We start from the raw sequence: 57671 nt of genomic DNA on the forward strand, positions 1-57671 counted from the left end.
CGCAAGTATCTTCTTTGTTGGAAAACAAATAAATCGATGGAATTTAAGTACAATTATTAGTTTAGTCGTTGGCGCTGCTTTGGCTTTTTACATCACTACTCTACCCTCTTTAAATAGTAACGGCAGTCCTTGGTTCTTATTTTTCGCAGGAGCAATTGCAATATGCGCAATGATATTACCAGGAATATCAGGTTCGTTTATACTTGTGATTTTGGGTGCATACAAAACGTTAAGCGATGCTTTTCATGATTTCGATTTCAAGAAAATTGCATTATTCGCAGGTGGCGCACTGATTGGATTATTAAGTTTTAGTCATCTATTAAAGTGGTTATTTAAGAATTATCACAATACCACATTAGCCGTCTTAACAGGGTTTATTTTTGGTTCTTTAAACAAAGTTTGGCCTTGGAAATTAACGGCTACAGTTATAGATAAAGAGACTGGTAACATCATTCCTTTTTCCGACGTATCGAATTTAGGAACACTTTCCATTTTCGAAAAACAATCGCAAATCACCGATGCCTATAAAACGGTTGCAGAGAATAGTACTATGCCTTCAATATATTCAGAAATGAATCAAATAGATTCTCATGTAATGCCTGCAATTGCACTTATGGTTTTTGGATTTTTAACTATCTTTATTTTAGAAAAAATAGGAAATAAAAAGAGCTAATGGAAAGCACGAGAACATTATCCGATAAAATTTTCTTAGTCCTAAAAGGATTAGGTATGGGAGCCGCTAATAAGGTTCCTGGGATTTCTGGTGGTGTTGTCGCTTTTGTTTCTGGCTTTTATGAAGAGTTTATATACTCACTTCAAAAATTTAACGGAAAAGCTTTTAAACTTCTTATTAACGGTAGATTTAGAATTCTTTATCAATATATAAATGGTAAATTCTTAAGTCTATTGTTCTCAGGAATGATTATTAGCTATTTCAGTATTTCTAAAATATTAGATTTCCTAATTCAACATTACGAGCTTTTCGTTTGGAGTGTGTTTTTCGGCATGATTGTAGGTTCGATCTATTACATTAGTAAAGATTTTGAAGATTGGAATTACAGAACAATAATTGCCCTATTAATAGGAACAGCTTTAGGTATTAGCATTAGTTTTTTAGATCCCGCGAAGGAAAACGACAATCTATGGTTTGTTTTTTTCTGTGGTATTATTAGTGTTTCCGGGATGACACTACCTGGTTTCTCTGGTTCTTTTATTTTAATTCTACTCGGTAATTATGTACTATTATTAGTCGATTCGGTAAACGCATTATACGATACAGTAGCAGATATTATTCGTTGGGATTTTAGTTTCACGGCAAACCTCGCTCGCATTCGATTATTAAAAGTATTGGCTATTTTTACACTAGGATCTTTTGCTGGCCTAGTTACATTTTCTCATCTTTTAAGTTATATTTTAAAACATTATAAAAGTATTACAATGGCCTCTATTATAGGATTTATTGTAGGCTCTTTAGGCGTTGTTTGGCCATGGAAACAAACCATTTATAAAACATTAGAATCTGGTGAAGTCGCTTTAGATTCTACCGGATCGAAAGTTGTTACCAATTATATACGCTATATTCCGGATTTAAATTCGGAAACATTAATTGCGATCGCCCTAATTATAGTAGGAATTGGCATTGTATTAATGTTAGAAATTTACGGCGAAAAAACACGAACCAATCATGAATAAATTAGGACTAGTTGGAAAACAGATTTCATATTCGTTTTCCAATTCATATTTCAAACAAAAGTTTGAAGATTTAAAAATTACAGACACTACATATCAGAATTTTGATTTAGACGATATTTCAGAATTTCCTTCAATATTTACAAATCACCCAGAAGTAAAAGGATTAAATGTTACGATTCCTTATAAAGAACAGGTGATTCCATTTTTAGACAAATTAGATAAGAAAGCTAAAAAGATTGGAGCAGTGAATACGATTAAAGTCACTAAAAAAGGCAAATTAGTTGGGAGCAATACTGATTATTATGGTTTTAAAAAATCGATCGAACCTTATTTAAAATCATATCACGATCATGCGTTAATTTTAGGAACAGGTGGCGCAAGTAAAGCCATTGCTTTTGCTTTAAAAAAATTGAAGATAAAATTTAAATACGTCTCAAGATCACCTAAAAACGATCAGACCATTAGTTATGACGCGTTAACTTCTGAAGTGATGGATACGTATAAATTAATTATTAATTGTTCTCCTGTCGGTACATTTCCAAATGTAGACGATTGTCCGAACATACCATACCAAGCACTTACAGACGAACATTTACTTTTCGATTTAATTTACAATCCAAGCGAAACCACATTTTTAAGGAAAGGGCGTGAGCAAAAAGCAACGACCTTAAACGGATTAAAAATGCTCGTTTTTCAAGCAGAAAAAGCTTGGAAAATCTGGAATTTATAATACAAACAAACGGTCTCATTAAAATTATACAACACTTTGTATTTATGCGAGTTGTTAGTATCTTTAGAGACTTATAATAATGAACCAAAACATTTTTTAAATGTCAGAGCAAGATAACCTACAACCTGTAGACGGAAACGAAGAACAAAAACCGATAGCAACAACTACCGAAGAAACATCTCAAGCAGAAACAACGCCAACACCAGAAGTTGATCCTAATAATGAAGATGTAGTATTTGAAGAAATAGAAGCTTCAAACGCCGAAGATGCTGAAGATGAAGGCAACAACGAGCGTCACACGATTCCGTTTAAAGAATACGACACCATGTCGTTAGAAGCCTTAGTTATCGAGCTCGAAAATTTGGTTTCTACAGAAAAAGCACAAGCGATTAAAGAACATGTAGATGGTATTAAGAACGAATTTAATTCTAAATTTAATACGTTAATCGACGAAAAGAAAGAAGAATTTTTAAACGATGGCGGGAACGAAATAGACTTCTACTACTCTAGCCCTGTTCAAAAACGTTTTAAGGATGCTTATAAAGATTACAAAGGTCAATTACATCAGCATTACAAAAAAATTGAAACAAATTTAAAAGGAAATCTTGAAAATAGACTTCGTATTATCGAAGATATTAAAAGCTTAATTGGTGTTGAAGAAAACATTAATACCACATATAAGCATTTTAAAGATTTACAAGAACAATGGCGTACGGCTGGTCCGATTCCAAGAGATAAATACAATAATGCTTGGAATAGTTATCACCACCATGTCGAAATATTCTACGATTTTCTGCACTTAAATCGTGATTTAAGAGATTTAGATTTCAAACATAATCTCGATTTAAAACTAAAAATCATTGAACGTGCTGAAGAATTAGCTCAAGACGACGACACCAATCGTTCGTTTAGAGAATTACAAGTACTTCATAAAATGTGGAAGGAAGAGTTAGGTCCTGTCTCTAAAGAATACCGTGAGGAAATTTGGAATCGTTTTAAAGCGGCGACAAAAATTATACATAATAAACGTCAAGCCTATTATGACGAGTTAGATAAAGTCTACGAAGTAAATCTTGAAAAGAAGACTTTAATCATTGAAAAAATAGAAAGCTTAACTGCCGAAGCTGCAAAATCGCACAATGGGTGGCAAGCAAAAATTAAAGAAATAGAACAATTAAGAGAATCGTTTTTTAGTGCAGGAAAAGTGCCTTTAAAGGTAAACGAATCAACTTGGGCCAAATTTAAGGAAGCTGTTAGATCTTTTAATCGTAAAAAGAATGTGTTCTATAAGGATCTAAAGAAAGAACAATTTGACAATCTTCAGAAAAAATTAGACTTAATTAAAATTGCTGAAGAACATAAGGATAGTACGGACACTGAAACGACTACCCCACTTATGAAACGCATACAAAACGATTGGAAAAAAATCGGTCATGTGCCACGTAAGGATAGCGATAAAATTTGGAAGCAGTTTAAAGCGGCTTGTAATGCGTATTTCGACAAAATGCATTCTCAGAAGAACGCAGAAAACGAAGTTGAAGTTGCAGCATTTAAAGCTAAATCTGAATTGTTAGACCGTTTAAAAACGTTAGAATTTACAGCAGAAAAAGAAAGCGATTTAGAACTTATTAAAACACAAATTGCTGCTTGGAAAGCTATTGGTCGTGTACCAAGCAACAAACGTTTTATTGAAGGTAAATTCAATAAAGCATTAGACGATCTTTTCAAGCAAGTAAAAGTGAGTAAGAACGAAGCAGAACTAATTAAGTTTGAAAACAAATTAGACGAGCTTAGCAATGCAGACGATTCAAGACATTTAGACAACGAACGTTTGTTTATTCGTAAAAAGATTGACGAAGTTAAAGCTGAAATCAATCAGTTAGAAAACAACTTACAGTTTTTTACAAATGTAAAAGCAGACAATCCTTTGGTTAAGGAAGTACATGCTAATATTGCAAGACACAAAGATTCTTTAATACTTTGGAAAACAAAACTTAGCAAAATAAAAGCATTATACTAAATATAAAAAATGCAATTAATTTAAGGCCATTCAAATTTACTTTGAATGGCTTTTTTTATGTTTTGAAGTTAAAAATAAAGTAAATACTTACTTATAAAGATAAGTTTTCATTCGAAAACGATTGCGAAAAATCTAATCTCTTAGTTACTGTATTATTAGAAAAAACCACATTATCTTTGGCGTAAATACATCCAAATCAAACCTTATTACTATGGAAAATAAGAAAACAATTATAGTTATTGGTGGTGGTTTTGCAGGCTTAGAATTTATTAATCAGATGAAGCATGCACACCAATTTAATGTTATTCTAGTCGACTTAAATAACTACAATTTTTTCCCGCCTTTATTATATCAAGTTGCTGCAGGTTTTATGGAACCCTCTGCAATTAGTTACCCTTTCAGAAAAATTTTAAGAAAACATGAAAATGTAAAATTTAGAATGGGTGAATTGCAAAGAGTCATTCCTGAAGAGAATAAAATTATATTAAGTAATGGTGAATTGCATTACGATATTTTAATCATGGCTTCTGGTGCAGAAACAAATTTCTTTGGTAATAAGAATATTGAAGAACTTAGTTTGCCAATGAAAACTATTTCTGATTCACTTGCGTTACGTAATTTAATTTTTACACGTCTTGAGCGCGCAACAAGAATAACTGATCCTAAAAAAAGAGGAAAACTATTATCTTTTGTTATTGCTGGTGCAGGCCCTACAGGAGTAGAACTTTCAGGTTTATTTTCTGAAATGCGATTACATATTTTAGAAAAAGATTACCCAGAGCTAAACAAGGAAGATCTAGGAAACATTTATTTAATAGACGGACAAGACGCTGTACTTGCTGCGATGTCTAAAAGGACTCAAAATTACACTTACGAAAAGCTACAAGAGTATGGCGTAATTATTAAACTAAACACCTTTGTAAAAGATTTTAAAGACGATGTTGTTTCACTTTCCGACGGTACAGAGATTAATTCTCGAAACTTAATTTGGGCTGCAGGTATTTCGGCTAGAACTTTTGACGGTTTTAAGGAGGACAATTATGGTAGAGGAAAACGTTTAAAAACAAATAGTCATAATTTAGTAGAAGGCTATACTAATATTTATGCATTAGGAGATACCGCCATCATAATTGGAGATAAAGACTATCCAAACGGACATCCACAATTGGCACAAGTAGCCATTCAACAAGCAAAAAATTTAGGTAAAAATTTAAAATCTAATTCTTGGGAGGCCTTTAATTATTCAGACAAAGGTTCTATGGCTATTATTGGAAGTAATAAAGCCGTGACCGATGGACCAAACCAAAAATTCTTCTTAAAAGGATTTATCGCTTGGTGTGTATGGATTTTTGTTCATATTATGTCCTTAGTAAGTTTTAGAAATAGAATGCGTGCCTTTTACGACTGGATGGGATACTACATTAATAAAGATCAATCTTTTAGAATGATAATTAAACCTAAAGAGAAAAAAGCAGAATAGACATTACCCTATAAAAAACGCAATCCTACCTGATATAAAAATCAAGTAGGATTGAGTTACTAACTAAACTAACAGTTATTCCTTAACCTATATAGAAATAACTTAAATAGAATGACATCGTTTTAATTATAAGGATTATGCTATTAATCTTAATCTATGAAGAATCTTGTCATTCATATAAGTATATACGCATAAAACACCGCCTTGGACTACGAGCTCCTGCCAAAAGCTTAGAGTTTTTTTGCTTCTTCCCAAAACACATCCATTTCGGCAAGCGTCATATCTGCCAAAGATTTATTTAAATGGTTGGCTTTAATTTCTAAATATTCAAATCGTTTTTTAAATTTTTTATTGGTTCGCTCTAACGCATTTTCTGGATTAATTTTTAAAAATCTAGCGTAATTCACAAGAGAAAATAGCACATCACCAAACTCGTCTTCCATTGCATCCTGATTTCCGGCAGCTATTTCATCTTTAAATTCTTGCAACTCTTCTTCGACCTTCTCCCAAACTTGTTGTGGCTCTTCCCAATCAAAACCTACACCAGCGACCTTTTCCTGAATACGGCTAGCTTTTACCAACGCTGGTAAACTATTTGGAACGCCTTGTAAGACACTTTTATTTCCTTCTTTTAGTTTTAAATTTTCCCAATTTCGTTTAACATCTTCTTCATTCTCAACTTTAACATCTCCATATATATGCGGATGTCTACTTACCAATTTATCGCAGATACTATTACAAACATCGGCAATATCAAAATCGTTAGTTTCACTTCCTATTTTAGAATAAAACACGATATGAAGCAACACATCTCCCAATTCCTTTTTAATTTCCAGTAAATCGTTATCTAGAATTGCATCGCCAAGTTCGTAAGTTTCTTCTATGGTTAAATGCCTTAATGTTTCCATCGTTTGCTTTTTATCCCACGGACATTGCTCGCGTAATTCGTCCATGATGGTTAATAATCTATCGAAAGATTCAAGTTGTTGGGCACGTGTGTTCATAAGATATGTGTAATAGAAATGATGAATTATTAATTAGCATAAAGGTAATAAAAACAAAAGTCCGACTCTAGGCCGGACTTTAATATGTTTGTATGAGGTGGGAATTTATTCTTTTTCTGAAACAACTTCTTCGTTTGCTTCTTCACTTTCTAATTCTTCAGATTCTGTTTCGAAATCTAATAAATCATTTTTTTGAAGTAAGTTATACCACTGAATTACTTTTTTAATATCGCTTGGATATACGCGATCTTCGTCGTATTCTGGTAAAATTCCAAAGAAATACTCTTCTAACTTATCTTTACTGTCCTTATGACTAATAGCTGAAGGTCCGTTGTTTTCTTGTGTTGCAATAGTTTGAAGCACGACTTTTAAAGGTACTTCTTCTGTTAGTGTATAAATGGCAATTTCGCTTAACACGCTAACATTATGGCTCATCGTTACAGACAATCTTTTGTTATCTAATAAAGATTCTGCGATAAATCCGTTACGCGTTTGCATGATTAACTTATATAATCCTGGTTTTCCTGAAATAGCTAATACTTTATCTAAAGTCATAAATTAATTTTTAAAAAGATGGTAAATATCTTGTGTTTGTATGGGTATTACAAATTTTATCGTTTCTTTTTTTGTTTCGGGAATCTCATTTTATATTCTACATTTATTTTCCCCTTAGAGATGTTTTCTAAACGTCCTTTAATTAAACGCTTCTTTAACGTCGATAATTTTTCTGTAAATAAAATTCCGTCAATATGGTCGTATTCATGTTGAATAACTCTAGCCACAAGACCTTCGTAAGTTTCTACATGAGATTTAAAGTTTTCATCTTGATATTCAATAGTTACTTTAGGTTTTCTAAATACATCTTCACGAACGTCAGGAATACTTAAACAGCCTTCATTAAATGCCCACTCGTCACCTTCTTCAACAGTAATTTGGGCATTAATAAATACTTTTTTAAATCCGTTTAATGCTTTTTGTTCGTCTTCAGATAAATCCTCGTCTTCCGAAAAAGGCGTTGTATCTATAACAAATAAACGAATTGGCAAACCTATTTGCGGAGCTGCAAGTCCTACTCCAAATGCATTATACATGGTTTCGAACATATTATCCAAAAGTTCATTTAATTTCGGATAATCTGGATCTATATCCTGTCCAACTTTTTTTAATACGGGATCGCCATATGCGACTATTGGTAATATCATTTTTGTGCGTTGTAAAAATTGAAATGCAAAAATACAATTCTTACCGTTAATAGCCTATAATAAAAAAACTCCTTTAGTCAGGAGTTTAAAATTTTATGAAGAATTTAGCTTTTAACAAGCCTCTTTATTATTTACAATAATGAATAAATCTGAAGTGCATTTAATTTTAGCCCTTACTGTAGCTTTAATTAAATCCAAATGCCTGTTAGCCATTTTTAGAGGTTTAAGTTCATTTGGCATAAGCGTTTCCAAAAGAACAGGTGTTTTATCTATTATTTCAGTAAAATCAATTTGATTTTTTTCTTTAACATCGACATTTTGCGCCTTAAGCGACATAGACATAGAGCTAAAGCCCAATACAATTATAAAAAACAACAACTTATTATAGTTCATAGCATTAACTAATTTGAATCGAATATAGATGCTAACTTTAGTTTTATAAAAAAACTTAGTCAAAGTCCTTTTTATACTCGACAAATAGCTAAAACAGGAGAAATTTACTGGAAAAAAAAGATTTTACTTTGAGTATAAATAACTCTGTAATATTAAAGTCGCACTAATTTCGTCTACTAATGCTTTGTTTTTTCGCTGCTTCTTTTTTAAACCGCCATCAATCATGGTCTGAAAAGCCATTTTAGACGTAAAACGTTCGTCTACACGAGTTACAGGTATTAGAGGAATTGCTTTCGTTAATTTTTGAAGAAATGGAATAATTAAAGCTTCACTTTCCGATGCTGTAGCATCCATTTGTTTTGGTTCTCCAACCACAAAAAGCTCTACATTCTCTTTAGCGACATAGTCTTTTAAAAACGGAATTAACTCTTTAGTATTAACCGTTGTAAGTCCAGAAGCTATAATCTGAAGCTCATCGGTTATCGCTAATCCTGTTCTTACCTTTCCAAAATCTATTGCTAAAATTCTCGCCATCTTAATTTTTTTACAAAGTTACTGTTTCATGTACATATTAATATAGATTACGCTGATAAAGAATTAGATATTTTTTATGATTTCCGTTTTAAGGTGATGAATTATAAAAGTATATTTGAAAAAATATAAAAATTTAGAATGAAAGCATTACAATCTATCATAGAAGAAGCTTGGGAAAACAGAGCTTTATTATCGGAAACTAAGACTATTGAAGCGATTAGAAAAGTAGTTTCTCTTTTAGATTCTGGAGAATTACGTGTTGCAGAACCAACAGAAAACGGATGGCAAGTAAACGAATGGGTAAAGAAAGGTGTTGTGCTTTATTTCCCTATCCAGAAAATGGAAACTATTGAATGTGGGCCTTTAGAATTCCACGATAAAATTCCATTAAAAACTGGTTATGCAGAAAAAGGAATTCGTGTTGTACCTCATGCTGTTGCACGCCATGGTGCTTACATTTCTTCAGGTGTTATTTTAATGCCAAGTTATGTAAATATTGGTGCTTATGTAGACGAAGGAACTATGGTAGACACTTGGGCGACTGTTGGTAGTTGTGCACAAATTGGTAAAAACGTTCACCTTTCTGGTGGTGTTGGTATTGGTGGTGTATTAGAACCATTACAAGCTGCTCCGGTTATTATTGAAGATAATGTTTTTGTAGGTTCGCGTTGTATCGTGGTTGAAGGTGTTCACGTTGAAACTGAAGCTGTATTAGGTGCAAATGTTGTATTAACAATGAGTACTAAAATTATTGATGTTACTGGAGATACTCCTGTAGAAACTAAAGGTAGAGTTCCTGCGCGTTCTGTTGTTATTCCTGGTAGTTACACTAAAAAATTCCCTGCTGGAGAGTTTCAAGTACCTTGTGCTTTAATTATCGGAAAACGTAAAGAAAGTACAGATAAGAAAACATCTTTAAATGATGCACTTCGTGAAAACAACGTTGCTGTATAAATAATATAATTTATTTTTAGACCTCGATAATTTTCAAAAAAGAGATATATCGAGGTCTACTTTTTTAACTCAAATCACAGCTATAATTTGAAAGTTTTAATCATTCAGCAGAAAATGATTGGTGATGTTTTGGCGACAAGTATTATGTTTGAAGCCCTAAAAGATAAATATCCCAATGCAGAATTACATTATGTGATTAATTCTCATACATTCCCTGTGGTTGAACACAATCCTTTTATAGATTACTTTCATTTTTTTACTCCAGAACATGAAAAAAGCAAATTTGAGCTCTATAAATTTGCAAAGTATTTAAGTCAAGAAAAGTTTGATATTGTTATCGATGTGTATTCTAAAATATCGAGTAAAGTCATCACTTTCTTATCTCATGCTAAAACTAAAATATCTATTGATAAAGGTCGAAAATCCTTAATTTACAATCACACCTTTAAAAACAAATTGACAGCCAATACTAATGCTGGGTTAGCCATTGAAAATCGTTTACAACTTTTAAAACCTTTAGACATAGATCCTTTAAAAATTGTACAACCAAAGATATATCTTACAGAAATAGAAAAGAATAATGCTAAACAGTTTTTAGAATCTAACCACATAGATTTGAAAAAACCATTAGTTATGATCGGTGTTTTGGGAAGTAGCAACAACAAAACATATCCGTTTGAATATATGGCTAAGGTGATTGACCAAATTGTTTTGGCTGAACCTGAATGTCAAATATTATTTAATTACATCCCCAAACAAGAATCAGAGGCCAAAGCCATCTTAAATTTATGTTCTGAGTCCACTAAAAAACATATTTATTTTAGTGTTTTCGGAAAGAATTTAAGGGATTTCTTAGCTATTACGTCACATTGTAATGCCTTAATAGGTAATGAAGGTGGTGCCATTAATATGGCAAAAGCATTAAATATACCGACATTTACAATATTCTCTCCTTGGATAAAAAAGGAGGCTTGGAATATGTTCGACGATGGACAAAAACATGTTTCTGTTCACCTTAAAGATTATCTTCCAAAAGCCTATCTCAATATTGATCACCCTAAAAAATTAAAATCTAAAGCATCCGCATTATACTTAGACTTTAAGTTAACCTATTTTGAGAATGATTTAGATAAATTTTTAAAAGGATTACATTAATCTTTCTTAATTCCGAATTCAGTCCACTTTAAATTCTCTGCTTTAACTTTAGCTCTAATGGCTAAGTTTCGATCTAAAGATTCTTGTGTTTTATAACCTCTTGCATGATCTAAATGTAAACAAATTGCTTTATATCTAATTTGTTTAGTCTTCATGCCAAAGTTTACCAAACGTTCTCCTAATTCTCTATCTGGACCACCATATTGCATACGTTCGTCATATCCGTTAATCGCAATTAAATCAGATTTCCAAGCAGACGAATTACAGTTATTAAATGTTGCTCCTGTAGGTGTAACCACATCTAAAAAATTTGCCAATCCATCCTTAACAGATAATTTCATTGTATTCTTACTGCCTAACTCTCCTTTAGATTTTAGCCATTTTACGTCGAAACAATTATGAGATTTAATATCTGTTTCAGAAATTGTTTCGCTTAATTCCATATTTAATTTACAATATCCTCCAGACAAGAAATACCCTTGTTCTGCATGGTTTGCATGTGTTTCTACAAAATCTTCTCGCGGAATACAATCCCCATCTGTAAATAAAATATATTCGTTTTTAGCCATAACAATAGCTTCATTCAAAATTTTCTGACGTCTATATCCTTCGTCTTCGTGCCAAGCATGAGTTATGTTTACTGGATAATTAGACTTAAAGCTGTCGATAAGCATTTTGGTTTCACCCGTAGAACCATCATCCGCTATAATTATATCAAAATCCTTATAAGTCTGTACACTATATCCATAAAGTACTTTCTCTAACCAATCCGTCTTATTGTATGTCGCAATGATTACTGTTATTTTAGGTAAACTCATAATTTATTTTTTAATGGTCGGAATTTCACTATCAACTATTCTGCAAATATAAATAGCACAGGAATATTAATATAATATCGAACGTCACTTTGAAGTTGTAAAAGTATTTAAAAACCATGATTTAATTATAAAGCATGGCATTTATTTAGTTTGAATTTTAGCCATACGCATCCCATAACACGGGTAAATAACTTATAGTTAAAGTACTAATACAAAAATAAACGCCATCAAACTAGTCGCAATAACTATGTAGTATAACCGTTTTATTTACTTCAAAAGTATTATTTTAGCATCTTATAAAATTTCATGACCAAACTTACTGCAATTATCCCAACGGGTAACGAAATACACAATATTGATGCCGTAATTGAATCTGTTAAATTCGCAGATGAAATATTAGTTGTAGATAGTTTCAGCACAGATGGCACCTACGAAAAAGCACTTACTTTAGCGACGAAGGTAATCCGTAGAGAATATCAATATTCGGCTTCACAAAAAAACTGGGCTATTCCGCAAGCCAAGAATGAATGGATTTTATTAGTGGATGCAGACGAACGTGTTACGCCCGAATTACAAGCAGAAATTTTAGACATTCTAAAACAACCAGAACCTGATGTTGTGGCGTATTGGATTGGTAGAATGAATCATTTTATGGGTGAACGCGTACATTATAGTGGCTGGAGAAACGATAGCGTAATTCGGCTATTTAAACGGGATTATTGCATTTACCAAGACAAGCATGTTCATGCCGAAATTAAAACCAATGGTAATGTAGGACGTTTAAAAAACAAGTTATACCACAACACTTATATTACGTTTAATAAGTATATCGAAAAAATGAACCGTTATGCCTCTTGGCAAGCGAAAGATTACGATAAAAAAACAGGGAAACTCACCCCTTATCATTTTGTTTTAAAACCTTTTTGGGGCTTTTTTAAACACTATATTATTCAAGGTGGATTTAGAGATGGTGTTGTTGGGTTAACTATTGGCTACATCCAAGGTTATGTTATTTTTATGCGCTATGTAAAACTTTGGTTATTGCGAAAAGGAAGGTCTTAAGCATCCCTAAAATTTTACCGATTTTAATACATTTATTATTTTATTTTTACACAAAAAAGTTATGTTCAAGCATTTTGTAATTACACGTTTTAATTTAAAAAAGAAGGATTGGGTGACCAATAAAAACAACGTGGAAGTACTTACAGATGAATGGCACCATAACAGATTTAAGTTATTTAATGATTTTTGCTTATCTAGTTTATCCAATCAAACTAACAAAAATTTTGAATGGTTAGTATTTTTTGATACCTCTACTAAACCAGAATTTAGGGCGATTATTGCTGATATTGAAACCAAACTCCCTAATTTTAAACCTTTTTTTATAGATGGGATGGATGCTTATTTACCTGAGATCCAAAATTATGTTACAGCTTGTGATGCTGATTACGTGATTACATCTAGGTTAGATAATGATGATTCTGTTAGTACCAATTACATCGATATTATTCAGCAACAATTTATAGATACGCCATTCCTCGCTATAGATTTCATTAACGGATATACGCTAAACACCTCAAAACCTTACCGTTTAGGAAAAAAATTACATCAATTTAATCCGTTTATATCTTTAATCGAAAAGAACGATAATCCAAAGACTGTCTGGAGTAAAACTCATGGAAATTGGAAAAAGGAAAAAAACTTAATCCAAATTAAAGAGCATCGTATTTGGTGTTCTATCATTCATACAGAAAATAAGGTTAATGAATTTACAGGTTATGACGAGGTAGACTTAGATGGCTTTTTTAGTCGATTTACCCTTGCCGAGTCTACAGAGAAATCAATTCGTCTCGATTTTCAAAAACAATCCCATTGGACATTTTTAAGTTCAAAAAACAAATTTCTATCAAAGTATAAATATTACCGAAGAAGACTTAAAAGACAATTAGGGTTTTACAGTTAAAAGTTAATACATTGTTTACTATTTAGAATCTGATTTCTTACGCTCGACCTTATTTCACCAATAAAAGAATAGAAAAACCACATTCTAAATACAACTATTTTTGAAAAAGAGAATATCAGATTGACTAAACGATTACTGCTTCCAGAATTTTAATTTCTTTTTCAGTCGTTTCTTTCTATGAAAACGTTCTTGAAAAGTATCGGTATAACTCTGCATAGATGTGTAGATTTTCTCAACAGATTCTCCTGAACATTTTGCATACTCATCGCTCATTACTTGTATCATAGATTTATGAGTCGTTAGCCTTCCAAAATTCTTCATTCGTGTTTCAAAATCCATAGGACCAAATTCCATTCTATTTAAATCGACTAAGTAATACTGGTAGTCCTCTCCTATTTTTTTAATTAAAGTATTTCCTGGCGAATGGTCTAAAAAGTTAATTTGTTTCTCATGCAAATCGAATGTAAAACGTGTAAATCCACGAAGAATAGCTTCATGATCGGGATAATTTAAATCGCGACATAATTCGCGATACGTCAATTCACTTTCTAATTGTTCACTTATATAGAAGCTATTTTTAAAAGAAAAGGGTGTTGTAAACTCATAATAACCAACAGGTTCAGGAGTACCTACATCTTTTTTAATAAGTATATTTGCATACTCGAAAGAACGTTGCGCCTTACTTTTTCTAAAAAACTTATAAGCAATTTGATTGATGAGATTCGGAACTTTAAAAGATTTAATATTAATTAAGCTTTCGTTTAAAGGAAACACCTTAATCGTATTTCGATCTTGATGAACCCGCTCTTCTCCTTGGTTAGAAAAATTCTTTATAAATCCATTTATTATACCCTGATCTGCATAAAATGATTCATTAAATACTTTTTTCTCTTTCATTTTTTAAATCCTATTAATTAAAATTAAGTTTCCTCTTTAAGTCACTTAAATTATATGGCAAAATTACAACATTTATAATGGCAATACTAAATTCAAATATCAGAAATCTATTCTCCTACCAGCGATCTCCATAAAAATGAAGACGTTTTTAGCAACATCTAATTAAGAACAAAACTTGATATGACTGTAAATATTAGATATTTCGATTACAAAGGCACTAATTACTTCACAGTGCATAATCTTCATAATTTCAGAAATGAACTATAGAGATGTCTAATTCATATGGGTAAAATCATCTTATACAAAAAACTATATTTTGTACATCTACAGATTTCTAAACTGAATTAAAAAATAAATAATCCTATTCCATAATTACTTCAAGAATGTCCCGAGATTAATATTAAATTTGCAAAAACTGTTTTAATTATTTAAACTCTCATGCAAAAAGAAATCAACAACGCTTTAAAGGTATTAAAGGACGGCGGACTTATACTCTACCCTACAGATACCGTTTGGGGAATAGGTTGCGATGCAACTAATGCCGAGGCTGTAGACAGAATTTTTAAACTAAAGCAACGTAACGATAGTAAAGCTCTAATTTGTTTGGTTGCAGATGACAGGATGCTGAAAAAATACGTAAAAAAGATCCCGGAAGCTGCCTTTAGTTTATTCGATATACACGAATCGCCTACTACCATTATTTACGATGAGCCACAGAATTTGGCTCCAAATTTAATTGCTGATGATAATACCATAGCCATTAGAATTCCTGACGACGAATTTTGTTTTCAACTCACTCGAAAACTAAACGGTGCTATTGTCTCAACCTCAGCAAATATAAGTGGCTACTTTACACCAAAATCATTTAAAGAAATTGCTCCCGAGATTTTAAAAGGTGTGGACTATGTCGTAAATTTGCACCACGAAAAAAAGAACACAAAACCATCGTCTATTATTAAATTAAGTAATAGTGGTGTTGTGAAAGTTATACGAGAGTAACCTCTCAAATTTTGAGCATTAAATTTCACGCCATATCAGGTTAAAATGTAATGCCCAAAAATTGGAATTTCATAAATGAATTACAAAGAAGCACTACAGAACCCAATATTTAAAATCATTTCTAAATCTGCAAAAGAATTAGAACTAGACAGTTATGTTATTGGCGGATTTGTTCGCGATTTTATTTTAAATCGTGGCAGTGTAAAAGATATAGATGTCGTTGCCATTGGCAGTGGTATTAACTTAGCTAGACAAGTCGCAAAAAACTTACCCAATAAACCTAGAGTTCAAGTTTTTAAAACCTATGGTACCGCCATGTTGCGTTACAATGGAATTGAAATTGAATTTGTAGGTGCTCGAAAAGAATCCTATAACGAAGACAGTAGAAACCCTGTTGTAGAAAATGGAACACTAGAAGACGATCAAAACCGTCGAGATTTCACTATAAATGCATTGGCTTTAGACTTAGATGAAGAACGTTTCGGTAATCTTTTAGATCCGTTTAATGGTATTCAAGATTTAGAAGATAAGATTATCCGCACGCCTCTTAATCCAGATATTACATATAGCGACGATCCATTACGTATGATGCGTGCTGTAAGATTCGCATCGCAATTAGACTTTGTCATTGAAGCCAAATCTTTAGATGCGATTACTAGAAATAGCGAGCGTTTAGAAATAATTACAAAAGAACGGATTATAGTAGAACTGAATAAAATTCTAGAAAGTAAAGTCCCTTCTATAGGCTTTTTACTTTTAGAAAAAACAGGACTTCTTAATTATATTTTACCCGAATTAACGGCTTTAAAAGGTATTGATGAAGTTGAAGGCCAACGCCATAAAGACAATTTTTATCATACATTAGAAGTTGTAGACAATATTTCTGAACATACCGATAATCTTTGGTTACGTTGGGCTGCTTTATTACACGATATTGGAAAAGCACCAACAAAACGATTTAGCAAAAAAGTAGGTTGGACGTTCCACGGCCATGAATATGAAGGATCAAAAATGACCTACCATTTGTTCAAGCGTTTAAAACTGCCTTTGAATGAAAAAATGAAATTTGTTCAGAAAATGGTATTTATGAGCTCCCGTCCTATTGTTCTAGCCCAAGATATTGTAACAGATTCTGCCGTTAGACGATTGGTATTCGATGCCGGAGATACTGTCGAAGATTTAATGACGTTATGCGAAGCAGACATCACAACTAAAAATCCGAAGAAATTCAAAAAATATCACAACAATTTTAAAATCGTAAGAGATAAGATCGTTGAAGTTGAAGCGCGTGATCACGTGCGTAATTTTCAACCACCAATTTCCGGTGAAGAGATTATGGCAACATTCAGTTTAAAACCTTCAAAAGAAATTGGCCAGATTAAAGATGTGATTAAAGAAGCTATTCTTGAAGGAGACATTCCAAATGAATACGAAGCTGCTTTTCAATTAATGCTAAAAGCTGGAAAAAAGTTGGGTTTGACAGCAACAAAGTAGCAAAGTGCAGAATTACAGAATAAAAATCAATAAATAACTCATATTAAAAGTGCATAAAATTTAGACTTTTTAAAGCTTGAAACTTTTTAAAAACTATATGAAAATTCCAATAAAATTGGACGTATGCCATCTAGTTTGATTATTAAAAGCATAAAATCACAGTAACTCTGAAACTTAAAAAGAGATGAAAACAAAAGATAATAAAAGCGTAATTTACTGGTTGTTCAGTGGGTGTTTTTTAATATTTATCATGGTTATTGTAGGTGGAATTACGCGCCTTACAGATTCTGGACTTTCAATTTCTAATTACAAACTTCTTACAGGAACAATTCCTCCTATTGGAGATTTACAATGGCAGGAAGCCTTCGACTTGTACCAAAAACATCCTGAATTTAAACATTACAACTCTCACTTTACTATAGACGATTTTAAAAGTATTTACTTTTGGGAATGGTTCCATCGCTTAATTGGGCGCGTTATAGGATTGGTCTTTTTCTTCCCGTTTGTATACTTTCTAATCACAAAACAGCTTACAAAATCAACAATCAAAAAAAGTATTGTATTACTTTGTTTAGGTGGTTTTCAAGGATTTTTAGGTTGGTATATGGTAAAAAGCGGATTGGTAGATATGCCAGATGTCAGTCATTTTAGATTGGCAGCGCATTTAACAGCAGCCTTTTTAACTTTCGCAGCAACACTTTGGGTCGCTTTGGATTTAATTTATCCAAACAAAAAATGGGTTAATTCTAAGTACAGAAACCTCATCATCGTAACTTATATCGTATTATTAATTCAAATTATTTACGGGGCTTTTATTGCAGGGTTAAAAGCTGGTTTACTACATAACCATTGGCCATTAATGAATGAAGGTAAATTTATGCATCCTACTGTATATGTATTAGAACCTTTTTATAAAAATTTGATTGAAAATCCGAGCGGTATTCAATTTGTACACAGAATGCTAGCTTACGTTGTGGTTGGCTTAATCGTTTTACTTTGGTTTAAATCGAAAAAACTACGATTAACTATTAGTCAAAAAAGAGCTATAAATGCTTTACTAGTATTAGTATTGTTTCAATTTACTTTAGGTGTTTTCACCTTACTTTTATACGTTCCAGTTTGGCTTGGCGTATTGCACCAAGTTGGTGCCTTTTTCTTATTAGCAGCCATGACATTTATGTTGCATCGTTTTAGCAAATAATCATAAAAATAGTATCTTTACCCCTTAATTTTTGAACATGATTTATAGATTTAGAGTAATCTTAGACAACGACACAGACGAGGATGTATTTCGCGATTTAGAACTTCGTAAAACAGACACCTTAGAAGATTTACACAATATTATTACCCAAGCTTTTGGTTTTGACGGAACCGAAATGGCGTCATTTTACAAGAGTGACGACGAGTGGAATCAAGGCGAAGAGTTTTCTTTATTCGATTTAAGCGACGGTCAGGAAGCTGTAAGTTTAATGAATGAAACGGCTTTGGATTCGATTATAAATAGTGAAAATACAAAATTAATCTATGTTTACGATTTCTTCAATATGTGGACATTCTTCGTAGAACTAGGAGAAATTGCTAGTGAAGTAGAAGGCGTAGATTATCCTAATTTAATGTTTGTTCACGGTCAAATTCCTGCCGAAGTTCCTGAAAGAAACTTCGAAGCAGAGGAGGATCTTGACGACTTCGATGAATTTGAAGACGATATGGATTTAGAAGATTATGATGGTTTAGATTTCGATGAAAATTGGAACTAATTACTATATTTTTTTCATGTTAACGTCTTCGTAATTACGTTTTACGAAGGCTAAAGCATATTTTAAAATCTCGCCCATAGTTTTACAATATTTAAAATTCATATCTAAGGTATAGTCATAAATTACAGCTTTTAATTGTTCTAAATTCTCATCTGTAGAAATTTTATCATGCATCATACAGTCAATTAACTTGGTAAGACGCTTGTTATAACTAATTACCCGTTTAGCTATAATAGAACGCTCTTCGACTTTGTATTGATCTATTGATGCTTCACTAATTTTTTCTTTGACAAGTTTAACCATTTGATAGTTTTCTTTAAAAAACTGCGGACGGTAAATATTAAATTTACCTTCATAACATTGTTGGTCAAAATCTATAGCACGTACTTTATATACAATCTGATCAAAATCGTGAGTCGGAATTACAACATAGTTATAAGAACGCATATCTCCCAATAAACGAATCATACAACGTTCGTTAAATTTCACAAACTCTTTGGCAATTTGCGCTTTTTCAGGTTTTGTACAATTTGGCAACATATCTTTTATAAACACGTCCCCAGGAATACCTGCAATGTGCTCTTCAATCAACGTATCTTTATACACCAAAAAGTTAAGACTATTTGGAGATAGCATATGCTCTAATTCCAAGCCATAAATACGAGATGCATCAGCCTTTTTAATATAAAAATGAGTATAGTTATCATTTAAAATATTACGTACTTTAATACGAAATGGTTGCGAATTTCCGAAGGTGCAAAAGTCTATACAGTCTACATTTAAAAACTGAAAAATCTTTTCACTACCATCAGAAACCAGATTCGAATACACTCGTTTTAAAGCTAAATCTATTTCCTCTCGGTCATATTCACTATAATACACACGCAACCAAAGTGTATCTTCATCGTCTTTATCGAAAACGGTTATAGCCCCTTGAAAACGCAATAAATCATCGTAAAAAATAGGCAGTTCAAAATTTCTGTTATATTCAGAAAGATAACGATCTAACTTTTTAATAACAGGAAATGAAGGCTTCTTCTTTGAAATTTTTAAATCATCCATATTCACAAATTTACTCAATTTTATGCTTTATTTTATTAGCTTGTAACAAATTTAATTGATATTCGTCTTACTAATATAACCACTAAAACGATCCATTTTGGCAGGCATCCTTACAATTAACAATCTTACAAAAAAATTCGGTCCACTTACGGCTGTAAATAATCTTTCCTTTACAATAAATAAAGGTAATGTTTACGGTATTTTAGGACCAAACGGAAGCGGAAAATCGACTACGCTAGGAATCGTTTTAAATGTAGTAAACAAAACGTCCGGCGATTTTAGTTGGTTTGGCGGTGATGTTTCTACTCACGATGCGTTAAAGAAAGTAGGCGCTATTATCGAACGTCCTAATTTCTATCCGTACATGACGGCTTACCAAAACCTAAAATTGGTATGTAAAATAAAAGGAATCACTTATAGTAAAATTGAAGAAAAACTAGAAGTAGTTGGACTTTTAGACAGAAAGCACAGTAAGTTCCAAACCTTTTCTTTAGGGATGAAACAACGTTTAGCTATAGCTTCTGCCCTATTAAATGATCCTGAGATTTTAATTTTAGATGAACCTACTAATGGATTAGACCCGCAAGGAATTCATCAAATTAGAGAAATCATCAGACAAATTGCTCAAAAAGGAACCACCATATTATTAGCATCACATTTATTAGATGAAGTAGAAAAAGTATGTTCGCATGTCGTTGTTTTAAGAAAAGGTGTAAAATTATATTCAGGCCGTGTAGACGAGATGATTGCTAGCCATGGTTTCTTTGAATTAAAAGCGGAAGACAATACCCTATTGAAGGGGTTCTTAGAAATGCATGATGCATTTGGAACTATAACAGAAGAAAATGCCATTTTAAAAGTGCTTTTAAATGAACCGATGGAAGCTTTAGAATTAAATAAAACGTTATTCGAAAGAGGTATTCTTTTATCGCATTTAGTAAAACGTAAACAAAGTTTAGAAGAACAATTTTTACAATTAACAGACAACCAATAAGCCAAAAATCAAGACCATGTTACGACTTTTAAATTTAGAATTACAAAAACTTCTACTTAATCGCGCGAGTAAAGTATTGATTTTTATTTCATTTATTTTACCGTTTACTGTATTAATATTATCATCTATAAAAATAAATTTCTTTGGCTTATTCACGCTTGAATTAGGTGAATTAGGGATTTTTAATTTCCCTATAATTTGGCATATCACCACCTTTTTCGCCTCCCAATTTAAATTTTTCTTCGCCATTGTTGTGGTCAGTATGATTGGGAACGAATACAGTAATAAAACCATTAAACAGAATCTTATCGATGGGCTGAGCAAGAAAGAATTCATCTTATCTAAATTCTACACCATTGTCTTTTTCTCTTTAATTGCCACCATTTTAATTGGAGTGGCGACGCTCTGTATTGGATTATACTATTCGAGTTATAACGAGTTAAGTATCATTTTTAGAGAGACTAATTTCTTACTTGCTTACTTTGTAAAACTTGTTGGATTTTTTAGTTTATGCTTATTTTTAGCCATGTTGGTAAAACGCTCAGCTTTTGCCTTAGGAGGCCTTTTTGTTTTATTTATTGTAGAATGGGTCGTTTTTGGAATTCTAACTTGGCAAATAAATGCAGAAATCGCGGAGAAAATCCAAAGATTTTTTCCTCTAAAATCGATGTACAACCTTATAAAACAACCTTTTCAGCGTGTTATGATGACAAAATTCCCAGAGAAATCTGAGATGTTTTACGACTATGCAGTACACAGTTCGGACATCATTATTGTTGTAGCATGGACAGCTATTTTTATCTTTTTATCATTTAAATTATTAGAGAAAAGAGATTTATAATATCTTTAGAAGGACTACTAGAAAAGTCCTCCCTTAGATGAAAAATTATTTAATTGCCATTTTGTTTTTATTACATGGTATTGTCTATGCACAATACGAAGCAGCCAATTGGTATTTTGGTGAATATGCAGGAATAAACTTTAATTCTAACACGAATCAAGTTACTCCTATTTTAAATGGAAAATTAAATACGAAAGAAGGTTCTTCTTCTATTTCTGATGCCAACGGAAACCTACTATTTTACACCGATGGTATTACGGTTTACAATAAGACTCACGATATCATGGATAATGGTTCTTATTTGTATGGAGACCCTTCTAGTACACAATCGGCAATTGTAGTACCCAAGCCTAATAATCCAGACATATTCTATGTTTTTACCGTAGGTTCAAGTGTTGGTGGTGCGGGTAACAATAGAGGATTTAATTATTCTATAATTGATATAAGTGCAAATAGTGGTTTAGGTAGAGTAACCGCAAAAAATCGAAATTTATTAGCTTATAGTTCTGAAAAAATTAGTGCTGTAGTAAAAGATTGTTACGGAAATTCTATTTGGGTAATTACGTTATCTACTGCCAGTGGTTCACAAAGCAGTAATCTATTTAATACTTTTTATGCTTATGAAATTACTGACGCGGCGGGTATTTCTACTAAAGCAGTTAAATCTACAATTTCGTCTAGGATTTCAGATCCTCGAGGCGCTTTAAAACTATCTCCCGATGGCACCAAACTAATTAGTGCGAACATGCAAGATGGTTTATTTCTATACGATTTTGATCCCGATACAGGTTTAGTAACCAATTCGCAACAAATTTCTATTACCTCTACTAATAACAGTACAAAGTCTTATGGTGTAGAATTTTCTCCAAATAATAAGTTTCTATATGTGCACGCCTCGAATGATAACAATACGGGTACGAGCACGGCAGCTTCTAGTCATTATTCCTCATTACTTCAATACGATTTGGAAGCCGTAAATATTTCTAATTCTCAAATTGTTTTAGATAACAGGAATTTATTTAGAGGTGCCTTACAGTTGGGGCCTGATGGTAAAATTTATAGAGCCCTTGCTTCAACTTACAATATTGGCTTACCGTATTTAGGAGTTATAAATAACCCTAATATCGAAGGGGTATCGGCACAATACGTGCATAATGCTATTAACTTAAGAGGTAATAACTCTACCCAAGGTTTACCTCCATTTATACAATCTTTTTTCGATCAAAAAATTGATATTATTAATGCTAGCAATGGCATAGAAACTAGCAATTTAGATTTATGTATAGGAGACACATATACATTAAGAGCCCAAAACATAGTTGGAGCAGATTATAAATGGACATTTAACGGAGCGCCTTTAACCAATGCCACTAACCCTTGGGAAATGGAAGCCTCCCAAGAAGGTCTTTATAAGGTGAATATTACACCACCAAGCGGAACAATTTGCGATAGATTGGAAGGAGATGCTTTTGTAACCTATTACGATATCCCTACAGCTAATACTATTATAGTAGACAACATTTGTGATTTTGATAATGATAGTCTCGAAATCGTAGACTTAACAGATCAAGACAATCATATTTTAAATGGTCAAGATCCCTCAATATATCAAGTTTCATATTTTAAACGTGATACTAATGGGAATGAGAATCTTATTTCCGATCCCACACGTTTCCAAATCACGGCTATCAATCAAGAAATAATTGCTAAAGTTGAAAACATAAACAACACCAACTGCTCAGCAACAACCTCTTTCACCTTAAATCTAATTCCTAGTCCGGTAATAGTAGTGCAAGACATTTCGCAATGCGACGGAACTTTCCCTTATACAGATGGTCTCTCGACCTTTAATCTAGAAGAAGCCATTACCACTTCCAATGGAACTTATCAATTTTTTATAACAGATCCCAATACAGCATCAACATCTCCTGCGATAACCCATCCCGAAGCATTTACAAACACCGTTGCAAATCAGGTAATATTTGTGCGCGCCATAAACATCATGGGATGTTACACCGATAGGTCATTTATATTAAATACTCAAGTCCCTATAATAACATATGAAACAGCTTATTACTGTACTGGTTCCAGAGTGGTTTTAAATGCAGGAATAACAATTACGGCACAATCAGACTACACCTATCAATGGTATTTAAATAATGTAGTTATTTCTGGCGAGACTCAACATAAATTCACTACAGATTCTGCAGATACTTACGAGGTCGTAATAACAAATAACGCTACTAATTGTGTTATAATTAAACGTATTACTGCTGAAGAATCTGGTGTGGCGGTTATAGATTTAGTAAACACTAAAGTCTCTTACTCTAACAATAACAACAACATTTCGGTTTCGGCTAGCGGATTAGGGACTTACGAATATGCCTTATTTAAAAACCAAGACCATCTATTAAGTAGTATGCTATATAGGGGTTACCAAAGTAATCCTGTTTTTACAGATGTAAGTCCTGGGGTGTATAGTATAAAAGTTAAAGACATTAAAAATAATTGTGGCCTTTCGGAACACGTCGTTTATGTAGTTGGTTTCACGTTATTCTTTACACCCAATGGAGATGGTTATAATGACACTTTTAAAATCGAAGGTGCGGACCAAATGTTTATGGCTAAATCTAGAGTTAACATTTTCGACCGTTACGGAAAATTGCTAAAAGTACTTAATCTCAACGAGCCAAATTGGGATGGTAAATTAAATGGAATAGATCTTCCTCAAGACGATTATTGGTTTTCTGCCACCCTATCTGATGGCAGAAAATTTACCTCTCATTTCTCTTTGAAACGATAATAACGCATTTTGTATCAGCGAAATGCATATTTTACCGATGAAATGCCTATTTTTGCTACCAGAATACTTTTGCCCTCCCTTTTTTTTAAGCAAAGTATTCTTTTAAGAACTAAACTTTTGACAGTAGCTAAATGAAATTAACTCTATATATAACATGTCTTTTTGTCTTTCTTTGTAATGGAATGTTTGCACAAATAATTTCTGTAACCCCATCCAACGATGCAGAAAGCTTAATTAATACTAATTTACTATCCGGGAATGGAATTGTTATCTGCAATCCTAACTCGCCAAAGAATGCTTCAGTTTCAGGAGAATCTTTCTCTAGTTATGGTTCGTTCGAGAGACGTGCAAATAATTTTCCACTCGCAAATGGTATTTTTCTAACTACCGGAAATGCTGATGAAGCAGGGAATTCGTCTGTAGACGAGTTAAACTCAGGATCGACTTCTTGGTTAGGAGATTCAGAATTAGAAGCTCAATTAGGGATATCTAACACCGTAAACGCTACCGTATTAGAATTCGATTTTGTGGCACTTACAGAAACCATTTCTTTCGATTATGTGTTAGCATCTCAAGAATACGAAAAAGATCATACCATTTGTGATTATGCCGATGGTTTTGCTATTTTAATTCAAAAAGAAGGAGAGACCGTCTTTAAGAATATTGCGGTAATTCCTAATACAAATACTAGTGTAAGTACCAAAGAGATTAACGGTACGAGTTGTTCAAATTACATAGAATATTACGAAAATACGGTTTCGCAAATAGAGAGTACCAACTTCGATGGCCGTACAAAAACATTAACTGCAACGCATACGATTGAGCCCTACAAAAAATATAAAATCAAATTTATTGTTGCCGATCAAAAGGATGTTAATTTCGATACCGCGGTATTTATAAAACAAAGTGAAGTTAATATTGATGTCGATTTAGGAAACAATATAAGTACATGTTCTGATGTAGAATTGACTCCAAATCTATATTCAAATTTAGATGTCGATTTAACGAACCTTAATAGTTTCGATAAAGAGGTCGTATATACCTGGTATAAAGACGGTGCTTATATATCAAGTAATCCAACTTTTACAGCTACAATTGCAGGGAATTATAGCGTGGATATAAAAGTTTATGAACCAGACTGTATAGACGGTCAAAGTGCTACTAATGTATTTACCATTTCCGACGATATAACAATCGATTATATTCCAAATCAAACTATTGCACTAGACCCAAAAAACGCCAATGCAGAGTTAGAACGTTGTAGTTCTATAACCGAACAATTTATATTAGACGAATTTAACAATTATATAAAGGATCAGATTCCTAATAATGCAAATTCATATAACATTAAGTATTATCGTAATGGAAACAATATAACAGAAATAGATATTGCTCCAGGAAATACAGAAACCATTACAGCCATCGCTACCAGAACGAGTACTGCATGTGCTTATACATTCGACTTTCCTTTATCGGTAAACAAAATACCAAATCCGCAACCTCAAATTATAACCCGGTGTGATAATGATTTAGAGTTTAATTTAGAAGCATACAGCAACTTATTTAATTCTGGTAATACTACCGATTTCACTGTTACCTATCACTACACCCAATATCAAGCCGAACAAGGTTCGCAACCCATTGCTTCACCATATATAGGAAATAGAACTCAGTTATATGTTAGAGTTATAAATAATAACACTGAATGTGCAGGGACAACAACATTAACTTTAGATGAAACTGAGAGCATAGAACTTTTCAATGCTAGTAGTACTGTAATTTCAGGGTGTACTTATACTCCTGGAGGAGGAATTACCACAGCGGAATTAGATATAGCTACAGATGAATTATTAAACGGACAAGACCCAAACCAATTAATTATTTCATATTTTGGATACGAGGAAGATGCCACACAGAATATAAATAAACTACAAGGAGCTAATCTAGACGCTTACCTAGACAACCAACCTACAATTATTTTTATTCGTGTAGAACCTCTTGGAGGAGGCTGTCCTGCTATTGCCAAAATCGATATTTATCCGACTATTTCAATAAACTTTTCGGCTATTGAAAATTATGCGGTATGTGGAGGAACCTCTTTTAATTTAATTCAGATTGCCAACGATATTAAAAGTAAGATTCAAAACCTTACAGTGACTTTTTACGATGGCAACCCTAGTAGTAGCACGTCTAGCGAAATCGCACAAATAGCAGATTATACCATTCCGGATTTAGATGGAGATGGCGTAGAAGACGACTCCCAGACCATCTATGTTAAAGTGGAAGATCCGGATTGCGGTCAAATTTCGACCAGTTTCCAAATTTTTAAAGCACCAGGAATAATTTACAGAGACCGACCTTTTTTACCTTTAATTTGTTATAACGATAGGGTAATCGATTTAAAAACGTATAAAGATTTAATAATTGATAATAGTAATGAGGATAACATTCAAATTCAGTATTATTTAACTGCAGATAATCGCGATTTAGACGAGAACGAACTTCCAATAGATTATCTAGATCATACAGATATTATTAATGGTATATTATATGCCAGAGTCACTAAAATAGGCGTTACCGATGGAATTCTTATTGGTAATTGTTTTGATGCTATAGACATTGTTATCGATGTAGTAGATATGCCACAGGTTCATTTAACCTACACAGATTTCCAATATTGCGTAACTAATCCTGAGTTAGAAGTTACCTTAGATTTCGTTGAAACCGAATTAGTAGATATTATTAATAATGATGCTGCCAATGCTCATATTGCACCTGAAGCTATTGATATAAAATTTTATGAAAACCTAAGTGATGCTGAAGCAGGAAATTCTAATTTTTTAGATCCTAATGTTTATACAACAACTACTAAGACTATTTATAGTCGAGTTACCAACAAGAAAGACACATCGATTTGCCCAGTAATAGATCCTATTAATATCGCCGTATTTCTACAACCAGAATTTAATAAAACAGAATTTTTTGAATGTGATATAGAAGTTGTTCCTGTAAGAAATATCGATTTATATCAATTATTTAACCATTATATAGCATCTGAGATTGAGGTGACTTTTTATGATGCTGATGATAATCCATATACTATTAATTCCGAAATATCTGTGCCATACGATCAGACCATAACAATTTATGCGATCGCCAGAAATAAGAATAATACACTATGCGACAATCCGGTTAAGCAAGCAATCACTTTAAGAACAGGACAAACACCTGCACCTATACCTTTCGATTTATCTGTATGTGTTGTTCCTGGTCAAGCGTATACCGAAATTAACTTAGACGATGTTGAAGCTGAATTAGAATCGCTTACAGGCGTACCTTTAGTCGTTTCTTTTTACGAAAATAAAGCAGAAGCCGAAGCTTCTTTAAATAGTTTTATTTTAAAAACAAATTCTTATCAAATTTCTGCTAATCAGGCAAAACATAATCTTTTTGTCCAAATAAAAAACCCTGGAACAGAATGTTACATCGTTCAAACTCTATTAATAAAAATTAACGATACACCTAATTTTAAAAGCTCATCGATCGCTTCTGTGTGTTCGCCTGATTATGTTGGGAATAACATGCTCTTTAATTTAGAAGAAACAACTTTAGATCTTACTTTAAAAACCGGGTATAATGCTCCTGTAATTTACTTTTTTGAAGATATTGATGATGCTAATTCACTAAATATTTCAAATCAGATTACCAATTCTTTAGAAGCCGATCAGACCTATGTAAAACCAGTTGGCATTAATACTATTTATGTTGTTGCTAAAGATCCAGATACAGACTGTTTCGAGGTAAGGGCTTTAGATTTAGTTGTTAATTATCCATCTCCAACAAAAGATTTGACAGATTTTGAATTTTGCGATGATGGCTCAGGCACACTATTTTTAAAAGAAATAGACAACCGTTTAGTTTACGATTTAAATTCTAGTGAGATTACATATTACAAAACAGATGCAGATGCAGATGCTGCAACTAATCCGTTAAGTGATATTTACAATTATAAAACTCCAATTAATGGAACTGAGATTCATGCTAGAGTTAGCAGTATCGCTACAGGTTGTTATATTATAAAGCCTATTACGTTACAACCGAACTCTAATGGTACAGCGTTAAACCTAACAGCCAATGCTTCTTTTTTCCAAAATTCAAATACCATTACGGTAGATGTCATTGGAGGGACCGGAAACTATGTATACAGTTTAGATCATGGAGATTTTCAGACGTCTAACATTTTTACAGATGTAAATATAGGAAGTCACACCGTATTTGTAAGTAACGACTTAGGGTGTTCTGAAGGGATTACTACCGTAACTGTTGTAGATATTCCAAAGTTTTTCACACCTAACCAAGATGGTTATAATGATACTTGGCATATTATCGGAATTGAAGACTTAGCTGAAGCTGAAGTACAAATTTTTAATCGATTCGGTAAACTACTCGCTGTGCTTAATAAAAATAACAATCCTACATTTGAAGATGGCTGGAATGGATTATCCAATGGTGCTCCAATGCCTACTGACGATTATTGGTATGTGGCAAGAATAAAAAATGGAACTGAAGATTTTGAACGCAGCGGCCATTTCACGTTAAAACGATAATAAAACTGCGCATTACTTTTATTTTTCTCCATTCAAAATGTTTAAATTTGCGATATGCGATTTAAAATAAAATCAGAATTCGAACCTACCGGAGATCAGCCTTCAGCGATTAAAAAATTAACTGAAGGCATAAACAACGACGAGAAATACCAAACACTCTTGGGTGTTACAGGATCAGGAAAAACCTTTACCGTTGCTAATGTTATCGAAGAGGTGCAACGCCCTACTTTAGTTTTAGCACATAACAAAACGTTAGCGGCTCAGCTATATTCAGAATTCAAGCAGTTTTTCCCAGATAATGCGGTGGAGTACTTTGTCTCTTACTACGATTATTACCAGCCTGAAGCCTACATTCCCGTTTCCGGAACCTATATTGAAAAGGATTTATCTATAAATGAAGAAATTGAAAAACTTCGATTAAGTACAACCTCATCTCTACTTTCTGGACGACGAGATGTATTAGTTGTTGCTTCAGTATCTTGTTTATATGGTATTGGAAATCCTGTAGAATTTCAGAAAAACGTCATTACGTTAGAACGTGATCAAGTCATCTCAAGGACTAAATTGTTACACCGCTTGGTACAAAGTTTATATTCTAGAACCGAAGCAGAATTTAATCACGGAAGTTTCAGAATTAAGGGAGACACCGTAGATATATTTCCGAGTTACGCCGATGATGCATTCAGAATTCATTTTTTCGGAGATGAAATTGAAGAAATTGAAGCTTTTAATGTGCAAACCAACGAAATCATAGAGAAATATGATCGTCTTACTATTTATCCGGCAAACATGTTTGTGACATCTCCAGATGTACTTCAAGGAGCTATTAAAGGTATTCAAGATGATTTAGTGAAACAACACGATTATTTTAAAGACATCGGAAAACACTTAGAAGCAAAGCGCCTAAAAGAACGTACCGAATTTGATTTAGAAATGATTCGAGAATTAGGTTACTGTTCAGGTATAGAAAATTATTCTAGATATTTAGATGGTAGACAACCGGGAACTAGACCATTCTGCTTATTGGATTATTTCCCAGAAGATTTTTTAATGGTGGTAGACGAAAGTCACGTGACCATTTCGCAAGTGCATGCCATGTATGGCGGAGATAGAAGCCGTAAAGAAAACTTAGTAGATTATGGTTTTAGATTACCTGCTGCTATGGATAACCGTCCGCTTAAATTCGAGGAATTCGAAGCCTTACAGAATCAAGTTATTTATGTTAGTGCCACACCTGCCGATTACGAATTAGAAAAGAGTGATGGTATTTTTGTAGAGCAAGTTATTCGGCCGACAGGGCTTTTAGACCCTATTATTGAAGTACGCCCTAGCTTAAACCAGATAGATGATTTAATCGAAGAAATTCAGCTTCGTATAGAAAAAGACGAACGGACATTAGTCACCACGCTTACAAAACGTATGGCAGAAGAGCTGACTAAATATCTAGACCGTATTCAGATCCGTTGTCGCTATATCCACAGTGATGTCGATACTTTAGAGCGTGTAGAAATCATGCAAGATTTAAGAAAAGGATTATTCGATGTTTTAGTGGGAGTCAACCTATTACGTGAAGGTCTAGATTTACCAGAAGTATCTTTAGTGGCTATTTTAGATGCCGATAAAGAAGGCTTTCTACGTTCGGCAAGATCACTAACTCAAACCGTAGGTCGTGCAGCGAGGAACTTAAATGGAAAAGCGATTATGTATGCCGATAAGATTACAAAGAGTATGCAGAAAACAATTGATGAAACGGAATATAGACGTGCGAAACAAATCAGTTATAATACAGCTAATAACATGGTGCCAACCGCACTAAATAAAAGCTTAGATAGCGCTTTAGCAAAAAACTCTGTAAGTACCTATAGTTACGAATTGGAAGCTCTAAAAGCAGCAGAACCAGAAAGTGAATATTTAACGAAACCTCAACTGGAACAAAACATTCGCGACAGGCGTAAATTAATGGAAGCAGCGGCTAAAGAATTAGATTTTATACATGCAGCTAAATTTCGTGACGAAATAAAAATATACCAAGATAAACTGGAGAAATTAAAACAGTAATTTTTATATAACCATAAAAGACGGTCTATAGCATAGATTTAATTATACTGAACCTTAAAAATATCGATTAAAACATCTGATGGCACCATATTATTAGGAAAACCATCCATTAAGTATAAGACTTTATTTGTACAATCATGACTCAACCCCATGCGTAGTCCATAATTAAAAACTAAATTATCATCTTTTTGGAGCCTTTTATTATCTAAGTTCATTAACAACACTAAGCGGTAAAATTGTACAATGCGTTCACTATAAGACTCCAGATTTTTATAAACAATAGGATTTTCAATAAGATATTCAAAATCTGACCGAGAAATATTCAGTTGTTGAGATACACTTAATAGAAAACTATATTTAAAAGATATCAATTCATCCGTTTTAGCGAATGCAATCATTTCAGAAAGCAAACTCAATTTCTCTATGCGATTTAACATGTAAAGGAATCTTAATTATTATTGCGCTAAAGTTAATTATATTAGGCATTTAATAATCGCATATATAATGTAACTTGTCGAAAATTAAATAATTTTAATATGTTATTACCTACAGTATAACATCATAACAAACTCACTATTTGCAAGTTAAACACAATCTTACCTTAATTATAGAATAAAAACAAAATAACAGTATACATTTAACTACTTTTAAATACTAAGAATTTTCATTCTTAAGAGAAGAAAGCAGTTTTGTAACAACACCATAAACATAGATTTTAAAAATATAAAAAATAGCAATATGACAAATAATGATGTTCTTAAAAAATTACGTGTCGCTCTTAAATTAAGAGACGATGATATCGTGAAGATTTTAGAATTAGTAGATTTTAGAATCAGTAAAAGTGAATTAGGAGCCCTTTTTAGAAAGGAAGATCATCCAAAATATATGGAATGTGGAGATCAGATTTTAAGAAACTTTTTAAATGGATTGGTCATTCATTTACGAGGTCCATTACCTAAGAAAGGTGAGGCCAAAAAAAATGAGACTAGTAAGACACCCGTTAAAAAATCTGAATCTAAAAAATCTTAGTAAGAAGCCTACTTTTTACAAATCGAATAAAAAAAGCGTCTAACCATTAAGTTAGACGCTTTTTCTTATATAATAGTAAACTGTGTTTTAGATTATGCTAAAACCTGTTGTACTTTATCCGCAGCTTCTTGGAATTGTGTAGCACTCATTACATCTAATCCAGAATTGTCGATTAATTCTTTAGCAATGTCTGCATTGGTTCCTTGTAAACGTACAATAATTGGCACAGTAATATTCCCCATGTTTTTGTAAGCATCGATAACACCTTGCGCTACTCTATCGCAACGTACAATTCCTCCAAAAATATTAATAAGGATTGCTTTTACGTTAGGGTCTTTTAAAATAATTTTAAAAGCAGCCTCTACACGAGCAGCATCAGCAGTACCTCCAACATCTAAAAAGTTAGCTGGCTCTCCACCTGCTTGCTTAATTAAATCCATTGTTGCCATTGCTAAACCAGCACCATTAACCATACATCCAACGTTTCCGTCTAAGTCTACATAGTTTAATCCTAATTTCCCTGCTTCAACTTCAATAGCACTTTCTTCACGTATGTCACGTAAATCAAGGTAGTTTTTATGTCTGTATAATGCATTGTCATCAATAGTAACCTTAGCATCTACAGCAAGAATTTTATTATCGCTAGTTTTTAAAACTGGATTAATTTCAAATAAAGAAGAATCAGACTCTACGTAAGCTGTATACAGATTAGTAACAAATTTCGTCATTTCTTTAAAAGCGTTTCCAGATAATCCTAAGTTAAACGCAACACGTCTTGCTTGGAAAGGTAAAATACCTACTGTTGGATCGATTTCTTCTGTAAAAATTAAATGCGGAGTTTCTTCTGCAACAGTTTCAATATCCATTCCACCTTCAGTAGAATACATAATCATGTTACGTCCTGTAGCACGGTTTAATAATACCGATACGTAAAACTCTTCTGTTTCAAATTCTCCAGGATAGTATACATCTTCAGCAACTAATACTTGGTGTACTCTTTTACCTTCTGCAGATGTTTGTGGAGTTACAAGGTCCATACCTATAATCTCACCAGAAATTTGTTCTACTTCTTGTAAATTCTTGGCTAATTTAACGCCACCACCTTTACCACGTCCACCTGCGTGAACTTGGGCTTTAACTACGAACCAGCTAGTACCTGTTTCCGATGTTAACTGTTTTGCAGCTACAACAGCGTCTTGAGCACTTTGTGCTACAATACCGCGCTGAATACGTACGCCAAAACTATTTAAAATTTCTTTTCCTTGATATTCGTGTAAGTTCATTAGTATTTTAATTTATTGCTGCACAAATGTAATCAACGAATATGTTTTAACCAATATTTTTTATCATCTATATAGATATAATATCAATACTGTATTCTTTTCTTTGTTTTTTTGACAAATAATAAGTCTTAAACTGACAAAAACTTTATAGATTTGCGGCAAATTTAATTTATCATAAAATGAATAATAACACTTTATTAAAAATTGCAAGTGACTTTGGAAGTCCGGTGTATGTGTACGACTCTGAAAAAATAGTAGCACAGTATAAACGTTTAACATCTGCATTTAATAAGGTGAAACAGGTAAAGGTAAATTATGCCGTAAAAGCGTTATCTAATATTTCTATACTGAAATTAATGAAAAACCTTGGGGCTGGCCTTGATACTGTATCTATTCAAGAAGTTCAATTGGGTTTAAAAGCAGGTTTTTCTGCAGACCAAATTATATTTACCCCTAATGGTGTTTCTCTTGAAGAAATTGAAGCAGCATCTAAATTAGGTGTTCAAATAAATATTGATAGCCTTTCTATTTTAGAGCAATTCGGAACAAAGCATCCTAATGTTCCTGTTTGTATTCGTATTAATCCGCATGTAATGGCTGGAGGTAATGCTAATATTTCTGTAGGACATATCGATTCTAAGTTTGGTATTTCTGTACATCAGATTCCACATATCTTAAGAATTGTAGAAAATACAGGAATGCATATTAACGGAATTCACATGCATACTGGTAGTGATATTTTAGATATCGATGTCTTTTTATATGCCAGTGAAATCTTATTCGATACGGCTAAACATTTTAAAGATTTAGAATTTTTAGATTTCGGATCTGGTTTTAAAGTCCCTTATTCTAAAGGTGATATTGAAACTAATATTGAAGAATTTGGAACTAAACTTTCAAAACGCTTCAACGAATTCTGTAAAGAATACGGAAAAGAATTAACCTTAGGTTTCGAACCTGGCAAGTTTTTAGTGAGTGAATCTGGAGTCTTTTTAGCTAAAGTAAACTCTGTAAAACAAACCACATCGACTGTATTTGCACAAATCGATTCTGGTTTTAACCATTTAATTCGTCCGATGCTTTACGGCTCTCAACATGTAATTACAAACATTTCAAATCCTAAAGGACGTGAGCGTTTTTACTCTGTTGTTGGTTATATTTGTGAAACAGATACATTCGCAAATAACCGCAGAATTTCAGAAATTACTGAAGGCGATATTATAGGTTTCCAAAATGCTGGAGCATATTGTTATTCTATGGCTTCTAACTATAACTCACGTTTTCGTCCTGCCGAAGTGCTTTGGCACAAAGACAAAGCATTGTTAATTAGAGAGCGAGAAACTCTAGAGGATATATTAAAAAATCAAATTGAAGTTACCATATAAAAGCCAAAAAGCGCTAACCTAAACAGTTAGCGCTTTTTTTATGTCTTATACTTCGAGCGTCTTTAAATAAAAATATCCTGCTGAATAAAAGTTCATTTTATAAAGCAGGATATCCAGTATTAACTTGGTGTATTTCTATTCAGCAATTACGAGATCTGAATTGTAGAAACCTCCCATATTCTTTTTTCGTCCTGCAGATTGTTCTACAATTAAATTTGCAATAGTATTTAAATTACGGAGTTCACAAATCTGAACGGATAACTTAGAACCTACATACAAATCTTGTGTAGAATCTTCAACATAGCGCAAATGTTTAGCGGCCTCTTTTAGCTTACTATTAGTTCTCACTATAGCCACTAAATCGGACATAATATGCTGAATTGTATTTCTGTAATGTGTAATTAAAATAAGTTCTTTGGGTGTCGATGTGCCATCGTCGTTCCAATCTGGTGCATTAACATTAATCGGTTTAACCTCATCCACATTCTCTATAATATGATCGGCAATGTGATTAGCATATACTAATGCTTCCAACAATGAATTAGAGGCTAATCTGTTTGCACCGTGTAAACCTGTACTTGTACATTCTCCTGCGGCATATAAATCTTCAATAGTCGATTCTCCATTCTTATTCACCTCTACACCTCCACAAGCATAATGGCAAGCTGGTACAACAGGAATCATGTGTTTTCTAATATCTATACCAATACCTAAGCACTTCTCATTAATATTAGGAAAATGCTTTATAAAGGCTTCATAATCTAAATGAGTACAATCTAAATAGACATGGCGTTCTCCGGTAGTATGGATTTCGTTATCTATAGCTCTTGCAACAATATCTCGCGGTGCTAACTCTCCACGCTCATCGATTGCGAGCATAAAACGTTCTCCTTTTTTATTTTTAAGATAAGCTCCAAATCCACGAACAGCTTCAGAAATTAAAAACGACGGACTTTGTTCGGGTTCGAATAAGGCCGTAGGATGAAACTGTACAAACTCCATTCCTCTAATTTTTGCTAAAGCGCGATAGGCCATAGCAATTCCATCTCCTGTTGCAATTAAAGGGTTGGTTGTAGAGGCGTAAACCTGTCCAATCCCTCCGGCACATAAAATGGTTTTACCAGCTATATAAGGAACGATAGCATTCGTTTTTTGGTTCATTATATATGCCCCGTAACAACGAATATTATTTATATCTTCTCCGGATTCTTTTAATTGGTGATCGGTAATTAAATCAATAGCAAAATGATACGGTAACACTTTAATATTCTCTAGGCTTGCTACCTGATCTAAAAGCGTACGCTCTATTTCTAAACCTGTAATATCTTTATGATGAATAATACGATTAGCAGAATGTCCGCCTTCTTTACCTAAATCAAATTTACCTGTTCCATCGTAATCGAAATCTGCTCCCCAAGACATGAGTTGCCTCATACAATCTGGTGCTTCTTCTATGACCATCTTAACGACTTCGCGATCGTTGTGATATTCTCCCGCAATCATAGTGTCTTCAATATGATCTTCGAATGAATCTAATTTATCCCAAACTACGGCTATACCGCCCTGAGCATATTTTGTATTCGATTCACTTTTATTGGCTTTAGTAACAACTAAAATTTCTTTATTTGGTAAAGATTTTGCCAAACGAATGGCTGTAGTAAGACCTGCAACTCCCGATCCTAATATTAAATAATCTGTATTATTTTGACTCATTTTTTGTTTTATGAGATTTCTAACATGCGTTGAATAGGAACTAAAGCACGTTTTTGAATTGCTTCGTCTACATGAACTTCTGGCAATTCATGCTTAATACACGTATAAAGCTTTTCCAATGTATTCATTTTCATATAAGCACATTCGCTACATGCACACGTATTATTCTCTTTTGCAGGTGCCGGAATTAATATTTTATTAGGCACTTCTTTTTGCATTTCATGTAAAATACCCGCTTCAGTCGCTACAATAAACGCATTTGCAGGATTGGTTTTTACATAATTAATAAGTCCTGCTGTAGACCCTACATATTCAGCTATTTTTAATAAATGAGCTTCAGATTCTGGGTGAGCAATAATTTTAGCATTCGGATTTTCCTTATGAACAGCTAATATTTTATCCATAGAAAATGCTTCATGAACAATACAAGCGCCATCCCATAATACCATATCACGACCTGTTTCCTTTTGAATCCATGCTCCTAAATTTTTATCTGGAGCAAATATAATAGGTTGATCTAAAGGTACTGAATCTACTATTTTTTTAGCATTTGAAGACGTACAACATAAATCACTAAGTGCTTTTACCTCTGCCGATGTGTTTACATACGTAATAACAATATGACCTGGATATTTCTTCTTAAACGTTGCTAAATCTTCAGCACTACAAGAATCGGCTAAAGAACAACCTGCGTTTAAATCTGGTAGAATAACTTTCTTCGACGGATTTAAAATTTTTGCAGTTTCTGCCATAAAATGTACGCCTGCAAATACAATTATATCAGCATCCGTTTCTGCCGCTTTATAAGATAATCCTAAACTATCTCCAACATAATCTGCTAAATCTTGAATTACTGGTTCCTGATAATAATGCGCCAAAATCACAGCATTTTTCTCCTTTTTCAGCCTTTTAATCTCTGCGACATAATCTATATTCTTTGCATCTTCCGACACAGGAATATATCCCAACTTCTCAATACTTTCTTTTACAGAATCCATAATCATTATTAAAATTGAACGGTAAAATTAATGAATTTTATAATGTTTATTTAATGTTTTAATATCATATTTTCTTTTTTGTGAGAATATGATTTCATTGTAAAGTAAAAACACAATTATATATTTTCTAAAAATTAAAAAGTTTAGAATAGTTTATACTAAAAATTTAGTCAGTTTAAGCCTTAAAAAATCAACCTTTTTAGGCATGCATAAAGAAATTGAGCCCGCTATTGAATTAGAATAAACGTTATTCTTCTTACTTTTTAATAAATAAAGCGCCCCTGAAAATATTTCAGGGGCGCTTTATTTATACGGTTTTTCTTCAAATTTTGAGCTACTAAGATGAGTTCAGCATGGATTAAAAGCATCTAAAACAATTCAAATTAGGCTTTCACTTTCCCTGTAAAATGATTTATGTTAGGGTTAACAGGATTTCCACTCATTCTTCTAATTGTAACTATTTGTCCGCAATGCCAAACAGAATCTTCAATGGGTCCGTTAATAGCATTCCAAAACGGAACTGTTCGCTCCCCATTAGGACCTTTAAAAATCATATCGAAAGGTTTTAAATCGTCTTCTTCTTTTAAAATATCTGAAGCCGTTTTTAAATTGTTTAATGTCTGCGTTCTTAACTCCATGTAAGTTAAAGGCTTTTTCAGCGTTTCATTTACATGTGGTACTTTTAATGCGGCATCCCGAAGTATAGCTGATAAACCATGAATATGCGTCATGATTTCTAAAGGAGATCGCATTTCTGTATTTAATTTAAAATCTAAATCTGCTGTCGACAAACCTTCAGTCGCCCAGTAAAATCGAAATCCTAAACCATCAATAGCACGACCTATAACCGTTCCTGCTGTGTATGTTTCCGAATTCTCAGGAATTTCATAATAAGGCAACTCGGATTCCACTTGTGCAACTATTGACATGTTAATTAGTAATAAAATTATGATTAGTATAGATTTCATTTAAAATAGAATTATATCCCGTGAGTATCGAATAAATAAACCAATGCAGCCATAGATGCTGCACCAAGTTCTAATTCACGTTTATTTACAGCATCGAACGTGTCGTTTGCGGCATGATGATGATCGAAATAACGTTGTGAATCCGGTCTTAAACCTGCCGTTATATTTGAATCTGTTTTTAACGGACGTACATCTGCTCCAGCACCACCTTGAATAAAATAATGAATAAGGTATGGTTCGAATAATGGCTTCCAACCTAATATCTTATTAAAAGACGCCTCGGTACAATCGAAAGAAAATCCTCTTGGTGTAAATCCGCCAGCATCACTTTCTAGAGAGACCACATGTTTTTCGCCTTTAGCTTTGGCTTCTTTAGCATATTCGGTTGCTCCTCTCAGTCCGTTTTCTTCATTCATAAACATAACCACACGAATGCTGTGTTTCGGTTTAATCTTTAACGTTTTAAATAATCGAAGTACTTCCATAGACTGCACAATTCCTGCGCCATCATCGTGAGAACCATCACCTAAATCCCAAGAATCTAAGTGGCCTCCAACAATAATATATTCATTTGGAAATTGAGAACCTGTGATCTCCCCAATTACATTATAAGATTTTACATCTGCTAATTGTTTGCAATTTTGTTTAAAGTAAAACTGAAGTGATGTATCTAACTTTAACATCGTACTCAATAAATTCGCATCTTTAGTACTAATCGCCGCTGAAGGAATCCGTTTAGACACAGGTAAATCTTCGTAAGTCATACTTCCTGCATGTGGTAAGTCGTCTATATTTAACGTCATAGATCTTACAATTACACCGGCAGCACCATATTTAGCAGCTTCTACAGCACCCATATAACGCTGATCTACACAACCACCATAAGCAGAGAATGTATTGATTAAATCCGCCTGCATTGGTCGGTTATAAAAAACGATTTTTCCTTTAACACCGGCTTCACCTAAAGCTTCTAACTCTTCGAAATTCTTAACCTCTACAACACTTGCAGTAACACCTAACGGATTTGTAGCTACAGATCCTCCCAGTGCACAAATGTTAACATTCGTTGTTACTCCGCTCCCTGCTTTTATATATGCAAATTCCTTTGCGCCTCGCACCCATTTTGGTACCATAACGGGTTGTAACCAAACCTTGTCTAAGCCTAGGGAATCTAACTCTGCTTTACCCCAATCTACCGCACGTTCTGCATTTAAAGATCCTGATAAGCGGCCTCCAATATCTATCGATAAGGTTTCTAACCAAGAATAACTTTTACCTTCCACTAAAGCAGTTTTATATATTTGTTTTAAGACGTCTTCATCTGTTTGACTAAATACTTGACTACTTAAACACAGGGCAATTAGGACAATTAATTTTTTCATATAATTTTTTATGTATACTGTAAAAATGACTTTAATAGGATTAAACTACTCGCTTTCTAATTGCTTTTTATAGGCTTCTATATTAGATTCTGTTTCAGGATCTAATTGAGGTTCTTTAATATCTTGATACTTTTTAAGCGTCTCGTAAAGAATATTTGCAACAATTAAACGTGCTGTTGGCTTATCGTCTGCAGGGATATTATACCAAGGCGCATTTGGTGTAGATGTTCTGTTTATAGCATCTTCATAACACGTTTGATAATTATCCCATAATGCGCGTTCCTTAAGATCGTCTGCCGAGAACTTCCAATTTTTATTTTTCTTTTCTAATCTACGAATCAGTCTATCGCGTTGTTCGTCTTTAGAAAGGTTTAAAAAGAACTTAAATATTATGGTTCCACTATTTGAAATTGTTTTTTCAAAATTTACAATTTCATCAAAACGATTATCCCAAAACGCTTCATTTACATCAGATAATTCTGTTACAGTAGGAATATTTTCTCCTAAAATATAATTTGGATGCACACGGGTAACTAGTACATTCTCATAATGTGTTCTATTAAAAATTCCAAATTTTCCTCGTACTGGTAAACGTACATAATGACGCCACAAATAGTCATGCTTCAACTCTAATTCTGTAGGCGATTTAAAACTATGACAATCTATACCTCTAACATTGAAGTCTTTAAACACCTCCCGAATCAAACTGTCTTTTCCTGCGGTATCCATACCTTGGAAACACACTAGAACAGAATATTTCCCATGCGCATACATGGTGTTTTGCCACTCCCCTAACTTGACTCTAATTTTATCTAATTTCTTTTCAATCTTTTTCTCCGAAGCGTCTAAATCTACTTTGGTTTCTAAAGTTTTAATATCGATTTTAGAATCAATTTTAAAGTCTTTTATGTGAATATCTTTCATAGTACGAACAGGATTTTGGCTTATAGTACTACTAAAAAACAAAAATGGTTTGTATTAATGGCATAATTGTGAAATTTTTTTAGAATTTTTAATTATAAAATTATAAGTAAAACATAAGGTCTACCGTTATATTTCACAAAGTATTCTTACCTGTCTTAACGCATAATTAGTATCTTTAAATTCTATCTTTTTTTTAAAATAAAAAATTTATAAAGGCTATAACAGTGAATAAAAAATTAGCATTCCTATCGATATTACTTTACAACTTATGTTGTTTTTCACAAACATTAACCCTTCAAGCAGAAGCACATAAATTTAATATAGACCAGAGTAAAACTTTGGTGATTTCACAAATTAAAGATATAGACACCTACACCAATCTAAGTTCACAATACAGTAACCTAGAGCTTATTTTAGGTGAGGAAAAATTTATTTTTAAAACCATACCAAATCAGCTAACCACCACCGAGGCTTACAGTATTACAAATTCTGAAACAGCTATTAATTACACCTTATACTTTACAGCATTACCACTAATATCCATAAGCACAGAAAACATAATTGTGGATGAACCTAAGGTTTACGCCGATTTTTATTACGCAGACGATACACAAATTTTGTCCTCTAAAATAGGTATTGAAATACGTGGCGGAGTCTCTCAGTCTTATCCCAAGAAAACATACGATTTAGAGTTTTGGGAAGATGAATTAGGAGACGATACGCGCGACATTTCTTTTGGAAATTTAAGATCTGATGACGATTGGATAATAGATGCTCTATACAACGAACCCTTAAGATTACGAAGTTATACCGCCAACAAATTATGGTTAGAAATGCATAAGCCTACTTATCTAGATGAAGAACCCGATGCTAAGTCTGGAGCAGATGTGTTTTACGTCGAAGTTTTTTTAAACGGCGCTTATAATGGAATATACAACCTGTCTGAACAAGTAGATAAAAAACAACTAGAACTTAAGAGTAATAAAGAAGAGATTAGAGGAGAACTTTTTAAAGGTGTAAATTGGGGTGCATCAACATTTACAGCCTTACCTAGTTACGATAATTCTAATGAGATGTGGAGTGGCTATGAAGTCAAGTACCCAAAAGCAGATGAAATTATAGATTGGGAAAACGTATATCAATTCACGAATTTTGTAATGAATGCAACAGATTTAGAATTTAATTTGGGGATTTGGGACAAATTTAATCGGGACAATTACATTGATTATTTTATTTTTTTAAATCTAATTAGGGCCACAGATAACACAGGAAAAAACATTTATTTAGCAAAGTATACCACAGATGAACCCTATTTTTATGTGCCTTGGGATTTAGATGGTTGTTTTGGAACCATTTGGAATGGGGCCAACGAAGACATTACCAACGACATTTTAACTAACGGATTTATGTCCCGCGTTATAGAATTAAACCCGGATAATATCACAGAAGATATTTCTAATAGGTGGGTTGCTTTAAGACAAGATGTTCTTACATACGATGCCTTATCGCAGTCTATTTCGAATCAATACAACGATTTAAAGTCGAATAACATTTATAAAAGAGAAGCCCTTGTCTACCCCAATTACACCTTTGGTGAAGACGATTTAGTGTACACTCTAAATTGGCTAGAAAACAGATTAGCGTTTTTAGACACCTATTTTGAAAATGCATTATCAACAGAAGAAACGCATTTAAACAGCCTCACTATATATCCTAATCCAGCAATACACAAACTTAACATACCAAATTACAGTCAGATCTTTGGTAAACCTTTTAAGATTTACAACACCCTTGGTCAACTTTCTGGTGAAGGTATAATTAAAAGTGATTATATTTCTGTCGATTATTTACAGGCTGGTATATATGTATTACAGATAGAGCATGAGACTTTTAAATTCATTAAATCATAGCGTTTTTTATATTTAGAAAACATACAACTAATAGATAAAAAGTAAGGCTCTAATTATTATAATTAGAGCCTTACTTTTTTATAAAGAATGAATATGCTTATTTGGTTGCATATAATTTTACATCATTTTCCTCGACAGTCTCACCACTTAAAATAATTAAGCGTTCCACCACATTTCGAAGTTCACGAATATTACCAGACCAATCGTAAGATTTTAAGAGTTTTAAAGCGCCATCCGAAAATTCCTTTTTAACAGCACCTTGTTCACCTGCAATCTTTTCAGAAAAATAAGTGATTAACAAAGGGATATCGTCTCGTCTATCGTTTAACGATGGCACCTGAATTAAGATAACTGCCAATCTATGATATAAATCTTCTCGAAAGCGTCCTTCTTCAATTTCTGTTTTTAAATTCTTATTCGTGGCTGCTAAAACCCGAACATCAACTTTAATGTCTTTATCGCTTCCTACACGTTGTACACGATTTTCTTGAAGAGCACGCAATACTTTCGCCTGTGCCGACAAACTCATATCACCAATTTCATCTAAAAAAATAGTTCCACCATTAGCAGCTTCAAACTTTCCTGCACGATCTTTATTGGCACTTGTAAAAGCCCCTTTAACATGACCAAACAATTCACTTTCTATTAATTCACTCGGAATTGCTGCACAATTAACTTCGACCATGGGTCCGCCTGCACGCTCACTCTTTTGGTGCAACCAATGTGCAACAAGTTCTTTTCCTGTTCCATTGGCTCCTGTAATAAGTACACGAGCTTCTGTTGGTGCGACTTTATCAATAATATCTTTTATGTTAGAAATGGCAGAACTCTCCCCTATCATTTGGTAATTCTTACTCACCTTAGTTTTAAGAATTTTATTTTGCACGACCAACTCTTTTCTATCTAAAGCATTCCTAACCGTATTTAATAATCGGTTTAAATCTGGTGGTTTCGATATATAATCGAAAGCTCCCAAACGCATAGTATGTACTGCGGTATCCAAATCGCCATGCCCCGAAATCATTACCATTGGGATTTCTGGTTTTATAAGTTTTGTTGCTTCTAAAACTTCTACCCCATCCATTTTAGGCATTTTAATATCGCATAATACTAAGTCGTAATCTTCATTTTTAATCTTTTCAATTCCGACTAAACCATCTTCTGCTTCTTCCAAATGATAGGTTTCATTTTCTTCGGAAAGAATTTTAATTAAAACTCTTCGAATTGCTGCTTCATCTTCAATAATTAAAATTTTTGGCATACTATTTCTTTTATAATGATGTTGACAACATATCAACTTTGTGTAATATTCTTTAATCTATTTCATTTTATTTCTAACTCTAGAGCAGATATCACCACTAAATTTGGTGAGTAAAATGCACTTTATAAAAGAGAAAGAACACACTTAATTTTTTAATACTTAATCCATTTGATAAGTTCCTTGTACGTTGGCTTTTTACCATACATTAAAATCCCTACACGGTAAATTTTCGCAGCAAACCAAACGGTTAGTAAAAACGATCCTATTAATAGTAATAACGATAAAAGTTGCTGCCATATTGGAACTCCAAACGGAATGCGCATTAACATAACCACCGGAGATGTTAAAGGTATAAACGAAAATATAGTGGAAACGGTTCCGTGTGGATCTTCGATTACAGTAAAGAAACCAATATAAACAGATAATACCAATGGCATTAATATAGGGAATACAAACTGTTGCGTATCTGTTTCATTATCTACAGCAGCCCCAATTGCGGCATACATAGAGCTGTATAGCAAGTAACCCGCAATAAAGAACAACACAAATGCAATGATTAAATTGGTTAATGGCAGATGATAAAAGCCTGATAGTATAGTTTCTATCTGACCGTTTAATTGTTGATCTACAAGAGATTGCTCAATCACCTGTTTTTGAGGCGTCTGAGACATATCTATTCCGAATACAAATCCTACTAAAGCCGTTAAAACACCTCCTAAAATTATCCAAATAATAATTTGCGTAATTCCTGCCAACGATGTACCGATAATTTTACCTAACATAAGTTGCATCGGTTTTACAGAGGAAATAATCACTTCAATAACACGACTCGTTTTTTCTTCAATCACACTACGCATAATCATGTTACCATAAATAATGATAAACATAAACAGTAAGTATCCTGCTGCACCACCAAAGGCGAGTTTAATTATACTTTCTACTTTAGATGTTTTCTCTCCTGAAAAATTTTCTTGAATGATACTTACATCAATATTAGCCGATTCTATTTTATCTAGGTCCACACCAACTTGCACCAACTTTACATCGGTTAGCGATTTTTCAACCTTGCTTTCCAAAGTGGTAACAATGGATAAAGAAGGAGATTCTTCCGAATAAAACTTGACATGTTTCTTTAAATAATTAACATCATCACTTTTTTCGATATGTAATAAACCATAGTCTTCTTGTGCGTTAACTAAAACCTTGGCCGCTTCTAGGTTTATATTTGTTAAGAATTTATACTTCGTAGTTTCAGTATCTTTAAAGGCGTTTGTAACCAAACCCGATTCGTCTAAAATCGCTATAGTTCTTACTTTATTATTACTGATTTGCGATAAATAAGCCACCGTTGCAATAAGTGCAATAAGTACGATCGGACTTAAAATAGTCATCACAATAAATGCCTTATTTTTAACTTTCGTTAAATACTCTCTTTTAATTATGAGTGGTAAATGATTCATGTTTAACTATTATTCTGAATGGCTTTTATAAAAATATCGTTTGTGCTTGGTAATAATTCAATAAAATGAGACACTTCACCTTTAGTTGTTAAATACTGTAAAAAATCGTTAGGCTTTTCTTTCGATCCTAATTTCACATTTAACTTTAATTGCTCGTCTATGGTTTTGAATTGAGCTGGAGACACATCAAATTTATCGGTTAATTCCTTGTGTAAAGCATCAATATTTGCCGTTTTTACACCGATTTCGTAAGAGTTATCTTTATATTCTCTTTTGATCTCTGTTAGTTTGCCGTCTAATATTTTATTCGACTTATTGATTAGCGCAATATGATCGCATAATTCTTCGACAGATTCCATACGGTGTGTAGAAAAAATAACAGTAGCACCATTGTCTCTTAAACGTAAAATTTCATCTTTAATAAGATTGGCATTTATAGGATCGAATCCTGAAAATGGTTCATCGAAAATCAGTAATTTAGGTTCGTGCAATACGGTAACCACAAATTGGATTTTTTGCGCCATTCCTTTAGATAATTCCTGGATTTTCTTATTCCACCAATCTCCAATTTCTAAACGTTCGAACCAATAGTGTAATCGCTTTTTGGCTTCAGCTTTACTTAATCCTTTTAATTGTGCCAAGTATAAAGCCTGCTCTCCAACCTTCATAGATTTATATAACCCACGTTCTTCCGGCAAATACCCGATATCTCTAACATGGTGATTCTTTAAAGGTTCTCCATCTAAAATTACATGTCCAGAATCTGGCATGGTAATTTGATTAATTATGCGGATTAAAGTGGTTTTTCCAGCGCCATTAGGCCCTAACAAACCAAAAATACTGCCCTTTGGAACGTCTATAGAAACTTGGTTAAGCGCTGTAAAATCTCCAAATTTTTTAGAAATGTTGTGCGCCTCTAAAATGTTATGCATTCGTGAGTTTAGTTAATTAGGATGTAAATATATTAAATGTAAGACAACAAGTTTAATTATATGCATAAAAAGCAGTAATCGCTAAAATCACAAAACCCATCCTTAAATGAACCTAAGGATGGGAAAAAAATTGCTATGAAAAAGAAAAATTTACTAATTTCAATTAGTAATAATCCAAATATAGCACTTTATATTAAATAACCCTTAATTTTTTAATATATTTTTTACGAATTACATAAAATAAAAACATCCACCAAATTTGGTGGATGTTTAACTTGTTCTTAATTATTGCTTTTTAAGAAAACATATCTTTTACTTTCTCAAAGAACGATTTATCTGAACTTTCTGGTTTTGGCGAAAAATGTTCGTCTTCACGCATTGTTTCAAAAAATTCTTTTTGTTGTTTATTTAAAGTTTTAGGAGTCCATACATTTACATGTACTAATAAATCTCCTTTGGCGTAACCATTAATATTTGGTATCCCTTTTCCGCGTAAGCGTAAAATCTTACCAGATTGCGTACCTGCTTCAATCTTAATACGCACTTTTCCTGTCACTGTTTCAATTTCTTGAGACGTTCCTAAGACAGCATCTGGAATACTTACGTATAAATCGAAATGAAGATTATCGCCTTCACGTTGTAAGCTGCTATGGTCTTCTTCTTCGATCGCAACTAAAAGGTCTCCAGAGATTCCCATTGTTCCAGGCGCTTCGTTACCTTTTCCAGTAACTTTTAATTGCATACCATCTACAACTCCAGCTGGTATTTTAATAGAAACGGTTTCTTCTTTAACTATTAACCCTTGTGCATCTGCATCTTTAGGTTTTTTATCTATAGTCTGACCAGAACCACCACAAGCCGTACAAGGCGCTGCTGTTTGCATACGACCTAGAATAGTATTGGCAATACGTGTTACTTGACCTGAACCTTGACAAGTAGGACAAGTATTATAAGTAGTTCCTTCTGCCTGAACTTTACGTCTTACTTTTACTTTCTTCTCTACGCCGTTAGCTATTTCTTCTAGCGTTAATCTTACACGAATTCTAAGGTTACTTCCCTTAACTCGGCGTTGACCTCCGCCACCACCAAATCCTGAGAATCCGCCACCGCCGAAACCTCCGCCACCAAAGATATCACCGAATTGGCTAAAGATGTCGTCCATATTCATATGGCCTCCACCTCCATAACCACCTCCGCCACCACTTTCGAATGCTTGGTGACCGAATTGATCGTATCGTGCTTTTTTATCTTGGTTACTTAAAATCTCGTATGCTTCTGCCGCTTCCTTAAACTTGGTTTCGGCTTCTTTGTTATCTGGATTCTTATCTGGGTGGAATTCAATCGCTTTTTTTCTGTAGGCTTTTTTAATTTCAGCCCCAGTTGCACTTTTGCTAACTCCTAGAATTTCGTAATAATCTCTCTTCATTGTATGTATGTCCCTTTCGACCATTAATATTTTTTTACACTATATTCAGTAAGTGAATGTCTTATTGTCCTATTACAACTTTAGGAAACCGGATTACCTTTTCTCCTAATTTGTATCCTTTTTCAATAACATCTATAATTTTTCCTTTTAAATCTGGTGTTGGAGCAGGAATTTGAGTAATCGCTTCATGATGATCTGCGTTAAACGTATCGCCAGCTTGAACTTCTACAATTTCTAAACCTTTAGATTGTAAAAGATTTTTAAGTTTATTACTAATCAGTTCAACTCCTTTTAAAAGATTTTTCTCTTTCGTTTTTGAAATTTCCCCATAAGCACGATCAAAATCGTCTAACACAGGTAACAACGCTACCATGACATCTTGATTGGCAGTTTTAAACAACTCGACGCGCTCTTTTGAAGTTCGTTTTTTGTAGTTCTCGAACTCCGCGAACAATCTTAAATATTTATCTTTTTCTTCTTTCAGTTTTATTTGCAAATCCTCTTCTACAGATATTTCCTGATTTTCAATTACTTGCTCTTCTATATTGTCGTTTTCAACGTCGTTTTGTATCTCTTCTTTACTCATGTCTTTCATATTTAAATAAACACTACCGATGGAAAGGCAAAAGTACTGCCATCTTTGGAAATTTGCCAAAATGTCACAAATAAATTTTACATTTTATTCATTAGTCATTCTATTTTAATTAATTTTGAAATTAACCATAAACGAAAAAACATGAAGAATAAATTTTTAACGCTAATATGCGTATTATCAATAGGAATAGCCTCTACTTCTTGCAAAGATAAAGGCAAAGAAATCGATGCTAAGGCAGCAGAACCAGTCGCTGAAAGTGCACAAGCCTCTGAAACATTCAACGTAGATACTGCAAACTCTACTATTGAGTGGAAAGGATTTAAACCTACAGGAACACACTTCGGGACTGTAACAATCGAATCTGGAGAACTTACAACCGATAACAATAACATACAAAGTGGAAGCATACTTATAAATATGAAAAGTATTGTTGCTTTAGATGTTGATGGAGACAAAAAAGACAACTTAGAAGCACATTTAAAAGGTACTGTTGAAGGCAAAGAAGGAGACTTTTTTAACGTAAATGAATTTCCTACTGCAGGATTTGAAATTACTAGTGTATCTAAGAATGATACAGGAAAAACAATGTTATCTGGAAATTTAACGATGCTTGGAATAAAGAAAAACGTATCGTTTCCTGTAACTGTTTCTGTAAGCGGAAATGCATTAAGTATAGTAAGCGAAACTTTTGAAATTGACAGAACTGTTTGGGGCATCAATTACGGTTCTAAATCTGTTTTCGATAATCTAGGAGACAAATTTATAAATGACGAAATTGAGTTAACGATTAAAGTTAATGCTACAAAATCTTAATAAACAATCGATTTAAAATAGAGAAGAAGACTATCTGAAAAGGTAGTCTTTTTTTATTTCAACAACTCTAACAAGGCAGGTTGCAAATTGGGGTATTTAAACACAAAACCTTCTCCCTCAAGCTTTTTACAGCTTACACGCTGACTAGAAAAAAGCAAATAAGACATTTCTCCTAACACAAGTTTCATAGCAACTTTTGGTATGTTTGGCAAAAACATAGGTTTATCTAAGGTCTTAGCTATAGATTTCACTAATTCGCCTTGAGTTACAGGGTTTGGTGCTACAGCATTAAACGTCCCTTCGCCACAATACTTTAATATATACATAAACACACGAACAACATCGTCTACATGAATCCATGATTGCCACTGTTCTCCCGTTCCAAAAACAGCACCCAATCCCATCTCGGTCGGTTTCTTTAATTCGCTTAATACACCTCCTTTTTCAGAAAGCACTAAACCTATTCTAATTTTGGCCACTTTTATATTCAATCCAAAAAACGTGTCAACCTCGGCTTCCCAAGCTTTAACAACATCTCCTAAAAACGAATTATCTATTTCGGTTTCTGTCTCGTTATAAAATCGAGTTAGTGAATCGGGATAAACACTTATACCGCTTGCAGAAATAATTTGCAATACATTATGGTTGGACACCGACCGTAGACCTTTATGTAATAATCGCGCCGATAATACGCGGCTATCTAAAATATCTTTTTTGTTTGAAGCCGTCCAACGCTTAGACACAGTACTTCCTGCTAAATGAATAATAACTTTTACATCCTGAAAGCAATCGGTATCTATTTCGTTAGTCTCTGGATTCCAATAATAACCTTTGTAGTTTTCTTTACTGACTATTTTTTCTTTAGAGGTCGTTAAATATTTTACACTCACCTCCTTTTGGAGACAAAGTTCCACGATTTTACTTCCTAAAAGTCCAGTAGCGCCAGTAATTAAAACACCCATATTCTAATTTTTAAACAAAAATACCAATTACAAGAGTGTCAATCCCCTACATTAAGTAAGGTTTAACAATAATCCGAGTAAACTTTAATAAAAAATTAGATTTTATCAATCAATCTGAAGTTTATATTTCTGAAGTAAGCCTTCCAGATCCGAACTCGAGAATTTAGCGCCTTTCATTTTATTAAGTTCTGGATCAATATTAAAATTGTAAGCTGTTTGAAAATGTGTGCCTTCTAAATTAGAGTTAGCAAAGTGTGTATCTTGCAAATTACTCTCATCGAATACGGCTTGAGATAAATCAGTATCGTTAAAAGTGGCTTGTTGTAATTCGCAATTTAGAAACAAGGTTTGTTTCAGTTTTAAAAAATCGAATTGTGCCATTTGTAAATTACAATTGGTAAAATTGAATCGCATTAGAAAGGTACTCACATGTTTAAATTGCACCCCTAATAATTTACATCCAGAAAACGTAACATCGTTAAGTGTTGTGTTCTTAATTATCGCATTACTTAAATTACAATCTATAAACTCGCATTCGTTAAATACAATTCCTGAAAGGTTTCCGTTAGAAAAGTCGCATTGCTCGAATGAGCAACTATCATAATCTCCAATTGGCAACGGAGTACTACTAAAATTTTCTTTTTTAAATAACTCGTCTTCAATAATTGGATTCATCTTTTAATATTATAACGGTTTATAAGCTCTTAACATTTCTCTTTTTCCCGGAGGTCCAGGAATACGTTCTACCAAGAAACCAACGGCTTGCATGGCTCGTCGTGCATTCCCTTGCGCAGAATACGTAACTAAAATTCCACCTGGCTTCAAGGCCTTATACATGATTTTAAATACAGCTTCTCCCCACAATTCGGGTTGTACTCTTGGCCCAAAAGCATCAAAAAACACAAGATCATATAACGCTTCATCTGTAATATCGTTGAAGATTTTTTCTTGTTTTAATAATGAAAATTGATTTGTAATATCTTGCTTTACGTCCCAAGGCACCTCATGAAGTGTGTTAAAAATAGACTCTTGAGTTCCTGATAAAATTTCTTTAGAATAATTTATGTGTTGTAAACTTTCTGAAGTTACAGGATAAGCTTCCACGCCAGTGTATTCAATTTTGCAATTTAAAACGTCGGTATGCAAACACGTTAAAAACGCATTTAATCCTGTACCGAATCCTATTTCTAAAACCGAAAGCTCTTGCAATTCAGGATATTTGACACGCCAATAGTCTAATCCAGATTTAATAAATACATGCAATGCTTCTTGAATCGCACCATGTCTTGAGTGATACGTTTCATCTAAATCCGGCAAATAAATGGTTGAAGAACCATCGGCTGTGGTAATAATTTTACGTTCCAAAACACTGAAAATTGTAATAGATTAATTAAAATACTTAAATCTAATAGAAGGTACTGCCAATCTAAATTAGCAGTTAAAACAAGACGTAAATATACACGATTTTTAAATCACTTTTGAAAATTTTATACTACTTTTATACTATAAATTAATATACTGTTTAATTAAGTAAATTGTAATATTTTGACAAATTCGATTGAAATTACAAAAGCAAAAACGAGCAAGATACAAGATGTAGATTTTGAAAATTTGTCTTTTGGAAAGATTTTTACAGATCACATGTTTACTTGTGATTTTAAAAATGGCGAATGGCAGAAGCCTGAAATTACGCCATATGCTCCATTAACGTTAGATCCTTCAGCACGTGTTTTTCATTACGGCCAAGCTGTATTTGAAGGGATGAAAGCATATAAGGATGATGCTGGTAAAATCTGGTTATTTAGACCAGAAGATAATCTTGCACGTATAAACAAGTCTGCAGAACGTTTAGCTATGCCTGCATTTCCTCATGATCTCTTTATGGAAGGTTTAAAAAAACTTATCAATATTGATGAAGATTGGGTAAAACCAGGTTTCGGAAACTCGCTTTATATCAGACCATTTGTAATTGCTACAGAACCTGCAATTGCAGCCTCTCCTGCTTTAGAATATAAATTTTTAATTATTTGTTCGCCGGCACAATCTTATTATTCTGGAGATGTTCGCGTACTAGTTGCAGAACAGTTTAGCCGATCTGCCAATGGTGGTGTTGGTTTTGCTAAAGCTGCAGGTAATTATGCTGCGCAATTTTATCCAACAAGTTTAGCGAATCAAGAAGGTTTCCAACAAATTATTTGGACGGACGCAGATACGCATGAATATTTAGAAGAAGCAGGTACAATGAATGTCTTTTTCAGAATTAATGACACCTTAATTACGGCACCAACAAGCGAACGTATTTTAGATGGAATTACGCGTAAGAGTATCATTCAAATCGCAAAAGACGCTGATATTAATGTAGAAATTAGACCTATTAAAGTTAGCGAGATTGTTGAAGCAAGTAAAAATGGTTCTTTAAAAGAGATTTTTGGTTCAGGAACTGCAGCAGTTGTAAGTCCTATCTCAGCTTTTTCACATAAAGGTGAATTATTTGAAGTTCCTAAACAAGACGACAAATACTCCGATAAATTTAAGAACTTACTAAACGGAATTCAATACAATACTCTTGAAGACCCTTACGGTTGGAGACAAAGTATATAACACTTAAAAGAGCTACTATTATATATAGTAGCTCTTTTTTTTTACTTCTTCAAAATAGAAGCAATATCAGGCGCAAAATAATTAGGGCCTTTTAAAACTTTCCCATCAGCTCTATAAATGGGCTCACCATCACTACCGAGCTTGCTCATGTTACTGCGTTGTATTTCGTTAAATACATCTTCTATTTTATGCTGTAAACCATGTTCAATAATTGTCCCGCATAAGATATACAACATATCGCCTAAAGCATCTGCAACCTCTACAAGATCTTTATTATTTACAGCTTCTAAATACTCTTCATTTTCCTCTTTCATTAAATTATAACGCAACAAATTTTTGTTATCCCCTAAATCGGCACGTTCAACTTCGCTAAATCCTAATTTATAAGCAGTATGAAATGCTTTTACAGACTCTATTTTATTCTTCATATTATAAAAATATTATTATTTTGATTACATTTACAGACTTGATGATTTTTCATAGAAACCCTCGTTTTTAAGCTAATTATTAAGTTTTTAAAATTAAATCAGCTTATTTTTAATTAATTCTTACAGTGCCGCATGTTTACAGAAGGTCAATTAATTTTTGGAGTCATTTTTTTTATAGTGTTTGCTATCTCAATATTTTATACTTATAAAAAAGATTTTGCATTACACAAGAAATATTATAGCGGTAGTATTTGGGTTCTTGTAGGTTTCATAGCATTCCTATTATTTATTATCTGTATAAAATTAATATTTAAAGGCTAATAATCAACCGATTTCCTTTATAAATTTATTCCATTAAATACTCCGGTGTTCACTAGATATTTAACTTAAGACAATCGTTTTTAGAATCTCTAAATTGTCGTTAAATATTCTAAAAACATACCCGATATTCATATTGAAATTTAGGACATTCCCTTTTTTGAAACAGAAAAAAATTCACTTATATAAAGATCAAATCTGCTTTTTAAAAAATTGAAATAAAATTGATTACCTTTGATTTCATACAACTTACACGAATGAAATCTACCAAATATATACTATTCATATTACTAATTGCATTCATTGGTTCTGCCATTTACATTGCAGTACAACCTAACGAAATTAGCTTTTCTAAGACAAGAACAATTAATGCTCCTCAAGAAGTCATTTATAAATATGTTAACCATTTAAACCATTGGAAATCTTGGGCACCGTGGAAAAAAACGAGCACTTCGGACTCTATTTTAAATAGTAAAGAATATACGTGGTTAAAAGATAATGCCATTGGAAGAATAACAACTACCGAAGTTTCTAAACCGTCGTCTATTAAACAAAGACTTGTATTTCCTGAATATCCGGTATCACAATTAGATTGGAAAATCGATTCTATTTCTCCAAAGACATCTACAGTAACATTTAGCATGCGCAGCGATAATATTCCTTTTAAAAAGAAGGCGTATTATGCCTTTTTTGGAACTCCCGAAGAAGAACTTGCTCCTAAATTCGAAACAAGTCTTACCCAATTAGATTCTGCAGTTTCTGAAAGCATGAAAGTCTATAGTATTACAATAAATGGGATTACAAACCATAGTGGAGGCTATTACCTGTACAATACGGCATCAAGTAAAATTGAGAATTTTCAAGATAAAATAAAAATTATGATGCCTGAAATCACAGACTATGTTGCGGAAAACAATATTCCTATGGCTGGATTTCCTTTTGTATTATATCATAAATGGGATGAAGTAAATGGTACAGTGATGTTCTCGTGTTGTGTGCCTACAAGTACTCAAATTCTAACAGCAGATAGCGATATTTTAACCGGATCCCTTCCTGGTTTTAAAACGCTTAAAACGACATTAAAAGGAGATTACAACTATTTAGACAAAGCACGGAAGACCACTTTCAAACATTTAGAAACAAATAGTCTAGAGAAAGCTGACAGTAATATTATGTTAGAAACCTTTGTTACAAACCCAAAATACAAACTTAACCCTGCAGATTGGGTTACTGAAATTTACGTTGCTTTAAAAGAAGAATCAGATACTATTCCGTTAGATTTAAAGGGATTAAAACTGCCATTAGACGACGATAACTAAAATTTAAGAACACAGATGAAACAATTGCTCTTGGTTTTTATTGGAGGAGGTTCTGGTAGTGTTTTACGATTCTTAATCAGTAAATATTTAAATAGTCCGAATACGGGTATTCCTTATGGGACTTTCTTAGCCAATATACTTGGAAGTTTATTAATAGGGGCAATTCTAGGATTGGCTGCTAAAAACCATTTTATTAGTCAGAATCACACTTTATTACTAGCCACAGGATTTTGTGGTGGCTTGACAACGTTCTCGACATTTGCTTATGAAAATCATATGTTCCTAAAAACAGGCGATTTTCTAAATTTCGCTATTTACACCTTCACTACCTTTATTCTTGGATTTCTAGCTGTATTTCTTGGTGTTTATTTAATTAAGGCTATTTAATCCTTTACAAAAGCCTTAACCCCTGCTTTTATTTCGGTATTTAAATAATTTGATCTTGGTACAATAGGACAAGAATATTTTTCATCGTAAGCACAATACGGATTATAAGCCGTATTAAAATCTATAGTTATTATACTATCATGCTTCTTGTCATTTACAAGGACTTCAATATAACGTCCGCCACCGTAAGTAGAATCTCCATTAGTTAAATCTAAAAATGGTAGAAACAAATAATCCTTATCACCTTCTTGATCTAATAAATCCTGACTTTCATAAATCTTAAGTTCGAAATCCTCTCCCTTAATTTTAAAATTTACAACTCCAAAAACACGTTCTTTAGACATACGCTCGGTAGTTGTTGGCATTTCAAAAAAGGTACTATCTGGTGTGTGTTTTAATTGAGCCTGAACAATGTAAGCAGAATCTAATTCGAAAAAATCTAAACCTCTAAACGCCTTACGATCCTTCTTTTTTAGAGGAGAAGTACTCGCATCTTTAAAACTAGCATTTAAAGATTTTTGAAAAGGTGTATCCCCGAGTAAAGGTTTCTTATTTTGAAAACATGAACACAAACAAAAAACGAGGCAGATATATAAGAATGATTTCATTTAAATAAAATTTGAATTTCAAAAATACAACTTATCCTTTTTTTATCTAGATTTGAACTTGAAAATAAATTAATGATGTTAAACAGAAAAGTAAATTATAAACTTACTCGTGTATCTAATCAAAGATACTGGACTCTCTGTATATAACATTTTACTATTTTATATTATAAACGTCCAACCTAATTAAGTTGGACGTTTTTTTTTGCACTAATCAACCAAAACCAATGAAAACCATTTTTAATAATTACATAAACGCGTTTAAAGGACTTTCTACCGAAGTATGGTGGCTAGCATTAATTACATTGATAAACCGAGCGGGAACCATGGTGATCCCCTTTTTATCTTTATACCTTACTAAAAATTTACATTTTACCCTTTCCGAAGTTGGTTGGATTATGAGTGCTTTTGGTGCAGGTTCTGTTGTAGGATCATGGTTAGGCGGAAAATTAACCGATAAAATTGGCTATTATAAAGTTATGGTTTTTAGCCTTGTGCTTTCTGGATTCTTATTTATATCACTTCAATTTTTAAATACTTTTTTAAGTATTTCTATGGGAGTCTTTATATTAATGATAGTGGCAGATATGTTTAGACCCGCAATGTTTGTGGCTTTAAGTGCATATAGTAAACCTGAAAATAAAGTAAGATCGGTAACGTTAATACGATTAGCAATTAATTTAGGTTTTTCTGCTGGACCAGCCATTGGTGGACTAATTATAGTCACCTTAAGTTACGGTGGTTTATTTTGGGTAGATGGGATTACTTGTTTCTTAGCAGGTGTCTTATTACTAAATGTTTTACATCCAAAAAAGGCAAGAATTGCAGATGAAATTAGTGTTGAGAATCCAAAATCGGCGTATAACGATGTAAATTATATTATCTTTTTATTCGCAATGTTATTATTCGGAATTGCATTTTTACAATACTTTTCTACGGTTCCTTTGTTCTATAAGGAAGTACATCATTTATCGGAATTTGAGATTGGGTTATTAATGGGAATGAACGGATTCATAATTTTTGCCTTAGAAATGCCGTTGGTAAAATCTTTAGAAAAGTCTATATATTCTAAAACAGGCTTAGTTGTCTTTGGTGCGATATTAACGGGGCTAAGCTTTTTGTTTTTGAATATGAGCGGATGGGCCGGCGTTTTAGTTATCGGCATGTTGTTTATGACTGTAGGTGAAATGATAGCATTTCCATTCTCGAATGCATTCGCCTTAGAACGCGCCAAAAAAGGCAATCAAGGCGAATATATGGCGCTATATAGTATCGCCTTTTCCATAGCGCATATTATTGCTCACAATTCGGGTATGCACCTTATTGCGAGTTATGGATACCAAATAACATGGTATATCACCACAGTGGTAATGATACTATGTATTGGGATTTTATATTATCTTAAATGGAGAATGGTACAACAAAAAGATAAGCAGTAAACGTAATAATTAACGTGTAGAATCACGAACAACAATATCGGTTTCGACAAGCTCGGTAGTAAATGAATTTGAATCC

Annotated in this window: 52 protein-coding genes (2 of these 52 cut by a window edge); 26 read left to right on the forward strand and 26 right to left on the reverse strand. The window is 33.1% G+C overall.

Annotated elements, in window-relative coordinates:
* From ACFFVB_RS07900 to ACFFVB_RS07920, 5 genes are all read left to right on the forward strand, one after another.
* Window positions 1-673, forward strand: the 3' portion of a protein-coding gene (locus ACFFVB_RS07900; RefSeq protein ID WP_382382170.1) for a DUF368 domain-containing protein. 335 nt of this gene lie to the left of the window's left edge; the window shows 673 of its 1008 coding nt (coding positions 336-1008); its start codon lies off the left edge, out of view; its stop codon occupies window positions 671-673.
* Window positions 673-1692, forward strand: a complete 1020-nt coding sequence (locus ACFFVB_RS07905) for a DUF368 domain-containing protein (RefSeq protein ID WP_382382171.1) — start codon at window positions 673-675, stop codon at window positions 1690-1692. Before ACFFVB_RS07900 ends, ACFFVB_RS07905 begins: the two co-directional genes overlap by 1 nt.
* On the forward strand, window positions 1685-2422 hold the full coding sequence (locus ACFFVB_RS07910) for a shikimate dehydrogenase family protein (RefSeq protein WP_382382172.1): 738 nt from the start codon (window positions 1685-1687) through the stop codon (window positions 2420-2422). The genes ACFFVB_RS07905 and ACFFVB_RS07910 overlap by 8 nt, the downstream gene beginning before the upstream one ends.
* 100 nt (window positions 2423-2522) lie before the next feature.
* Window positions 2523-4442: a DUF349 domain-containing protein gene (locus tag ACFFVB_RS07915; protein WP_382382173.1), complete on the forward strand. Its 1920-nt coding sequence runs from the start codon at window positions 2523-2525 to the stop codon at window positions 4440-4442.
* Window positions 4443-4653: 211 nt separating this feature from the next.
* Entirely contained in the window at window positions 4654-5922 is a 1269-nt protein-coding gene (locus tag ACFFVB_RS07920; RefSeq protein ID WP_382382174.1) for an NAD(P)/FAD-dependent oxidoreductase, read from the forward strand.
* A gap of 230 nt (window positions 5923-6152) precedes the next feature.
* Here the strand turns inward: ACFFVB_RS07920 and mazG are convergent, their stop codons facing one another.
* From mazG to ruvX, 5 genes are all read right to left on the reverse strand, one after another.
* Window positions 6153-6926 carry a nucleoside triphosphate pyrophosphohydrolase gene (gene mazG / locus ACFFVB_RS07925; protein ID WP_382382175.1) on the reverse strand — a complete coding sequence of 258 codons (774 nt, stop codon included), beginning with the start codon at window positions 6924-6926 and terminating at the stop codon, window positions 6153-6155.
* A 105-nt stretch (window positions 6927-7031) separates the two neighbouring features.
* Window positions 7032-7481 carry a DUF5606 family protein gene (locus tag ACFFVB_RS07930; protein ID WP_382382176.1) on the reverse strand — a complete coding sequence of 150 codons (450 nt, stop codon included), beginning with the start codon at window positions 7479-7481 and terminating at the stop codon, window positions 7032-7034.
* Window positions 7482-7537: 56 nt separating this feature from the next.
* Window positions 7538-8128, reverse strand: a complete 591-nt coding sequence (def, locus tag ACFFVB_RS07935; RefSeq protein WP_382382177.1) for a peptide deformylase — start codon at window positions 8126-8128, stop codon at window positions 7538-7540.
* A gap of 111 nt (window positions 8129-8239) precedes the next feature.
* Window positions 8240-8521 carry a hypothetical protein gene (locus ACFFVB_RS07940; RefSeq protein WP_382382178.1) on the reverse strand — a complete coding sequence of 94 codons (282 nt, stop codon included), beginning with the start codon at window positions 8519-8521 and terminating at the stop codon, window positions 8240-8242.
* A gap of 123 nt (window positions 8522-8644) precedes the next feature.
* Window positions 8645-9055: a Holliday junction resolvase RuvX gene (gene ruvX / locus ACFFVB_RS07945; RefSeq protein WP_382382179.1), complete on the reverse strand. Its 411-nt coding sequence runs from the start codon at window positions 9053-9055 to the stop codon at window positions 8645-8647.
* 138 nt (window positions 9056-9193) lie between these two features.
* On the opposite strand from ruvX, the gene ACFFVB_RS07950 reads away from it, so the two are divergent.
* Complete coding sequence (locus tag ACFFVB_RS07950) at window positions 9194-10009, forward strand: 2,3,4,5-tetrahydropyridine-2,6-dicarboxylate N-succinyltransferase (protein WP_382382180.1); 816 nt, start codon at window positions 9194-9196, stop codon at window positions 10007-10009.
* An 87-nt stretch (window positions 10010-10096) separates the two neighbouring features.
* A complete protein-coding gene (locus ACFFVB_RS07955) occupies window positions 10097-11164 on the forward strand; it encodes a glycosyltransferase family 9 protein (RefSeq protein ID WP_382382181.1) in 1068 nt (355 codons plus the stop codon).
* Here ACFFVB_RS07955 and ACFFVB_RS07960 read toward each other — a convergent pair.
* Window positions 11161-11982, reverse strand: a complete 822-nt coding sequence (locus ACFFVB_RS07960) for a glycosyltransferase family 2 protein (protein WP_382382182.1) — start codon at window positions 11980-11982, stop codon at window positions 11161-11163. The genes ACFFVB_RS07955 and ACFFVB_RS07960 overlap by 4 nt on opposite strands.
* Window positions 11983-12288: 306 nt before the next feature.
* Here ACFFVB_RS07960 and ACFFVB_RS07965 point away from each other — a divergent pair, with 306 nt between their 5' ends.
* Both ACFFVB_RS07965 and ACFFVB_RS07970 read left to right on the forward strand, forming a co-directional pair.
* Complete coding sequence (locus ACFFVB_RS07965) at window positions 12289-13044, forward strand: glycosyltransferase family 2 protein (RefSeq protein WP_382382183.1); 756 nt, start codon at window positions 12289-12291, stop codon at window positions 13042-13044.
* 61 nt (window positions 13045-13105) lie between these two features.
* Entirely contained in the window at window positions 13106-13945 is an 840-nt protein-coding gene (locus tag ACFFVB_RS07970; protein WP_382382184.1) for a glycosyltransferase, read from the forward strand.
* Window positions 13946-14077: 132 nt separating this feature from the next.
* Here ACFFVB_RS07970 and ACFFVB_RS07975 read toward each other — a convergent pair whose 3' ends face one another.
* Window positions 14078-14842, reverse strand: a complete 765-nt coding sequence (locus ACFFVB_RS07975) for a Kdo domain containing protein (RefSeq protein ID WP_382382185.1) — start codon at window positions 14840-14842, stop codon at window positions 14078-14080.
* A gap of 438 nt (window positions 14843-15280) precedes the next feature.
* Here ACFFVB_RS07975 and ACFFVB_RS07980 point away from each other — a divergent pair, with 438 nt between their 5' ends.
* From ACFFVB_RS07980 to ACFFVB_RS07995, 4 genes are all read left to right on the forward strand, one after another.
* Window positions 15281-15841 carry an L-threonylcarbamoyladenylate synthase gene (locus tag ACFFVB_RS07980; protein WP_382382186.1) on the forward strand — a complete coding sequence of 187 codons (561 nt, stop codon included), beginning with the start codon at window positions 15281-15283 and terminating at the stop codon, window positions 15839-15841.
* 75 nt (window positions 15842-15916) lie between these two features.
* Window positions 15917-17335, forward strand: coding sequence for a CCA tRNA nucleotidyltransferase (locus ACFFVB_RS07985; protein WP_382382187.1), 1419 nt, complete (start codon window positions 15917-15919; stop codon window positions 17333-17335).
* A 184-nt stretch (window positions 17336-17519) separates the two neighbouring features.
* Window positions 17520-18536 (forward strand): COX15/CtaA family protein, encoded by a 1017-nt coding sequence (locus ACFFVB_RS07990; RefSeq protein WP_382382188.1) that lies wholly within the window; start codon window positions 17520-17522, stop codon window positions 18534-18536.
* Window positions 18537-18573: 37 nt separating this feature from the next.
* Window positions 18574-19092, forward strand: a complete 519-nt coding sequence (locus tag ACFFVB_RS07995; protein ID WP_382382189.1) for an IS1096 element passenger TnpR family protein — start codon at window positions 18574-18576, stop codon at window positions 19090-19092.
* Window positions 19093-19095: 3 nt separating this feature from the next.
* Here the strand turns inward: ACFFVB_RS07995 and ACFFVB_RS08000 are convergent, their stop codons facing one another.
* The gene (locus ACFFVB_RS08000; RefSeq protein ID WP_382382190.1) at window positions 19096-20154 is read right to left on the reverse strand and encodes a hypothetical protein; all 1059 of its coding nucleotides are present in this window, start codon (window positions 20152-20154) and stop codon (window positions 19096-19098) included.
* A 97-nt stretch (window positions 20155-20251) separates the two neighbouring features.
* Between ACFFVB_RS08000 and ACFFVB_RS08005 the strand changes: the two genes are divergently transcribed.
* The 5 genes from ACFFVB_RS08005 to uvrB all read left to right on the forward strand — a co-directional run bounded on the left by ACFFVB_RS08005 (window position 20252) and on the right by uvrB (window position 31457).
* The gene (locus ACFFVB_RS08005; RefSeq protein ID WP_382382191.1) at window positions 20252-21148 is read left to right on the forward strand and encodes an ABC transporter ATP-binding protein; all 897 of its coding nucleotides are present in this window, start codon (window positions 20252-20254) and stop codon (window positions 21146-21148) included.
* A 16-nt stretch (window positions 21149-21164) separates the two neighbouring features.
* The gene (locus ACFFVB_RS08010; RefSeq protein ID WP_382382192.1) at window positions 21165-21989 is read left to right on the forward strand and encodes an ABC transporter permease; all 825 of its coding nucleotides are present in this window, start codon (window positions 21165-21167) and stop codon (window positions 21987-21989) included.
* A 37-nt stretch (window positions 21990-22026) separates the two neighbouring features.
* Window positions 22027-24792, forward strand: coding sequence for a T9SS type B sorting domain-containing protein (locus tag ACFFVB_RS08015; RefSeq protein WP_382382193.1), 2766 nt, complete (start codon window positions 22027-22029; stop codon window positions 24790-24792).
* 131 nt (window positions 24793-24923) lie between these two features.
* The gene (locus ACFFVB_RS08020) at window positions 24924-29399 is read left to right on the forward strand and encodes a T9SS type B sorting domain-containing protein (protein WP_382382194.1); all 4476 of its coding nucleotides are present in this window, start codon (window positions 24924-24926) and stop codon (window positions 29397-29399) included.
* A 54-nt stretch (window positions 29400-29453) separates the two neighbouring features.
* Window positions 29454-31457 (forward strand): excinuclease ABC subunit UvrB, encoded by a 2004-nt coding sequence (gene uvrB, locus ACFFVB_RS08025; RefSeq protein WP_382382195.1) that lies wholly within the window; start codon window positions 29454-29456, stop codon window positions 31455-31457.
* A gap of 38 nt (window positions 31458-31495) precedes the next feature.
* Here the strand turns inward: uvrB and ACFFVB_RS08030 are convergent, their stop codons facing one another.
* Window positions 31496-31894 carry a TerB family tellurite resistance protein gene (locus tag ACFFVB_RS08030; protein WP_382382196.1) on the reverse strand — a complete coding sequence of 133 codons (399 nt, stop codon included), beginning with the start codon at window positions 31892-31894 and terminating at the stop codon, window positions 31496-31498.
* 301 nt (window positions 31895-32195) lie between these two features.
* Between ACFFVB_RS08030 and ACFFVB_RS08035 the strand changes: the two genes are divergently transcribed.
* A complete protein-coding gene (locus ACFFVB_RS08035) occupies window positions 32196-32486 on the forward strand; it encodes a DUF1456 family protein (RefSeq protein ID WP_382382197.1) in 291 nt (96 codons plus the stop codon).
* A gap of 92 nt (window positions 32487-32578) precedes the next feature.
* Here ACFFVB_RS08035 and sucC read toward each other — a convergent pair whose 3' ends face one another.
* Window positions 32579-33769 (reverse strand): ADP-forming succinate--CoA ligase subunit beta, encoded by a 1191-nt coding sequence (gene sucC / locus ACFFVB_RS08040; protein ID WP_382382198.1) that lies wholly within the window; start codon window positions 33767-33769, stop codon window positions 32579-32581.
* Window positions 33770-33948: 179 nt separating this feature from the next.
* On the opposite strand from sucC, the gene lysA reads away from it, so the two are divergent.
* On the forward strand, window positions 33949-35154 hold the full coding sequence (gene lysA / locus ACFFVB_RS08045; RefSeq protein ID WP_382382199.1) for a diaminopimelate decarboxylase: 1206 nt from the start codon (window positions 33949-33951) through the stop codon (window positions 35152-35154).
* 135 nt (window positions 35155-35289) lie between these two features.
* Here the strand turns inward: lysA and nadB are convergent, their stop codons facing one another.
* From nadB to ACFFVB_RS08070, 5 genes are all read right to left on the reverse strand, one after another.
* On the reverse strand, window positions 35290-36867 hold the full coding sequence (gene nadB, locus ACFFVB_RS08050; protein ID WP_382382200.1) for an L-aspartate oxidase: 1578 nt from the start codon (window positions 36865-36867) through the stop codon (window positions 35290-35292).
* A gap of 8 nt (window positions 36868-36875) precedes the next feature.
* Complete coding sequence (gene nadA / locus ACFFVB_RS08055) at window positions 36876-37865, reverse strand: quinolinate synthase NadA (RefSeq protein ID WP_382382201.1); 990 nt, start codon at window positions 37863-37865, stop codon at window positions 36876-36878.
* A 383-nt stretch (window positions 37866-38248) separates the two neighbouring features.
* Window positions 38249-38794 (reverse strand): DinB family protein, encoded by a 546-nt coding sequence (locus ACFFVB_RS08060; protein ID WP_382382202.1) that lies wholly within the window; start codon window positions 38792-38794, stop codon window positions 38249-38251.
* A gap of 50 nt (window positions 38795-38844) precedes the next feature.
* Window positions 38845-40215, reverse strand: a complete 1371-nt coding sequence (locus tag ACFFVB_RS08065; protein WP_382382203.1) for a M20/M25/M40 family metallo-hydrolase — start codon at window positions 40213-40215, stop codon at window positions 38845-38847.
* 45 nt (window positions 40216-40260) lie between these two features.
* Entirely contained in the window at window positions 40261-41139 is an 879-nt protein-coding gene (locus ACFFVB_RS08070) for a PPK2 family polyphosphate kinase (RefSeq protein ID WP_382382204.1), read from the reverse strand.
* Between the two features lie 224 nt (window positions 41140-41363).
* On the opposite strand from ACFFVB_RS08070, the gene ACFFVB_RS08075 reads away from it, so the two are divergent.
* Complete coding sequence (locus tag ACFFVB_RS08075; RefSeq protein ID WP_382382205.1) at window positions 41364-43049, forward strand: CotH kinase family protein; 1686 nt, start codon at window positions 41364-41366, stop codon at window positions 43047-43049.
* Window positions 43050-43146: 97 nt separating this feature from the next.
* Here ACFFVB_RS08075 and ACFFVB_RS08080 read toward each other — a convergent pair whose 3' ends face one another.
* From ACFFVB_RS08080 to ACFFVB_RS08100, 5 genes are all read right to left on the reverse strand, one after another.
* Window positions 43147-44310, reverse strand: coding sequence for a sigma-54-dependent transcriptional regulator (locus ACFFVB_RS08080; RefSeq protein ID WP_382382206.1), 1164 nt, complete (start codon window positions 44308-44310; stop codon window positions 43147-43149).
* A 152-nt stretch (window positions 44311-44462) separates the two neighbouring features.
* Window positions 44463-45770: an ABC transporter permease gene (locus ACFFVB_RS08085; RefSeq protein WP_382382207.1), complete on the reverse strand. Its 1308-nt coding sequence runs from the start codon at window positions 45768-45770 to the stop codon at window positions 44463-44465.
* Between the two features lie 2 nt (window positions 45771-45772).
* Window positions 45773-46702 (reverse strand): ABC transporter ATP-binding protein, encoded by a 930-nt coding sequence (locus ACFFVB_RS08090; RefSeq protein WP_382382208.1) that lies wholly within the window; start codon window positions 46700-46702, stop codon window positions 45773-45775.
* 295 nt (window positions 46703-46997) lie between these two features.
* Window positions 46998-48128, reverse strand: coding sequence for a molecular chaperone DnaJ (gene dnaJ, locus ACFFVB_RS08095; protein ID WP_382382238.1), 1131 nt, complete (start codon window positions 48126-48128; stop codon window positions 46998-47000).
* A 61-nt stretch (window positions 48129-48189) separates the two neighbouring features.
* Window positions 48190-48714, reverse strand: coding sequence for a nucleotide exchange factor GrpE (locus ACFFVB_RS08100; RefSeq protein WP_382382209.1), 525 nt, complete (start codon window positions 48712-48714; stop codon window positions 48190-48192).
* A 150-nt stretch (window positions 48715-48864) separates the two neighbouring features.
* Here ACFFVB_RS08100 and ACFFVB_RS08105 point away from each other — a divergent pair, with 150 nt between their 5' ends.
* Complete coding sequence (locus ACFFVB_RS08105; protein ID WP_382382210.1) at window positions 48865-49536, forward strand: YceI family protein; 672 nt, start codon at window positions 48865-48867, stop codon at window positions 49534-49536.
* A gap of 53 nt (window positions 49537-49589) precedes the next feature.
* On the opposite strand, the gene ACFFVB_RS08110 is transcribed toward ACFFVB_RS08105, so the two are convergent.
* The 3 genes from ACFFVB_RS08110 to mnmC2 all read right to left on the reverse strand — a co-directional run bounded on the left by ACFFVB_RS08110 (window position 49590) and on the right by mnmC2 (window position 51863).
* Window positions 49590-50498 (reverse strand): TIGR01777 family oxidoreductase, encoded by a 909-nt coding sequence (locus ACFFVB_RS08110; RefSeq protein WP_382382211.1) that lies wholly within the window; start codon window positions 50496-50498, stop codon window positions 49590-49592.
* A gap of 105 nt (window positions 50499-50603) precedes the next feature.
* Window positions 50604-51173 carry a pentapeptide repeat-containing protein gene (locus ACFFVB_RS08115; RefSeq protein ID WP_382382212.1) on the reverse strand — a complete coding sequence of 190 codons (570 nt, stop codon included), beginning with the start codon at window positions 51171-51173 and terminating at the stop codon, window positions 50604-50606.
* A gap of 9 nt (window positions 51174-51182) precedes the next feature.
* Window positions 51183-51863 carry a tRNA (5-methylaminomethyl-2-thiouridine)(34)-methyltransferase MnmC2 gene (mnmC2, locus tag ACFFVB_RS08120; protein WP_382382213.1) on the reverse strand — a complete coding sequence of 227 codons (681 nt, stop codon included), beginning with the start codon at window positions 51861-51863 and terminating at the stop codon, window positions 51183-51185.
* Between the two features lie 180 nt (window positions 51864-52043).
* Between mnmC2 and ACFFVB_RS08125 the strand changes: the two genes are divergently transcribed.
* Window positions 52044-53099: a branched-chain amino acid aminotransferase gene (locus ACFFVB_RS08125; protein WP_382382214.1), complete on the forward strand. Its 1056-nt coding sequence runs from the start codon at window positions 52044-52046 to the stop codon at window positions 53097-53099.
* 41 nt (window positions 53100-53140) lie between these two features.
* Here the strand turns inward: ACFFVB_RS08125 and ACFFVB_RS08130 are convergent, their stop codons facing one another.
* A complete protein-coding gene (locus ACFFVB_RS08130; RefSeq protein WP_382382215.1) occupies window positions 53141-53527 on the reverse strand; it encodes a pyrophosphohydrolase domain-containing protein in 387 nt (128 codons plus the stop codon).
* A 575-nt stretch (window positions 53528-54102) separates the two neighbouring features.
* Between ACFFVB_RS08130 and ACFFVB_RS08135 the strand changes: the two genes are divergently transcribed.
* On the forward strand, window positions 54103-55164 hold the full coding sequence (locus ACFFVB_RS08135; protein ID WP_382382216.1) for a transcription activator effector-binding protein: 1062 nt from the start codon (window positions 54103-54105) through the stop codon (window positions 55162-55164).
* A gap of 15 nt (window positions 55165-55179) precedes the next feature.
* On the forward strand, window positions 55180-55551 hold the full coding sequence (gene crcB, locus ACFFVB_RS08140; RefSeq protein WP_382382217.1) for a fluoride efflux transporter CrcB: 372 nt from the start codon (window positions 55180-55182) through the stop codon (window positions 55549-55551).
* On the opposite strand, the gene ACFFVB_RS08145 is transcribed toward crcB, so the two are convergent.
* Window positions 55548-56159 carry a DUF1684 domain-containing protein gene (locus tag ACFFVB_RS08145; protein ID WP_382382218.1) on the reverse strand — a complete coding sequence of 204 codons (612 nt, stop codon included), beginning with the start codon at window positions 56157-56159 and terminating at the stop codon, window positions 55548-55550. The two genes, crcB and ACFFVB_RS08145, sit on opposite strands and share 4 nt — an antisense overlap.
* Window positions 56160-56383: 224 nt before the next feature.
* Here ACFFVB_RS08145 and ACFFVB_RS08150 point away from each other — a divergent pair, with 224 nt between their 5' ends.
* Complete coding sequence (locus tag ACFFVB_RS08150; RefSeq protein ID WP_382382219.1) at window positions 56384-57595, forward strand: MDR family MFS transporter; 1212 nt, start codon at window positions 56384-56386, stop codon at window positions 57593-57595.
* Window positions 57596-57604: 9 nt separating this feature from the next.
* On the opposite strand, the gene ACFFVB_RS08155 is transcribed toward ACFFVB_RS08150, so the two are convergent.
* A protein-coding gene (locus ACFFVB_RS08155; RefSeq protein WP_382382220.1) for a LacI family DNA-binding transcriptional regulator crosses the window boundary here: on the reverse strand, window positions 57605-57671 show its end. It continues 950 nt past the right edge of the window; the window shows 67 of its 1017 coding nt (coding positions 951-1017); its start codon lies off the right edge, out of view — the gene reads right to left on this strand; the stop codon is at window positions 57605-57607.

The sequence above is a fragment of the Formosa undariae genome, assembly GCF_042427615.1.
GTDB classification, from domain to species: domain Bacteria; phylum Bacteroidota; class Bacteroidia; order Flavobacteriales; family Flavobacteriaceae; genus Formosa; species Formosa undariae.

Excerpts from the sequence above, each read along its gene's own strand:
- ACFFVB_RS08020 (WP_382382194.1), top strand. The coding sequence starts at position 24,924 with ATGAAATTAACTCTATATATAACATGTCTTTTTGTCTTTCTTTGTAAT.
- sucC (WP_382382198.1), bottom strand. The coding sequence starts at position 33,769 with ATGAACTTACACGAATATCAAGGAAAAGAAATTTTAAATAGTTTTGGC.
- crcB (WP_382382217.1), top strand. The coding sequence starts at position 55,180 with ATGAAACAATTGCTCTTGGTTTTTATTGGAGGAGGTTCTGGTAGTGTT.
- nadA (WP_382382201.1), bottom strand. The coding sequence starts at position 37,865 with ATGGATTCTGTAAAAGAAAGTATTGAGAAGTTGGGATATATTCCTGTG.
- ACFFVB_RS08110 (WP_382382211.1), bottom strand. The coding sequence starts at position 50,498 with ATGGGTGTTTTAATTACTGGCGCTACTGGACTTTTAGGAAGTAAAATC.
- ACFFVB_RS08000 (WP_382382190.1), bottom strand. The coding sequence starts at position 20,154 with ATGGATGATTTAAAAATTTCAAAGAAGAAGCCTTCATTTCCTGTTATT.
- ACFFVB_RS07980 (WP_382382186.1), top strand. The coding sequence starts at position 15,281 with ATGCAAAAAGAAATCAACAACGCTTTAAAGGTATTAAAGGACGGCGGA.
- ACFFVB_RS08150 (WP_382382219.1), top strand. The coding sequence starts at position 56,384 with ATGAAAACCATTTTTAATAATTACATAAACGCGTTTAAAGGACTTTCT.
- ACFFVB_RS08145 (WP_382382218.1), bottom strand. The coding sequence starts at position 56,159 with ATGAAATCATTCTTATATATCTGCCTCGTTTTTTGTTTGTGTTCATGT.
- ACFFVB_RS08130 (WP_382382215.1), bottom strand. The coding sequence starts at position 53,527 with ATGAAGAATAAAATAGAGTCTGTAAAAGCATTTCATACTGCTTATAAA.
- mazG (WP_382382175.1), bottom strand. The coding sequence starts at position 6,926 with ATGAACACACGTGCCCAACAACTTGAATCTTTCGATAGATTATTAACC.
- ACFFVB_RS08090 (WP_382382208.1), bottom strand. The coding sequence starts at position 46,702 with ATGCATAACATTTTAGAGGCGCACAACATTTCTAAAAAATTTGGAGAT.
- nadB (WP_382382200.1), bottom strand. The coding sequence starts at position 36,867 with ATGAGTCAAAATAATACAGATTATTTAATATTAGGATCGGGAGTTGCA.
- ACFFVB_RS08115 (WP_382382212.1), bottom strand. The coding sequence starts at position 51,173 with ATGAATCCAATTATTGAAGACGAGTTATTTAAAAAAGAAAATTTTAGT.
- ACFFVB_RS08060 (WP_382382202.1), bottom strand. The coding sequence starts at position 38,794 with ATGTCAATAGTTGCACAAGTGGAATCCGAGTTGCCTTATTATGAAATT.
- ACFFVB_RS08135 (WP_382382216.1), top strand. The coding sequence starts at position 54,103 with ATGAAATCTACCAAATATATACTATTCATATTACTAATTGCATTCATT.
- ACFFVB_RS08105 (WP_382382210.1), top strand. The coding sequence starts at position 48,865 with ATGAAGAATAAATTTTTAACGCTAATATGCGTATTATCAATAGGAATA.
- ACFFVB_RS07910 (WP_382382172.1), top strand. The coding sequence starts at position 1,685 with ATGAATAAATTAGGACTAGTTGGAAAACAGATTTCATATTCGTTTTCC.
- ACFFVB_RS07920 (WP_382382174.1), top strand. The coding sequence starts at position 4,654 with ATGGAAAATAAGAAAACAATTATAGTTATTGGTGGTGGTTTTGCAGGC.
- ACFFVB_RS07950 (WP_382382180.1), top strand. The coding sequence starts at position 9,194 with ATGAAAGCATTACAATCTATCATAGAAGAAGCTTGGGAAAACAGAGCT.
- ACFFVB_RS08035 (WP_382382197.1), top strand. The coding sequence starts at position 32,196 with ATGACAAATAATGATGTTCTTAAAAAATTACGTGTCGCTCTTAAATTA.
- dnaJ (WP_382382238.1), bottom strand. The coding sequence starts at position 48,128 with ATGAAGAGAGATTATTACGAAATTCTAGGAGTTAGCAAAAGTGCAACT.
- ACFFVB_RS08065 (WP_382382203.1), bottom strand. The coding sequence starts at position 40,215 with ATGAAAAAATTAATTGTCCTAATTGCCCTGTGTTTAAGTAGTCAAGTA.
- ACFFVB_RS07985 (WP_382382187.1), top strand. The coding sequence starts at position 15,917 with ATGAATTACAAAGAAGCACTACAGAACCCAATATTTAAAATCATTTCT.
- ACFFVB_RS07915 (WP_382382173.1), top strand. The coding sequence starts at position 2,523 with ATGTCAGAGCAAGATAACCTACAACCTGTAGACGGAAACGAAGAACAA.
- ACFFVB_RS07960 (WP_382382182.1), bottom strand. The coding sequence starts at position 11,982 with ATGAGTTTACCTAAAATAACAGTAATCATTGCGACATACAATAAGACG.
- ACFFVB_RS07975 (WP_382382185.1), bottom strand. The coding sequence starts at position 14,842 with ATGAAAGAGAAAAAAGTATTTAATGAATCATTTTATGCAGATCAGGGT.
- ACFFVB_RS08070 (WP_382382204.1), bottom strand. The coding sequence starts at position 41,139 with ATGAAAGATATTCACATAAAAGACTTTAAAATTGATTCTAAAATCGAT.
- ACFFVB_RS08100 (WP_382382209.1), bottom strand. The coding sequence starts at position 48,714 with ATGAGTAAAGAAGAGATACAAAACGACGTTGAAAACGACAATATAGAA.
- ACFFVB_RS08080 (WP_382382206.1), bottom strand. The coding sequence starts at position 44,310 with ATGCCAAAAATTTTAATTATTGAAGATGAAGCAGCAATTCGAAGAGTT.
- ACFFVB_RS07965 (WP_382382183.1), top strand. The coding sequence starts at position 12,289 with ATGACCAAACTTACTGCAATTATCCCAACGGGTAACGAAATACACAAT.
- ACFFVB_RS08015 (WP_382382193.1), top strand. The coding sequence starts at position 22,027 with ATGAAAAATTATTTAATTGCCATTTTGTTTTTATTACATGGTATTGTC.
- ACFFVB_RS08085 (WP_382382207.1), bottom strand. The coding sequence starts at position 45,770 with ATGAATCATTTACCACTCATAATTAAAAGAGAGTATTTAACGAAAGTT.
- ACFFVB_RS07940 (WP_382382178.1), bottom strand. The coding sequence starts at position 8,521 with ATGAACTATAATAAGTTGTTGTTTTTTATAATTGTATTGGGCTTTAGC.
- ACFFVB_RS07905 (WP_382382171.1), top strand. The coding sequence starts at position 673 with ATGGAAAGCACGAGAACATTATCCGATAAAATTTTCTTAGTCCTAAAA.
- ACFFVB_RS07995 (WP_382382189.1), top strand. The coding sequence starts at position 18,574 with ATGATTTATAGATTTAGAGTAATCTTAGACAACGACACAGACGAGGAT.
- uvrB (WP_382382195.1), top strand. The coding sequence starts at position 29,454 with ATGCGATTTAAAATAAAATCAGAATTCGAACCTACCGGAGATCAGCCT.
- ACFFVB_RS07970 (WP_382382184.1), top strand. The coding sequence starts at position 13,106 with ATGTTCAAGCATTTTGTAATTACACGTTTTAATTTAAAAAAGAAGGAT.
- ruvX (WP_382382179.1), bottom strand. The coding sequence starts at position 9,055 with ATGGCGAGAATTTTAGCAATAGATTTTGGAAAGGTAAGAACAGGATTA.
- ACFFVB_RS07930 (WP_382382176.1), bottom strand. The coding sequence starts at position 7,481 with ATGACTTTAGATAAAGTATTAGCTATTTCAGGAAAACCAGGATTATAT.
- ACFFVB_RS07990 (WP_382382188.1), top strand. The coding sequence starts at position 17,520 with ATGAAAACAAAAGATAATAAAAGCGTAATTTACTGGTTGTTCAGTGGG.
- ACFFVB_RS08030 (WP_382382196.1), bottom strand. The coding sequence starts at position 31,894 with ATGTTAAATCGCATAGAGAAATTGAGTTTGCTTTCTGAAATGATTGCA.
- ACFFVB_RS08010 (WP_382382192.1), top strand. The coding sequence starts at position 21,165 with ATGTTACGACTTTTAAATTTAGAATTACAAAAACTTCTACTTAATCGC.
- lysA (WP_382382199.1), top strand. The coding sequence starts at position 33,949 with ATGAATAATAACACTTTATTAAAAATTGCAAGTGACTTTGGAAGTCCG.
- def (WP_382382177.1), bottom strand. The coding sequence starts at position 8,128 with ATGATATTACCAATAGTCGCATATGGCGATCCCGTATTAAAAAAAGTT.